Origin of the sequence: Paenibacillus sp. NRS-1760, from assembly GCF_050467785.1 — a bacterium.
In the GTDB taxonomy this organism is placed as follows: domain Bacteria; phylum Bacillota; class Bacilli; order Paenibacillales; family Paenibacillaceae; genus Pristimantibacillus.
On record NZ_JBITPK010000007.1, the window covers coordinates 1 to 57,671 of the forward strand.

Annotated in this window: 40 protein-coding genes (1 of these 40 running past the window's edge); 9 read left to right on the plus strand and 31 right to left on the minus strand. The window is 45.8% G+C overall.

Going from position 1 to position 57,671, the window contains the following annotated elements:
* Positions 1-466 precede the first annotated feature (466 nt).
* Positions 467-1,366, plus strand: coding sequence for a LacI family DNA-binding transcriptional regulator (locus ACIFSR_RS04105; protein WP_430056164.1), 900 nt, complete (start codon positions 467-469; stop codon positions 1,364-1,366).
* A 121-nt stretch (positions 1,367-1,487) separates the two neighbouring features.
* Positions 1,488-2,765 (plus strand): MFS transporter, encoded by a 1,278-nt coding sequence (locus ACIFSR_RS04110; RefSeq protein ID WP_430055145.1) that lies wholly within the window; start codon positions 1,488-1,490, stop codon positions 2,763-2,765.
* A gap of 20 nt (positions 2,766-2,785) precedes the next feature.
* On the opposite strand, the gene ACIFSR_RS04115 is transcribed toward ACIFSR_RS04110, so the two are convergent.
* Positions 2,786-4,657: a beta-L-arabinofuranosidase domain-containing protein gene (locus ACIFSR_RS04115; protein WP_430055148.1), complete on the minus strand. Its 1,872-nt coding sequence runs from the start codon at positions 4,655-4,657 to the stop codon at positions 2,786-2,788.
* A gap of 146 nt (positions 4,658-4,803) precedes the next feature.
* On the opposite strand from ACIFSR_RS04115, the gene ACIFSR_RS04120 reads away from it, so the two are divergent.
* A complete protein-coding gene (locus ACIFSR_RS04120) occupies positions 4,804-5,622 on the plus strand; it encodes an SDR family oxidoreductase (RefSeq protein WP_430055151.1) in 819 nt (272 codons plus the stop codon).
* Positions 5,623-5,715: 93 nt separating this feature from the next.
* Here the strand turns inward: ACIFSR_RS04120 and ACIFSR_RS04125 are convergent, their stop codons facing one another.
* The 17 genes from ACIFSR_RS04125 to ACIFSR_RS04205 form a co-directional block, all read right to left on the minus strand.
* Positions 5,716-6,861 carry a glycoside hydrolase family 76 protein gene (locus ACIFSR_RS04125; RefSeq protein WP_430055154.1) on the minus strand — a complete coding sequence of 382 codons (1,146 nt, stop codon included), beginning with the start codon at positions 6,859-6,861 and terminating at the stop codon, positions 5,716-5,718.
* Between the two features lie 32 nt (positions 6,862-6,893).
* Positions 6,894-7,961, minus strand: a complete 1,068-nt coding sequence (locus tag ACIFSR_RS04130; protein ID WP_430055157.1) for a glycoside hydrolase family 76 protein — start codon at positions 7,959-7,961, stop codon at positions 6,894-6,896.
* A gap of 245 nt (positions 7,962-8,206) precedes the next feature.
* Positions 8,207-9,349 carry a GntR family transcriptional regulator gene (locus ACIFSR_RS04135; RefSeq protein WP_339206830.1) on the minus strand — a complete coding sequence of 381 codons (1,143 nt, stop codon included), beginning with the start codon at positions 9,347-9,349 and terminating at the stop codon, positions 8,207-8,209.
* Positions 9,350-9,475: 126 nt separating this feature from the next.
* The gene (locus tag ACIFSR_RS04140) at positions 9,476-10,585 is read right to left on the minus strand and encodes a glycoside hydrolase family 76 protein (protein WP_339206828.1); all 1,110 of its coding nucleotides are present in this window, start codon (positions 10,583-10,585) and stop codon (positions 9,476-9,478) included.
* Positions 10,586-10,629: 44 nt separating this feature from the next.
* Positions 10,630-11,571: a carbohydrate ABC transporter permease gene (locus ACIFSR_RS04145; protein WP_339206827.1), complete on the minus strand. Its 942-nt coding sequence runs from the start codon at positions 11,569-11,571 to the stop codon at positions 10,630-10,632.
* Positions 11,572-11,576: 5 nt separating this feature from the next.
* Positions 11,577-12,542: a carbohydrate ABC transporter permease gene (locus ACIFSR_RS04150; RefSeq protein WP_076268840.1), complete on the minus strand. Its 966-nt coding sequence runs from the start codon at positions 12,540-12,542 to the stop codon at positions 11,577-11,579.
* A 24-nt stretch (positions 12,543-12,566) separates the two neighbouring features.
* The gene (locus ACIFSR_RS04155) at positions 12,567-15,167 is read right to left on the minus strand and encodes a DUF5696 domain-containing protein (protein ID WP_430055162.1); all 2,601 of its coding nucleotides are present in this window, start codon (positions 15,165-15,167) and stop codon (positions 12,567-12,569) included.
* A gap of 29 nt (positions 15,168-15,196) precedes the next feature.
* Positions 15,197-17,323, minus strand: coding sequence for a YIP1 family protein (locus ACIFSR_RS04160; protein ID WP_339206823.1), 2,127 nt, complete (start codon positions 17,321-17,323; stop codon positions 15,197-15,199).
* Positions 17,324-17,344: 21 nt separating this feature from the next.
* On the minus strand, positions 17,345-18,217 hold the full coding sequence (locus ACIFSR_RS04165; protein ID WP_430055165.1) for a carbohydrate ABC transporter permease: 873 nt from the start codon (positions 18,215-18,217) through the stop codon (positions 17,345-17,347).
* A 1-nt stretch (position 18,218) separates the two neighbouring features.
* Positions 18,219-19,181: a carbohydrate ABC transporter permease gene (locus tag ACIFSR_RS04170; RefSeq protein WP_339206819.1), complete on the minus strand. Its 963-nt coding sequence runs from the start codon at positions 19,179-19,181 to the stop codon at positions 18,219-18,221.
* Positions 19,182-19,221: 40 nt separating this feature from the next.
* Entirely contained in the window at positions 19,222-22,041 is a 2,820-nt protein-coding gene (locus ACIFSR_RS04175; RefSeq protein WP_430055168.1) for an extracellular solute-binding protein, read from the minus strand.
* 177 nt (positions 22,042-22,218) lie between these two features.
* A complete protein-coding gene (locus ACIFSR_RS04180; protein WP_339206816.1) occupies positions 22,219-23,724 on the minus strand; it encodes an ABC transporter substrate-binding protein in 1,506 nt (501 codons plus the stop codon).
* 91 nt (positions 23,725-23,815) lie between these two features.
* A complete protein-coding gene (locus ACIFSR_RS04185; RefSeq protein WP_339209501.1) occupies positions 23,816-25,081 on the minus strand; it encodes a glycoside hydrolase family 125 protein in 1,266 nt (421 codons plus the stop codon).
* Between the two features lie 245 nt (positions 25,082-25,326).
* The gene (locus ACIFSR_RS04190) at positions 25,327-26,988 is read right to left on the minus strand and encodes an alpha-amylase family glycosyl hydrolase (protein WP_430055172.1); all 1,662 of its coding nucleotides are present in this window, start codon (positions 26,986-26,988) and stop codon (positions 25,327-25,329) included.
* A gap of 4 nt (positions 26,989-26,992) precedes the next feature.
* Positions 26,993-27,832, minus strand: a complete 840-nt coding sequence (locus tag ACIFSR_RS04195) for a sugar ABC transporter permease (protein ID WP_430056166.1) — start codon at positions 27,830-27,832, stop codon at positions 26,993-26,995.
* 2 nt (positions 27,833-27,834) lie between these two features.
* Positions 27,835-29,148, minus strand: a complete 1,314-nt coding sequence (locus ACIFSR_RS04200) for a carbohydrate ABC transporter permease (protein WP_076268830.1) — start codon at positions 29,146-29,148, stop codon at positions 27,835-27,837.
* A 126-nt stretch (positions 29,149-29,274) separates the two neighbouring features.
* Positions 29,275-30,585: a sugar ABC transporter substrate-binding protein gene (locus ACIFSR_RS04205; RefSeq protein WP_339206814.1), complete on the minus strand. Its 1,311-nt coding sequence runs from the start codon at positions 30,583-30,585 to the stop codon at positions 29,275-29,277.
* Positions 30,586-31,081: 496 nt separating this feature from the next.
* Between ACIFSR_RS04205 and ACIFSR_RS04210 the strand changes: the two genes are divergently transcribed.
* Complete coding sequence (locus ACIFSR_RS04210; RefSeq protein WP_076268828.1) at positions 31,082-32,110, plus strand: LacI family DNA-binding transcriptional regulator; 1,029 nt, start codon at positions 31,082-31,084, stop codon at positions 32,108-32,110.
* A gap of 4 nt (positions 32,111-32,114) precedes the next feature.
* Entirely contained in the window at positions 32,115-34,058 is a 1,944-nt protein-coding gene (locus ACIFSR_RS04215; protein ID WP_430055175.1) for a glycoside hydrolase family 15 protein, read from the plus strand.
* A 124-nt stretch (positions 34,059-34,182) separates the two neighbouring features.
* Here ACIFSR_RS04215 and ACIFSR_RS04220 read toward each other — a convergent pair whose 3' ends face one another.
* Entirely contained in the window at positions 34,183-36,474 is a 2,292-nt protein-coding gene (locus tag ACIFSR_RS04220) for an alpha-amylase family glycosyl hydrolase (protein ID WP_430055178.1), read from the minus strand.
* A gap of 147 nt (positions 36,475-36,621) precedes the next feature.
* A complete protein-coding gene (locus ACIFSR_RS04225) occupies positions 36,622-37,641 on the minus strand; it encodes a LacI family DNA-binding transcriptional regulator (protein WP_430055181.1) in 1,020 nt (339 codons plus the stop codon).
* A gap of 414 nt (positions 37,642-38,055) precedes the next feature.
* Between ACIFSR_RS04225 and ACIFSR_RS04230 the strand changes: the two genes are divergently transcribed.
* A complete protein-coding gene (locus ACIFSR_RS04230; RefSeq protein WP_430055183.1) occupies positions 38,056-38,502 on the plus strand; it encodes a Dps family protein in 447 nt (148 codons plus the stop codon).
* A gap of 92 nt (positions 38,503-38,594) precedes the next feature.
* On the opposite strand, the gene ACIFSR_RS04235 is transcribed toward ACIFSR_RS04230, so the two are convergent.
* The 10 genes from ACIFSR_RS04235 to ACIFSR_RS04280 all read right to left on the minus strand — a co-directional run bounded on the left by ACIFSR_RS04235 (position 38,595) and on the right by ACIFSR_RS04280 (position 50,620).
* Entirely contained in the window at positions 38,595-41,342 is a 2,748-nt protein-coding gene (locus ACIFSR_RS04235; RefSeq protein WP_430055185.1) for an ABC transporter permease, read from the minus strand.
* On the minus strand, positions 41,336-42,022 hold the full coding sequence (locus ACIFSR_RS04240; RefSeq protein WP_430055187.1) for an ABC transporter ATP-binding protein: 687 nt from the start codon (positions 42,020-42,022) through the stop codon (positions 41,336-41,338). Before ACIFSR_RS04240 ends, ACIFSR_RS04235 begins: the two co-directional genes overlap by 7 nt.
* Positions 42,023-42,119: 97 nt before the next feature.
* Positions 42,120-43,430 carry a sensor histidine kinase gene (locus ACIFSR_RS04245; protein WP_430055190.1) on the minus strand — a complete coding sequence of 437 codons (1,311 nt, stop codon included), beginning with the start codon at positions 43,428-43,430 and terminating at the stop codon, positions 42,120-42,122.
* Positions 43,427-44,131, minus strand: a complete 705-nt coding sequence (locus ACIFSR_RS04250; protein WP_430055193.1) for a winged helix-turn-helix domain-containing protein — start codon at positions 44,129-44,131, stop codon at positions 43,427-43,429. Before ACIFSR_RS04250 ends, ACIFSR_RS04245 begins: the two co-directional genes overlap by 4 nt.
* 136 nt (positions 44,132-44,267) lie before the next feature.
* A complete protein-coding gene (locus ACIFSR_RS04255; protein WP_339206804.1) occupies positions 44,268-44,900 on the minus strand; it encodes a fumarylacetoacetate hydrolase family protein in 633 nt (210 codons plus the stop codon).
* Between the two features lie 45 nt (positions 44,901-44,945).
* Complete coding sequence (locus ACIFSR_RS04260) at positions 44,946-46,895, minus strand: ABC-F family ATP-binding cassette domain-containing protein (protein ID WP_430055196.1); 1,950 nt, start codon at positions 46,893-46,895, stop codon at positions 44,946-44,948.
* Between the two features lie 158 nt (positions 46,896-47,053).
* A complete protein-coding gene (gene fumC, locus ACIFSR_RS04265; protein ID WP_430055198.1) occupies positions 47,054-48,439 on the minus strand; it encodes a class II fumarate hydratase in 1,386 nt (461 codons plus the stop codon).
* Positions 48,440-48,540: 101 nt separating this feature from the next.
* Positions 48,541-49,431, minus strand: a complete 891-nt coding sequence (locus ACIFSR_RS04270) for a glycoside hydrolase family 43 protein (RefSeq protein ID WP_339206801.1) — start codon at positions 49,429-49,431, stop codon at positions 48,541-48,543.
* A 109-nt stretch (positions 49,432-49,540) separates the two neighbouring features.
* Complete coding sequence (locus tag ACIFSR_RS04275) at positions 49,541-50,209, minus strand: bifunctional 2-keto-4-hydroxyglutarate aldolase/2-keto-3-deoxy-6-phosphogluconate aldolase (protein ID WP_076268815.1); 669 nt, start codon at positions 50,207-50,209, stop codon at positions 49,541-49,543.
* A 99-nt stretch (positions 50,210-50,308) separates the two neighbouring features.
* The gene (locus ACIFSR_RS04280; protein WP_076268814.1) at positions 50,309-50,620 is read right to left on the minus strand and encodes a Dabb family protein; all 312 of its coding nucleotides are present in this window, start codon (positions 50,618-50,620) and stop codon (positions 50,309-50,311) included.
* Between the two features lie 241 nt (positions 50,621-50,861).
* Between ACIFSR_RS04280 and ACIFSR_RS04285 the strand changes: the two genes are divergently transcribed.
* Both ACIFSR_RS04285 and ACIFSR_RS04290 read left to right on the plus strand, forming a co-directional pair.
* A complete protein-coding gene (locus tag ACIFSR_RS04285) occupies positions 50,862-54,935 on the plus strand; it encodes a bifunctional 2',3'-cyclic-nucleotide 2'-phosphodiesterase/3'-nucleotidase (protein ID WP_430055202.1) in 4,074 nt (1,357 codons plus the stop codon).
* 123 nt (positions 54,936-55,058) lie between these two features.
* Positions 55,059-56,192, plus strand: coding sequence for a winged helix DNA-binding domain-containing protein (locus ACIFSR_RS04290; protein ID WP_430055205.1), 1,134 nt, complete (start codon positions 55,059-55,061; stop codon positions 56,190-56,192).
* On the opposite strand, the gene ACIFSR_RS04295 is transcribed toward ACIFSR_RS04290, so the two are convergent.
* Positions 56,171-57,400, minus strand: coding sequence for a DUF418 domain-containing protein (locus tag ACIFSR_RS04295; RefSeq protein WP_430055207.1), 1,230 nt, complete (start codon positions 57,398-57,400; stop codon positions 56,171-56,173). The genes ACIFSR_RS04290 and ACIFSR_RS04295 overlap by 22 nt on opposite strands.
* 131 nt (positions 57,401-57,531) lie before the next feature.
* On the opposite strand from ACIFSR_RS04295, the gene ACIFSR_RS04300 reads away from it, so the two are divergent.
* Positions 57,532-57,671, plus strand: the beginning of a protein-coding gene (locus tag ACIFSR_RS04300) for a response regulator transcription factor (protein ID WP_430055210.1). 610 nt of this gene lie beyond the right edge of the window; only the first 140 of its 750 coding nucleotides appear in the window; the start codon lies at positions 57,532-57,534; the stop codon falls past the right edge of the window.

The following is a 57,671-nucleotide window of genomic DNA, read 5'->3' on the forward strand; positions in this document are numbered from 1 at the left end:
ACAGACCAGTAACCATAGCTACTTCTCGCTGTAAGAACACATACGTGCTTACAGCCTCTTTTCTACCTTCCGCATACGCCGAATTCGCTCAATAAGCACCTATGTGTGCTTACAGACCAGTAACCATAGCTAGTTTCTCGCTGTAAGAACACATACGTGCTTACAGCCTCTTTTCTACCCGCCGCATACGCCGAATTCGCTCAATAAGCACCTATGCGTGCTTACAGCTATTACTACCACTCGTTACCCTCAGTAGCGTTTGAGGAAATCTTTAATAAATTGAGTCTAGACATCTAATTGACATTCATGCAATAATTACTTAAACGATTAAGTAACTACTTTTAAACATGCCATTTCCGATATATTAATCCAACAGTCATTATCAAGCTTTAGCAAGCTCTCACGATTCCAATCGTATCAAGGTTGAAGGAGTTGTATCCCCATTAAGAAAGCTACGCTTAAGGACATTGCAAAGGCTGCTCAAGTTTCTGTAGCTACTGTCAGTTATGTACTCAACAATGTCTCCAATCAGACGATACCTGAAGAAACAAAATGCCGTGTTCTCGATGCCGCCAAGCAATTGAATTATGTACCCAACCTTGCTGCCAGATCGCTGGTCAAGCAAAAGTCTGGATTGATTGGCATTCTGATTAACAGAGCGGAAAATGAAGGCTTCTGGAAGCAGTTCCGTTATTCTCAGTTTATTAATCGACTGGAGCGGCTGCTGTCAGATCACGGCTACCACGTTGTATTATTCAGCTTGGATGCCTCAAGCCCAAATCTCGATATTATCTCGGAACGCAAGCTGGACGGCGTATTTGTTGTTGATGTTAAGGAGGAAAACTTCCACCTGATTTCTAGCCACTTCTCTACTGGCGTCCCTTTAATCGTTGTGGACAGCATGATTGAAGATCCCTTATTTTATAAGGTTAATTATGATTATGCCGATGCCTTCACTCATGCATTCGCATCGCTCATACAGCCTAAGGAGAGCTTTTTGATAATCGACAGCTTCAACAATGCAGATCTCGTTAACCATATTTGTACTCTTTCAGGAATAGGACGCGATCAAATCCACGTTGTGGACGAAGAGCGTGACTTAAAGGCATTCCTAGAACACAATTCGGATCGGACCGGCATCATTCTAAACGAATTTGTCGCCATCTCAGCAGCTAAATATGTTCATCCAACAAGCTTAACCGTCATTTGTACGGCAGGCTGTGCGGAAATCGCCCCTGCTTCCGCTTCCAAGATATCGTTTGGCGATCACAAGCCAGAAGAATCTTTCCATCTTATGATGCAGCTGCTGAAAGATCCGAAGTCTGGCCCTGTAAATAAATATGTTCTAGTAAAAGCTGATAAATAAGTAACCGCAGAGTAATCTCTGCTTTTTCTATTACAACTTAAACGATTAAGCCGTCCTCTTAATCCTTAATAACTGCAGTTAATTATTAACCAAGTCAATCATTCTTATAGGAGGTTATATTATGCTCGGATTAGCAAAAGAATCAAATGGCGGCGCTCCAAATCTTCAACCGCAAGAAGGTTCTGCTTCATCTCTGTGGAAAAACCGCAATTTCATCGCCGTGTTCTCCAGCTACAGCTTATCGCTGCTAGGCAATACCTTTCATAGCATTGCGCTAAATCTGTGGGTACTGCAAACGACAGGTAGCGCCAAGCTCATGTCCGTTGTTCTCATTACCCATCTCGTAATCAGTATGCTGTTCGGTTCCTTCGCAGGTACGATTGCGGATCGCACCGATCGTCGAACGTTAATGTGGGTGACAGATATTGTCCGTTTTGTGCTCGTCGGCGCCATTGCTGTACTTGTTTACCTGCCTAATATACCATTTATTTTTATCGTTATTTTGACTGCCATCGTCGCATTTGCAGGGGTCATTCGAACGCCTGCCTTCCAGGCTTCGCTCGTCGAAATTATTGATAAAGAACAAATAACCAAGGCCGTTGGGGTAATCAATATATCCGATAACATCATCCGAATATCAGGATTTGCTCTCGGAGGTATCGCTGTTGCTGCATTTGGCGGGGCATTTGCAATTGCTATCGATGCAGTAACCTTTCTGCTCTCAGCAGCGCTGCTGCTCTTCACGGGCAAGTTCCCCTATGCAGCGGTTCGAGATACGGAGAAGCCGCAAACCACCTTTAAAGAGGATCTCAAAGCAGGCTTCCGATACGTATGGACGGATCCATTTGCCAGAGCAGCAGTTATTTTATTACCGGTAGTTATGTTCTTCTTTCTGTCCACCTTCATGCTCATTCAAGTCATGGCCGTAAATGTGTGGCATGCCAAACCATTTGTATTCGGGCTTATGGAGGCGTGCATCCCGCTCGGTTATGTCGTAGGCTCCATTCTAATTATTAAGCTGGATAAACGGTTAAAAGGCAGAGGAAAATGGATCATTGGAAGCATGATCCTCATGGGTCCTATGTTCATCGCCATATCACAAATGTCCTCTGCATTTGCAGCATTGCCGCTTATCCTTCTCGTTGGCTTCCTCTTCTCCTTCAGTACCACGATCATCTTTATCGCACTTCGGGTAGCCATTGATCCTTCGATGCAAGGCAGGGTATTTGGACTCATCGGTGCTCTAACAAGCGTTGCGCCGCCTGTCGGCTTAGCCGTATTCTCAACCCTATCTGATATACACGGACCTGCCGTCATCATAGCGATAAGCGGCGCAGCAATGCTCATTATTGGCTGCTTCTCCTACATGTATATGAAGGAGATGCGTCACTTCAACTAAACGAATAGACTGACAACGTTTTAAGATTGAATAACTGGGAACTCGGCGATCCGAAGCCGCGCGCAGCCGTACGGGATAAGCGTAATTTCTTCCTCGGGTTCCTTGCTAGCAACAGGCCCTATTGGCGGAGTGCCAGCCGAATTAAGCTCCATGGTCCATTGCGGGATCCGGCGACCGTTCATTCGCAAACGTATCGGTGCATTCTCAGCTGAGAAGGGCTGCCTTACCATTGCTGCGGCTTCCACAATAGGTTTTCCCTGTTCATTTCCCTTCAGACTCACTCCATAATTCCATGGCGACTCCGGGTAAATCTCCCAGTCATGATAAGGCTCGTACGTGCGATGCTTCTGCCAGCGCTCCTTGATTGGGATAACGAACATAAGCGCTCCGCGCTGCAAGCCGGCCGCACCGTTAGCTCTGCTGATCGTGCGTGCCTCCATTGGAAGCCGAAGAGTCAGCTCATCGCCATCGTCCCAAACCTGCCACAGCGTAGCAAAACCTTTTTCGACGATCATAGCAGACTGCTGTTGTCCGTTGATCAACAGAATCGGCGCGCTGCACCATTCCGGTATTCGTAATTTAATCGGGAATTCAGCTGGCTGATTTACATGCACTGTCATCGTTATCGTTTCTCTAAATGGATATTCCGTTGCTACACGTATGGAAACATCGGTACTTGCGTCGATGGCAGCTGTAATCGTACAAGGAGCATACGCGATTGCAGCCAAACCGCCATCCTCTGTTGCCATCCACAATCTTGCCGTGTATTTCGGCCATCCTTGATGCATGTTAGCGGTGCAGCAGCCAAAATGCGGCTCAATGCCAAATAGATTGGCTTCATTGTTGTTTTCCGTCCAATTGCGTTTGGCATGCGTACACATAATCTGGTTAGCCTGCTGGTCATATTGATGAACGGTCCAATCCGGGCTGATTGCGGCAGGCAGTGCATTATAAGCAACCTTCTCCAAAATATCACCGAAGGAGCCATCGCCTGTAATCCGAATCAGATGCTCTAAGGAATGCATATATTCCACCACAGAGCACAGCTCCGTACCTTGGCTGGGATGAGTTCCTGCAAGCCATTCGTCACCGGAAAACATGCCATTAACTTGGCCATGGTAAGTCATCACGCTTGAGATCCCCTTGTACGCAGCTTCGATGTGCTGCTTATCGAAGGATTGAAGGTAGCGGAGAGCTGGCTGCTTGAATGACATCGCTACGTTAACAACATGAACCCGGTGATCAAATGCCTTCTGCAAGTACCAATAAGGATAGTCTTCATAAAGGCCTATCCAGTCCAGCGTTTGCTCCTGAATCAATTGCGAGAGCTCAAGCAAGAAAGGCTCACCGGTGCGATTGTACAACCAATAAATGCTGATGAGATTTTCGCCGCCTCTAGCCTTTGCCCATTCCTGCAAAGGACGATTCGGCAGCTCCGCAAGCTGATATTTGAAATAGTTCATCAAGAATGGTTCTACCCGTTCATCACCAGTATACTCAGCGTGCTGAATCAGCACCTTGAGCATAATCATTCGGCTCCACCAATCTTCATTTGCGGCAGGTCCGAATTGTCCATCCTCGCGTGCGCTTGCAAGCGTCCATTCGATCCACGGCTTTACTTTGGCCTTAAGCTTGTCATCATCAAGGAGATAAGCAAGCGGAAGCAGACCGTCCAAGTAGTAGGGTCCTCTCTCCCAGCTGTCTCCGTCTCCTCCGAGCCAACCGCTATTTGGCCCGACATAACTCCAAAATTCATCTAGATGCCCTGTCATTCCCTCGCTTTGAATCTCCAGCTGGTCTCTAAGCCAGCCGTCCGGCTTAATCGCACCAAGCGGCAGCTCTTGAAAAGGGGTCGAAGCAAGCGGTGCACGGTTCAAAAATATAGCGCTCAATTTGTCATCTCCTCTATGCTGCTTATGTAGTTGAATTTCATCTAGCAATGCTAGTGATCCTTAACCCGTTTCCTAAAAGAATAAATGATTTGCCCCAAAGGAATACTACTTTGGAAATAAGCTAGTAATGGAGGGAATCGTTAGTAATGAACAATGCAGCTAACCAGAAGGATTCCAGCTCTTCTCAGCTTCGTGTAATGGATAAGGTTGCGGTCATCACTGGAGCTGGTTCCGGCATAGGACGCGCTGCCGCGCTGCGTCTCGCACAGCAAGGAGCAAAAATCGTTCTTCTCGATCTCATTCACAACCGTACTGAAGAGGTAGAGCAAGAAATAAAGGAATTAGGAGGCGAGTCCTTCTTCATCGATACCGATGTTGCCAATGCTGAACGGATGCAAGAAGCGATCCAAGCTGCCGCAAAGCACTTCGGACGGATCGATATTGTGTTTGCTAATGCGGGCATTAACGGCACTCTCGCCCCTATTGAAGATCTGTCGCCCGAGTCATGGGATGAAACGCTAACAACGAATTTAAAGGGAACCTTCCTTACCGTCAAATATGCGATCCCCCATATGAAAAAATCCGGCGGGAGCATTATTATAACGAGTTCCATTAACGGCAATCGTGATTTTTCAGGTGCCGGCATGGCTGCTTACAGCTCCTCCAAGTCAGGTCAGGTCGCTTTTGCCAAGATGGCTGCTCTAGAGCTTGCCCGATATAAAATACGTGTGAATGCCATTTGTCCTGGAGCCATTCAAACAAACATTGGGGAAAACACCCATCGCACTCCTCAAGTAGATAAAATCACCATACCCGTGAACTACCCTGAAGGCAGCCAGCCTCTCGAGCATGGTCCCGGGCAGCCTGAGCAGGTCGCCGATTTAGTGCTATTTCTAGCGTCGCAGGAATCCAGCCATATCTCTGGAACCGAAATTTACATCGATGGGGCAGAAACCTTGCTATAGAAAAAGAAGCCATACAGGGTTGGAATGCCTTAGGGATGATCCCTAAGGCATTTTCTACTACGTTAAATTGAGGACTGAATCACATCAACCTGATCACTTTTTCGTATCAGCTGCCAGCTGAGCGTGGATCGTAACCAGCGCTGCTTGCTCCAATAGTTCAGTTGAACGATTCGGATCGATTTCAACGACTCCCGTCTGAGGGTTCCGAAGCGTCGTCCACACCTCATCCGCATAGTTCTGTATATAATCTTTATACTTCGATTTTTTGTTCATGTCATCCAGCATCAGCAGATTTTCAAAAAAGATTGAATTGAAAATAATCGGCTGTGTGTAGAGGCGCGAGCTGCCATAAAATTTCAAAGCCGCATCAGCGATGCTTATTGCTCTGTTCAAGTATAATTTTTCACCAGTTGCTTTGTATAAAAGTACGCTGGCTCCAATCATCGTTCCTTGGTTATAGGACCATTGTGTTTTATTAATATTTCCGTTCAGGTCAATATGGTCCCAGTAAAGTCCGTTAGGCGCCAGCATGCAGTCATTTACCCAGTTATACATTTTCTTCGCCCAGTCTAAATAGTATGTATCCTTGCTGATTTCATATAAATACAGTCCTATTTGAGCGGCAGGTGCATTCGATACGGTATTCCGATCCTTGCTCCACGATGCCTGTGTCCAAAAAACGCCGCCAGGGCAGGCATGAGAGGCATCCGTGTCCCAGCCGGATACTTGCAGCTCAAATATTTGCTTTGCTCTATCTAAAGCTGCAATATCACCAGTAATTCGGTAAATTTTTATAAGTTCTATTGCGATCCAATCATTATCATCATAAAAGATGTCCCCGCCTCCGCCAAGCGGTGCGCGTACGTAAGAATCGTAGCCTGCAGGTGTCTTCGTGTCATTCCAATATGCAGCTAGACCATCTAATCGATTCTGAATGTCGGTTTTGTATTTCTCGCCCACCGCAGGTATTTTCGCCAAAGCTACGGTTGACTGCATCGTCCCTGCATAAGGCCAAACGTAGGAGTATTTATTGTTCCCAGAATGTGGGCTGTTCTCGCTGTAGAGCTTGGTGTCTGGCTGATAGAAGTAGGTTTGTAGAGCCTGATAAGCCGCTTCAGCCCGTTCTGCATTTTGATTTTTATTCGGTTTGGCCCAGACGCTTTGACCGGACGTCATTAATAAAACAACAATCGACAATGCAACAAAACGGAACGTCTTTACTGGTTTCGATGTACTCATGATATACCTCCCAAGGATCTACTTAGACTACTCTATATTAATCCAGACTTCTCCAAAGCTGCTGCCGTTTCGAGCAGGATCACGCCGCTAAGCTGTGTGCTGAGCTCTATTTCCTCTTCAAGCGATTCATCCCACCGTTTGCTGAAAAGAATATCCCCCCGGCTCGAAACGCTGCTCCATAGGGACGATGCGTTTGCATACAATACATCTGCTACTTCACTTCCGCTGCCGCTGCCCATCGCAAGGGCCAGCTCGCCTGCGTAACGAACAAAAATCCCTTTAAACAAACCAGCATCCCCGCCGCCTTCTGCAGGGAGGACATTAGCTTCCTGCGATGCAAACTCCTCCACAGACGCCTGCCATGTCCGTATGGCATCTTCAAGATAACCTTTTTCGCCCGTAATCTTGTACAGCTCAACTGCTGCTCCAATGAATACGCCCTGGCAATAAGTGAACTTCCAATCCTTATCAATAGTTCCATCGCCTAGACGGTTAGCGCCATCCCACACGAAACCGCTTTCAGGATCAACAAGCACAGCTTTCTGCCAATTGTAAATCTTGATTGCCCATTCTAAATCTTCCTGCTTGCCGAATACCTGATATAGACGTGCAGCCAAAATAGCCGCAGGAGCATTAGCAGGCGTGTTTTTATAATCAAGCTGCGTTTTTTGCCAAGCAATTCCGCCGCCGACATGGTCATTCCATCCCGTCTTAATATCCTCCCATAGCAACTTCGCAGTGTGCCTGTAGGTTTCATCTTGATCAATCAAATACGCGCGAAGCCAGCCAATTGCCATCCATTCCATATCATCGTATAGATTATTAGGCCATTCTCCGCCGTTTCTCTCCAGAAGGCCTTGATGAAGCATAGCCAACCTTTGCTTATAGATGGAATCACCCGTACGGTTCCATCCATCCACCTGCGTTTCAACCGCATGGGCCATCCACCAATAATGAAAAATCGTGTTGCACGCTCCGCCGGGACATGGCGTCTTAATGTCATATAAGCTGATACTTGGGTTCCAGAACTGAGAATCCAATGTTCGTTGAGCCTGCTCCGCTCTCATTTCCCAGAACGCAGCTTTTACGTTGTTTGCCATCTTCCTTTCCTCCGTTTCACTTTGATCCATTAGGTTTCCCGCGAACTGCAAGCTGCTTTAACACGGGATTACTTCCTCTTTGAAAATGTACAATATAAAGCACTTTCACATAATATACTATATTCCACATGTTAATATGTCAATATGTCATCTTCACATTTCAGACTATAATTTCCTACAAAAAAAGGCCGTTCCAAGAGCCCTATTGGCAGCTCTAAGAAACGACCCTTTATTCTATTCTGATGTTAAATAGATACGGTAGAATTTCCTTGAACAATCTCGTGCTCCACAATATTGTTCAATTCCGTAGTCTCATTATTCCAAACACGCTGTAATATTTCGACAGCTCTCCTGCCTGTATCACGCTCGTTCTGGCGAACATGAGTAAACAAATAATCGCCAAACGGCTGACTCGGAGAGTCAAAGCAAACAATTTGATAGTCTTCCGGAATCCGTTTCTTTAGGGACAATAGCGCTTCCCTTAAAATAAGAGCAAGATTATATTCCGTAACGACATACGCATTAAGATCCTTGTTAATTTCCACGAAATGGCGTACCGTCTCAATATCATACTGTACTTTAATCGTTTGAAACGATTGCGGCAAAGAGCTGTATAGATTCGTCATAATATGTTCAGGTTTAGGTGTAAACCCACGCTGCATGCACGCATCATTAAAACCTTGTATTCGGTCTTCAATCGTCGTCGTATTGTCTGCAGGCGTCGATAAGAAACCGACATGCCGGCCCTCTTGATTCAGCAAAATATTCGTAAGGTCGAAGGCTGCCTTTCTGTTGTCTGTATACACAGCGGTCGCCGCAATCCCCTTCAAATACCTGTCTACTAACACAATAGGGAAGCCGTTTAATACGAGTCTAAGCACTTCAGCATTATAGTGCTCACCATGGCCCGGGAATACGACAATGCCATCGACACCCAGCTTCACAAAAGCACGAATGGCAGCTTCTTCTTCATCACGATTATCGTAAGTCAGCTTCATCATCATGACGCAGCCGCTAATCGCGCATTGCTCTTCTATTCCGCGAATAAGATCAGCACCAAACGAATCGCCAAAGTCGGGCAGAATCACACCAACAATGCGCACAACCTCATCTTCCGGCCTCGCTTCTACGCTTTCCGACTGCTTCTGCAGCTTCGTTTCTTGCAGATCAGGTAAAACCTCCGCCACAAAGGAGCCCTTCCCTTGTATTCTCTCAATGAGTTTATACTGCGAGAGCATCTCCAGCGCTTTCTTAGACGTAATTCGGCTAACGTTAAAATGGGCAGCAAGTTCTTTTTCCGAAGGAACACGCTCCCCTTTTTTCAATTCGCCGTCATTGATTTTTTGAAAAATATAATTATAAATCTGCTCATATAAAGGATTATCCATCAGCTGACCTACCTTGTCATAGTATCTTGATATATCAACTATACAACTTTATTATCACGACATCAATATATGAAAAGGCGAAATGGAGCAACGGCGCTGCCGTCGCCCCGCTACGTCAATACTAACTTATTCCGAATCTAGTCTTTCTATTTTGGCTGCGGCTTCTATTAAGAAAACTCCGCTCAATTGCACGGATATATCCAAAGGCTCCTGATGAGGCAAATCCCAAGCGGGGCCAAACAAGCCAATTTCCTTCGTGCTGCCTTTCGAGAGCAGTGTATCCGCATTATGAAAGATCATTTCTTTAATTTGGACGCTTTCGTTGACTTCATACAAATGGATCAGATAACGAATGAATATGCCTTTGAACAGTCCACCGTCTCCGGTTCCTTCTTCCTTCATCATTCCGGTCTCAGCAACCGTATGATATTTCATAGCCGAGGCAGCGGTTTTCTCCGCATCTGCCAAATAAGTCTTGTCATTTGTATGCTTATAAAGCTCAACCGCCGCGCCTATATAAGTGCCTTGGTTATAGGTGAATATCCATTTCTTATTGACATTAAGATCACCATTCTCTTCCAGCTTAAGGCCATCATACACAAGACCGCTTTCAGGATCAACCAAATTTTTCTTCTGCCAATCATATATCTTTTTGGCCCACTCCAGATCTTCCTTATCGCCAAAATACTCATACATCCTTGCAGCCAAAATAGCTGCCGGCCCGTTCGAGCATGCATTCCGGCTGTCTCGTTGATCCTTCTTCCAAGCCATGCCGCCCAGCTCATCTTCCCACCAAGCGGTCTTAATATCATTCCACAGCTTTACCACATAACCTTTAACCGTCTCGCTTTTGGTTGCATCATAAAGCCTCAGCGCTGCAAGAGCGAGCCATTCCATATCATCATAAAATTCATTAAACAATGACCCATTTTTTTTAATAATGCTTTTGACGATCCCCTCTGCCCTATCGGTATAAGCAGCATCACCCGTTCTCTCATACCCATCCATCATGGCATCCACGGCATGAGCCTTCCACCAATAGTTTAGGCTCTCCTCGCGTTCTTTGCTATAAGGATAAGCGTTGTTCATCAGCTTTCCATTCTCATTCCAATAATGCTCGATGAGCTTCTCTTCCGCCCATTCCGCATGATTATTGTAATTTTCCAAGCGCTCCTCATTTCCATTGCAGCCTGTCAAGAAAAAACTTCCGACAAGCAGCATGCATATGCTTTTCATAAATTTCACCTCATCCGTCCCTTCTTCTTGCAGGCTTCCACCTTTTAACCCACAATTCCGCTATGCTCAATACCCTCTACGAGGTATTTTTGCGCAAACAAATACACAATGATTAATGGAATAACAACTAATAATGACATCGTGTTCGTTAAGGTGGCTGTCAGAGGCTGACCATGCTTCAGCCCAAGGGTGGCGCCCTCCAGCATCAAGCCTTCAAATCCGACCAGCAGTGAATTCGATAACAGCTTGAACTGGCTGAAGAACATCGAGGAATAGAAGCTATCCGTCCACTGCCACGAGAAGGAGAATACAAAGATCGTAATCATCATGGAAAATGAGAGCGGAAGAATGATCATGCTGAACGTCCGAAACAAGCCCGAGCCGTCCACATAGGCAGCTTCCTCTAGCTCTTTCGGTATTCCTTTGAAATATTGCCGCATGATTAATATATAAAGCCCGTTTTTGAATCCAAAACCGATCATCGATAAAATCGCCATAGGCCACATTGAATCCATCAGCCTAACCGTTCCCCCTGTAAAGGTAGACATCAGACCAAATAAATCAAAGAAGCTGAACTTCATATAAAGAGAGATCATATACGTTTGCGGCGGAATTAAAATCGTAAGCACCACTAAAGAAAATATGACGCTTTTTCCTTTAAAGTTAAACCGCGCAAGCCCATAGCCGACCATCGTACAAACCAGCATTTGAATGATGCCGCTTAGAAAGGAAATGCCGAACGTGTTCGACAGCCCTTTAAAAAAGGACGTATATTCGATGACTGTTTTGTAATTAAACCATGTAAACTGCCTAGGGATGAAGCGCACCGTGCCATCTATCAAATCCTGCGGGCTCATAAAGCTGTTAGAGAGCTTTACGAGCAGCGGATATAAGATAAGAAACGCCAGCCCAATGAGAAGCAAATAGCGAATAACCGACCAGAACAAGCCATTTATTGCATGCAGATTTAAATATTTAGCCCGCATATTTTTCACTCCCTATTCTGATAAAAGACGAATCTGCTGACAAAAAAGCCAATGACGACAAGGAATACTGCTGCTACCAGAAAATAAATCCATGCCATAGCCGAGGCTGTTCCATATTGACCAAGCTTCATCGCGTTCGTAATGCTGTGCATAATTTGGTTTTTGCTTCCTGTAAAGGAATCAATAATCGAATAAATGATATTGACTAGAATCAACGGACTGATCAGCGGAAATGTAATTTTCCAAAAGCACTCCCAAGCGGAACAGCCTTCGATTTTGGCCGATTCGTAGATGGAGGATGAAATTGCTTGCAGTCCTGCCAAGAAAATAAGAATTTGCACGCCTGAACTATTAATGACGGCAAATATATTTTCCGCAGCGCCAACCGTTATATTAACGAGCGCAGGACTGAAATCCAGCATTTGGAACATATATTTTTTTAGCTCCAGATTGCTGAACATCCCGCCTGCCGATTCAGTCACGATAGACGCGCCCGTATCAAGCCCTGGGATACTCTGATAAGCATTCATAATCGAGTTGCTTAAATCAGCTTTATCAATGATTCCAGTTGCCAAAATAACGGGCACGAAAAAAATCGCTCTAAAAATGCCTCGGCCCTTCATTTTCATATTTAACAAAACGGCAATAAACAAGCTGTACATGACGATAATCGGAATATCGAATAACATGTTCTGAACAGCACCGTAAAGCTGCTTGTTAAAGTTAGGGTCCACTCTTAAAATTTGATGGTAATTGTCCAGCCCAATGAATTTTTCCGAAAATCCGCCTTGGGTTAGAAGATTCACATCCATGAAGCTAAATCGCAACGAATCAATGAATATACCCAGAAACAGCAGGAGAAATCCGAGTACAAAAGGACTGACAAAAACCCAGCCCATCAGATCCCTCTTCTGCGTCACGGTTAGCCTAAACCTTTCTTTTTTGTTTATGGCTGCAGACAATTTGTTCATTGCCGGTGATCCTCCTCGCTTGGTTTAAGGATTAATGACCGCGTAACCCATTCCATCTACTGCGGTACCCTCAACCTCAATTCCTTTATCGCTGTAATTAACAATAATCGCTGTACCATTTTCATAAGTTGTTTTGTAAACCTCTTCACCAAGCCGCTCATGATTCACGATCGCCTGATCCTGAACATGCTTCAATACATTGTTCATTTCTGCATAGATGGCTGCAGCGCTCTCCTCCCAATCATCAAACTGGGAAGCGTACAAATCATCGAACAACGAAGCATCCTTCAGCAGGCTGTTCTCCCCGTAATTCAACTTGAAATAGACACCGCTGCCGTATTCCAGAGCTTTCAAAACAGCCGGACGCAGCTCGCTCGCTAGGTTCAAGGCTTCGCTCGCGTACCCAATATAGCCATGCAGCGCGATTTGAATAAATGGCACCTGAGCATCTGCTATCGAGAAGGAGCTGTCCTCATCAGGCAGGTTCAAAATATGATTAACATAAGGAAAGGCGTATGCGTTTCCGTCGTCTGTAATAATATCCTCATAATCCTCTTTTGCTTTAGCTAAAACGTCTGTCGTTATTTTTTTTGTGTCCTGTCGATTGATTTGAGAGCGGTTCTTAAAGTTGGAATTCAAGCTTTCTCCCATCGTCGATAAGGATAGTGCCTTTAAACCAAGCGAATGATAATCTTTGGAAAATTTATTGTAATAACCTGAAATTTTGTCCGGATTAATTCCCCACACGCTGCTCTCATACTCAAGCGTAGCTACATTGAACAATCCTTTATAGCTAGTTTTCTGAAACAAGGAACGAATGCTGTCCTTTTGCGGCTTAAAGCCATCGAATGCTTTATTAGATGAAACAAATAGCATATCCACATCCGGGAACACCTTTGCCCCCAGCTTCTCCGCTTTCTCTGACAGCTTGCGCAGTCCCTTTGCACCGCCGAGCACGGACTCTACCTTCATTTTTGTAGGTGCGGTATGGCTCATGCCTCCGTTATACCATCCGGTATAGCGAAACTTAATGTTTTGGATACCTCTTTGCGACATCTCATCCAGCATTAGTCCCGCTTGATCGAAGGAAGTGACTGCCACTTGGCTGCGAAACGGAATACCCAGCTTCCGCACCATCTTATCGACAGAACCCATCGTATCCAAGTAGAACGGAATGTTCTCTTCGGCGCTCACTTTGCTCAAGCTTCCTTTATCAACGAGATACTGACGATATGCCTTTGCCATTCCAACATAATTTGCATCGTCTCCTGTAAGGAAGAAGTACTTCATGACGATGTTGCCGGTATAAGCATTTTTCTCGTAAATAATCCAAGGAGCCTGTTCAAAAGCATTTTTGGCAATAAAAGAGTCTTTATTTCGAATGGTGAAGTTAGCATACGCCGTGTTATAGGAGTGATTAATGCCGCCCATAACGCCATTAATATCCGCTACCGCATCGCCCTCTTCAATAACCGAGAATAGCGCTGCTCCATCCTTCTTGATGCCAAACACCGGCGCTCGAAACTCTTGTTTGAAGCTGCCTCTTGGCGACTGCGTTAATGCATAATCCGGCCCGTACATTTTCCCTGTCGTTAATAGCGTATTTTTGCTTGCATCATTATTGAAATTGAGGAGCGTTCCCGAGCCGTCTGGAAGGAATATATACCCCTCCTCGCCGGTTTGCCCTGCACCGAAATAATTCAGCAAGGAAAGCTTCACAAGATTAAAACGGGATTGATCATATTCAATGTCGCCGTTATAAAGAGTGACCGATAGACCGCCGTCCGCAAGCACGTAATCAAGACTCATTTTAAAATAAGGGAATACGGAATCATCTCCGTCATATCCAACCTCGGCGTAGTCCTCCTCCTGCTTCTCGTACGTATAGCCTGCTTCCTTGACGTAGTTTTCCAATACCTTCTTGTCCCGCTCCTTGACGGAGGTTTTCAGCACATAAATATCTTCTTTCTCCAAAACAGGGTATTTCGCGATCAGCTCCTTGCCTTTGCTCCCTTCTACATCAGCACGACTGTAGAGGATATAGTAGGCTAATAGCTTCTTCTTATCCCGATCAGCTTCCATATGATCAAGAACATTTTGCTCAAATTTGGACTTCGTAATTTGACGCGGCAGCAGCATGCGCTGTTCCTCGCGCCCGATAACCATGTCCACTCTTATGCCGTTATCAATCTTGCCCCAGCTCACCTGATCCAGCTTCATCGCATGCGTGTAGCTGTTCATTTCCAAGTCGCCTTCTTTGCCTTGCACATTATAGACAAGCTTGACCTGCGACATAAGCTCCTGCTTCATCGCATCACTAGCTTTCGGGTCTTCCAGAGCACTTGGCGGGTTGGAATAAAATTTACTTCCCGTCGCTTTATCTTCAACCGCCACGCCGCCCGATTCATTATCGAAGTACAGCAGGAGGTGATCGTTCTCAGCAGCAAGTGCCAATCCGCCATCCTTTACAGCTTTTTTCATGTTTGGTGGGCTTGCTTTTGCTGCAACTGCTGTTTCTGCTGTTGTTGCTTCTACTGCCTCCGCCGTTTTCCCATTTGTCGGTATCCCGAGCGTAATGGCAACCACTATGACCAATAGCCTAGAGATAATCCCCTTGGCATTCATATCGCTGACCTCCTATCCACCATCTTGTTCTACAACCGAAACGTAATTTCATTGATGATCGTCGTAATAAAAGAATTCATATTTTGCAGGATGTTAATGAACAGCACCGTAAGGAAAGCAATGAACCCCATCCCTACTATTGAAATAGCAGAGGTATAGAAATTCTTGAATGGACTGTAATCATTGGTCACCAATACACCTATAAATATGAGCCCGAGAGACCAGCCTAACGCTAGGGTTGTAAAAAAGGTAATAAACTGCTGCTCTTCCAAAACAACGATATTGCTGAATAGGGTGACAGGAATCGTAATGATCACCATCGGGACTAACGAATAGGAAGACGCGATAAAAATATCTTTAAGGCTTCCTTCGCCATCCATCAATGTTGTAAGACCCCAGTTTGCACAGCACCATAATCCAAATGGAATAAGGACGCTAAGCAGCGTATCCCAAAGCTCAATAACACGCCAGTCGGAAGGGTACAATATGTATCCGCCTGCCAGCTGTTTAAAGATGTCTACAGCCATAACGGCTGCAACAATAATGACAGCGGCACGAACGCTGCCTCGTTTCTCATGCTTCAAATCCCAAAACCCGTCAAACGGATGGAACATCACATGGAAGGAATAAAGTAGCTCTTCCCACAGCGTTCGCTTGCCCGGCTTTCTCCAGCCTGCTGTGTTGACCTTCTTGGCATATTTGAAAAATCTGTACACTAGCCATAGAATGGCTGCTGCGACTATTGGAATGAGGATAATAAATTTGCTTACTATTTCTTTCCGATACTCCGCAAAAGCTTTGAAATAATGATCCCAGTCATTGGCCAGCTTGTAATTGTGCATCGCTTCCTTGTATTCTTCTTTGCGCATATTGGACTGCGCCACACCGGAATACGCCATCTCTAGCGTCGGATTCATCTTCAAAACCCGCTGCCATGCAGCGATGGATTCATCGTAATTGCGATTCTTGCGATGATGAATCGCCGCTGCAATGTTAGCGCCGTATTCGGTCCGCCTAAATACAGTCAGCTTGCTTGAATCCTTATCGAGCACAAGCAGATTATTGCTCTGGTAAGCGAGCGCAGAAGCGCTCTGGAACACGCCGTCCTGCGTTCCGTAACCGCCAAATACATAAAGAAGATTGCCGTTATCGTCGTACGTAAAAATCTTATTTTGCGAAGAATCGAGCGTGCTGTACGCCCCGTCCTCTGCCAAAGCTACATCAATAAAACGTGAAACCTTGTCGGTTGTTTGAATATCTCCAGCAGGCGGATAAGCGCCATTTCGTTTCAGTACATCGATGCCTGTATTGTTCAGCCGCTTAATTGGCGCATGCTTACTCGATTTGTCCCGGTTAATGAGCGCGCTGTATTGGTTTCTGGCATGGATCGCACTGCTCGTAACATAAGCAAAGCCAAGCTCATCGATTGTAATGTTGTTGTACTCGGTCGGTACGCTTTTGGCTGTGCGGCTCTTCTGCTCCTTGGTCGTCACCAGCTTCCAGAACAAATCGGACACTTTGGGCACAACCTTCTCCGCTCCGACAAAACCTTCGAATCCGCCGTCAGCATTCAGAGCAATAACACCCATGTTTGTGCTCTTCGAAATAACATAGATAAGACCGGATGGATCAACACCGATTGCTGATGGCTCGTAAATAAAGCCGGCAGGAAACACATCCGAATCTGGTGCCTCCAATATTTTCTCTACGCTTCCATCCTGATGAAGCACGACGATTCTAGCGTTTTTGGAGTCGGCAACGTAGATCAGCCCCTCCTCTGACACAAATATGCCGCTTGGCGTGTTGAACTGATCCTTCGTCACGCCGTCCTCATGGACAAACTCCGTAATTTCTCGTTTTATTCGGTACTGTTCATCGAGAATAATAATTCTGTTCGATCCCGTATCTGCGATATAAACCGAGTTATTGTTGTCTACAAACAAATCCAGAGGCTGGTTCAGCCCAGCGCCCTCGATCCCCATCGCCTTGGCGTTTAACACTTTGCCTGGCACATAAGCGTCAGGAGAAACGAGATACTCCCCGTCATAATCATAAAAATAGGTTTTATATGGAACCATGGCGGAAGCTGATTCAATACCGAAGCTGCACAACAATAATAGTGCGGCAAAAAACAAAATCCACTTTTTTCTAACCACCGCATTCTTCCCCTTCCATGCCTATTCTTTCATGCCTGATGCAGACATGGTCTCTATAATCTTCGACTGAGAGATGATAAACACGATGATAGGCACAATCATCATCAGCACCGCTGCAGCCGATCCTGTCCCTGTACGGGCAATTCCGCCGGCTAAGATTTGGGACAACGCATAGTTTAAGGTTTTCAGCTCCTCGCTTTGGATGAAGTGATTCGCGCCAATTCCCCACAAACCTTGCATGGAGAAGATGATGAGCGTCAGCCAAGCAGGCTTAACCATTGGCATTACAATTGACCAGAAAATCTTCCATTCGCTGGAGCCGTCAATGCGAGCCGATTCCAAGATGGCGTCGGGAATCATCTGATCCATAAACTGCTTCATGAGATACAATCCGAGCGAGGATGCAAATGCCGGAACAATAATAGCCTGATACGAATCAATCCAGCCTAACGAAGAAATGATGATAAAGTTCGGTATTTGGGTAACGACACCACTAAACATAAGCGAGAGCACGACCGTGCTGAACATGATTCCTTTGCCAGGAAACTTATGCTTGGATAAGACATAAGCGCATAAGGAAGCGATGACCACATGACCAGCCGTACCAACAGCTGTTATAAATACAGTGTTAAAAATATACCGGCTGAAGGGCACCCACGAGTCGCTCATGACTGCGAGCAAATCTCTAAAGTTATCTAAGGTTGGATTATTTACTAGAAACCGCGGAGGGAAAAACCAAATCTCCTCCAATGGCTTAATTGAATTTGAAATCGCATATACCAGTGGCAGCATCATAAAAATGCCAAACAGCAGCAAAAACAAATAGATGCCAAAATCCGCAAAAAAGGAACGTTTAATGCCGCTCTTGCTTCGATGAAGCTTGATTTGAATCACTTCATTCACCTACCTTTGCCAGAAGCATTTGCACAATCTTATTCGCTCCGATCATGATGATAAATAGAATGGTAGCTATAGCAGATGCATAGCCCATTTCATAACGAATGGCGCCGTAATCCTCCAAGTGGTTAACGATGGTATGCGCTGCATAGCTGTTGCTCGGCATGCCGCACAATGCGGTAACAATCGCGCCGGTGCCGAATGCGCCGGTAATGCTCATTACCGCTCCGAACATGAGCTGCGGCTTCATCGAAGGCAGCGTGACATACCAAAGCTCCTGCCACCGATTTTTAACTCCATCCATTGCCGCTGCTTCATAAAGCGTGCGATCGATCCCCTGCAATCCCGCGATAAAGGAGAGGAAGCTTGTTCCAACGCTGGTCCATAAGGCAACGATGACGACGAGAGTCATCATATATTTTGGATTCTCAAACCATAGAATAGGCGAAGAAATGACATTATAACGAAGCAAAATAGCATTGGCATAACCATAAGCGTCCTTGTTGAAGAAAATGCCCCAAACCAAATAAATGTTTCCCGAAATGGATGGCGCGTAAAAAATTAAAGTTAAAATCGTTCTCAGCGACTTCGGCAGCTCGTTAATAAGCCAAGCGAACACTAGACACATGATGTAACCGATTGGCCCTACCATCACAGCAAGCAGGAACGTATTTCCGATTGCTTTAATGAAAATATCATCGCCTAGAAACAGTCTTATATAATTGTCCATGCCCACGAAGATAGGCGCTTCGAGCAAGTTAAACGAGAAAAAACCTAAAATCAATGAAATAATGACGGGCAGAGCGGTAAAAGCAAAAAACAAGATCATGTAGGGAGCAGCAAAGAGGTAGGACACTTTATTTTTTTTAATCGACTTCCAGCCCTGCTCCAATTTTCGCAAGATCGGATTGCCCTGCCTCTTAGGGTCAACAGCTCCTGATATCACCAAATCTCTACTCATGAATGGGGTCCTCCTGAATCAGTAAAATCGCAAGGCAGCATCATTCCAACTTGAACTCCCGCCTTTTTCGCGTTATTTCAGCATTAACTTCTTTCACATAGTCCAGAAGAGATTCAGGATCTCCGTTGTTATACGCCGTTGCGGCAGCGAATCCAATACTTCGGGTCACATAGTAGCCGCCCGGCACCTCCGGCGTACCTGTTGCGAATGACCACTGCGTCATCAAATGGTCATACTCTGTTTTTGTCCAAGGCATATTAACAAGGGCCTCCATATTGGCGGTCGCTTGTTTGGCTGCCTTGCCGAGAATCGCTTCCATTTCCATTCCGAATCTGGACTGCGTCTCTGCACTCGTCCACCACTCCATAAAGCGCCATGCGTCATCTTTTTTCTTAACGCCCTTAAGCATCATGATCGCTGTCCCTGTCGACGGCGTCGCCCGGTTCAATTGTCCATCCTCCATCACCGTTCCAGGAAGCGGAGCAAATTCCCACAGTCCTTTAATTTCAGGAGCAAACGCGATTAATTGGTTGTATGTCGTATAATCCGCGATGCCTATCGGCATTTCCCCAGTTCGGAAGCGGTTGCTGAAATCATAATCCCTCGGAAACTTATAGGTCGTGAACAGCTCCGTCTGCTTCTGGAACGCGTCGATCGTCAGATCGTCTTCCAGCGTTGAGCGGCTGCGCTCCTTGTTGTAAAGCTCCCCATTTTTCTGATACAAAAAGATTTGCAAGCCGGTAATATCCGCCGGAAAACCAATTTGCATATTTTGTTTCTGAATTTCCGGTATTAGCTTGTAAAACTCATCCCATGTCTCTGGAGCCTTCAGCCCCATATCATGCAAAATATCTTTCCGATAAAACATCATGGGAAACGATTGTGTTTCCGGCAAAGCGTATACTTTTCCGTCTAATTCGAAGGGCACTAATGCACTAGGATGGAATCTAGAGACAATAGCATCATAGTTCGGCATGTCTTTGATGTTCTCCACCGCATGTCTTAACGCGTATTGAATAGGGTCGGCAGCTAGATTTCCCATCGCCACATCCGGACCCGTACCTGCAAGCACTGATGGCAAAAGCGTACCTTCCGTTACCAGCTTGAGCTTTACGTTTATGCCCGATTCCGGCGTGAACGTATCATTGATCATTTCCCTAATAATCTGTGATTGATCGCGTCCAGACGTCAGCCATACTTCGAGCGGCTCTCCTTTGGTTTCACCTTCGGTATTCAAGGCATTGTAATCCACAAAAAAAGACATCGAAAAAGACTTTGCTTCAAACATCATTTTTTTGAAAAAGGATGCATCCGCTTTTGGCAGCTTCTTGGACAACGGCATCACGCTAAAATAATCGACCGTTAAAGGCTGCTCGCCTACCGTCAAGATCCACGTACCAAGCGCGCCTACATTTTCTTTAAAAGGGGTAAAGGTCTTCGCAATATTGGCTTCCGGATTTTTAACCATCTGCTCGAGCTGAAAGGCGACTTTATCAAGCAGCACCATGTTTTCGCCTTTTTGACCGACCAGCGCCTCCATATCAGCCGATACTTCTCTAAGTATTGCGGCATGCTCCTTCATGGCGGCTATGGCATCCGGTATTAATTTCTCAAAGCCGTAATCACGATACAAATCCGGCTCAGCGCCGGTTATCATCAGAATTTGCCGATAAACGGCATTCAGTTGAAATAAACTGTCATCAACCCTGTTCAGCACATTAGCCAAATCTCCGAGCGTGACCTCCATCGTCAGTTCATGCTCGCCCGGTTCTAGGTAAAAAGAAAACGCCTGATCATCGTCCCCCAACGTTTTCACTTGCCAGTTGTTCCCGTATTTAAATTTCACAGCTTTCGCTTCTTTAAACGGGGCGGCTCCATCCAGCAAAATTTTGCGATTGACATACATCCCAGCTAATTTGTTTTGCTTGAATCTCGTTGCAATCTTGTACAGGCCCGCTTCCTCTACCGTGAATCGGTAGCTGATCCATTGACCCGGCATTTTCCATTTATCGCCGCCTATGCTGTTCAAGCGAAGCTTTGATGGGTCCTGCGGCTCGGTTATAGCTGATGAGCGATCGGACACCGGATATAGCGTATTATCAGATTTCTCAAAGCTGTTTTCCGCTTGAACCTTAATTGTCTCGGCGTCCGCTTCCTTATAGCCTTTTGCTTCATAACCCGCTTTCACTTCATCATAGGTCGGAAGCTCCTCAGCTTTATAAATACGAACGGTATTTAAAACCACTGATTCCCTCACCGATTCGAATCCAATGGTATGCTTACCTTTTTCCAAATAAAATAGTAATGGATCATTATAATAGCCAAGCAAATCATGCAACAGCACCGTTCTCCATCTAGGCGCTTCCGTCTGTTTCGGCCTAATGTCATTTCCTTTTTTGTCTTGCGCAATCTCGCTTTTGTCCTTCCAAACCCGTGATAAATTTATGTATTTCGCTTCGTTATAAGGTACTTCACCGTCAATTGATATCATTCTTTCAATAGAATTGCCTTTCCCATCTATCGGGTAATAAAGCAGTTCCACATTGTACATTCCACTCTCAGGAACGTTAAATTCCCATTCAATCTTTCCGGTTTCACCCGTAAGAACAGATTTGCCTTCCTTTCCTTCAAAATGATCGAGGTTTTTCAAATCTCCCTCCGCATTCGTATACGCATCTGCCTTAATCACAATATCCGCATTTCCAGCTTTTTTATCGGCGTGCTGTTCAAGATAGGTGCGGTAGCTTTGCAGCTTGATTAAGTTGTCATCCTTGCTTGCAAATGCCGCATGCGGCCATACAATCACCAACAAACATAAGGCGATTGCTGCAACTGATAATTTCGTTATTTTATTATTCATAAACGTTCAACTCGCACCGTCATATTTGTTTCCTCCATATAGACAGAGATTCATTGCCTTTTCGTGAACGATAGGGAAAGCAGTCTCATTTTTTTTGCAAAAAAAAGAAAAGGGGCTGTTGCGCTAGCAGCAATCGTCATCTGTCTGACAGCCCCTTTATCTATTTGGTGAAAGCTGCTATTCTGCCTTTTTCTCTTCCTCAGGCTTCGGTTCAGGCTCTACGAATTCACCCTTCAGCCTTAAAGCAAGCTCCTCAAGACCAATATTTACAGCATCCTCGATTTCCGCTACCTTGGAGGCAGGCTCCAGGTTCTGATCGTAGAACCCAACATCGGGAATGAGTGCCAAACCACTGTGTACATTGCCTTGCATTTGCTGACCGATGAACGCCATGTCCGACACACCATAATTTTTCAGCTGCAAGAGCGTTTGAAGCGATTCCTCATCACGCAATTGCGTGAGAGCAATTTCATCCATCCAAATTTTCTCTTCGCTTTGCGCTTTCCACGCTAGAGCATCCAAGATAAGTCCTGTTTTATCAAGCTCTTTGTTCGTTACCGGCACTGCGATTGAAGGAGCATCATGGCTTACCCAATCAAGGTAATCGTCTGTGTTGTTGCCCATTGGCAATGGGATAAAGCCAAAGTCACTTTCCATTTCATAAATCGGATCAATAACGCCTCTGCCTCTGGAGTAAGCTAAAAACAGCGATTTCCCTTCAGCAAAAGCTTTCACGTAAGCGTCCATATCCTCGCCTTCGTTTTTCGGGAAGAACGTATCGCCTTTTTTCGCCATCTTCTTAATCATTTCAATCGTCTCGTATGCTTTTGGTGTATTTACTGCATATTTCATTTTTCCATCACTGGCGATATCAATGATTTTATTGCCGGATGCCAGATAAAGCGCTACAGAAATATCCCAGTCATGTCCAGTCGCCAGTCCATAACGGTCATTGCTGTCCATCACGCCATCACCATTTAGATCACGTTTTGCCGCTTGCTCCATCTCGAGCATTTTCTGGAATGTCCATTGTTTGTTTTTTACCAGCTCATAAGGATTTTCAAGACCTAGCTCTTGAATAATGCTTTTGTTGAATGCCAGAACCCATACTTCATCCCCTTGGTTAGCGAATGGAGCTGCTGTCCCATATGTTCTGTTGTCATAAGTGAGCAAGAATGAAGTGTTGTATTCCTTCCAATAATCTTGATCCATCCGAAGGTTAGGAATCGTATTCATGTCCACAATACGCTTGCCGTTGATATGTCTTCCCAGCTCCCAAGTAGGAGCAACGATGATGTCAGCGTATTTGTCGCCCGCCAGTACCGCCGCGCCAAACTCTTCCTCGGAATGTTTTCTCACTTCAATTTTTACGTTGTACGTTTCTTCTACCCACTTGATTCGATCAATAATGGCATTGGCATGATCAGAGCTTCCTTCTTGCGGGAACCATCTATTCGCATTGTTATCCGCAACGATAAATTTATAACCGCCTAAATCTTTTACTGGAGGAGCTCCGTCATCTGGTGTTGCTTCCGGACTTGGCGAGGCTGTGTTTTCTGCCTTGTTCGTTGCTTCAGCCGTCTCCTTGTCTTTGCCTCCGCCGTTATTACTTGTGCAAGCACTCGCAAAGATGGAAATAATGAGGACGCATACGACTAACAAAAACATTCTCTTTTGTTTCATTTTTCTGCCCCTTTCAAATCTTTTATTTGTTATGCAAGTCCTGTCCACAGCGGAGTCAGGCCCGCTCTAACACAAGTGGAGGTCAAACCAATTAAAAGAGATGCTGTTTCTTGTCTTCTACGAGCTTATAAATAAGTTCACCGAGTAAGCTGTTAGCCCATGCAAACCACGGTCTCGTGAATTCATTCGGATTGTCTACGTGAAAACCCTCATGCATAAAGCCAGTACCGCCATCTGAGCTGATTATCGTTCTTAGAAGTTCTTGTATTTCTGCATCGTTGTCTGAAGTTAGCGCTTGCATGACTAGGCTGATATGCCATATGTAATTCGTGGGAGTATGTGGGCTTCCGATTCCTCTAGCTGCTTTTCCTGCGTAATAATAGGGATTCTCTTCACTTAGAATAAACCTTCTCGTATTCTGATAGATCATATCCTCTTTGCTTGTATATCCGAGATAAGGAATCGACAGCAGACTTGGCACATTCGCATCGTCCATCAAGTTGTAATTTCCTAAGCCATCTGTTTCGTAAGCGTATATTTCGCCAAACGTTTCGTGCTTGTATATCCCAAATGCTTTGATGCCGGCATCGATTTCGCCACCTAATTTCTTGGCTGCGAGCGCCAGTGTTTCGTCTTTGTATATGTCTTGGGCGATTTCTTCCACATATCTCAGCACAACAACAGCGAACATATTCGCAGGAATCAAATAATGATATTTGCACGAATCGTCACTTGGCCTAAACCCCGACCACGTCATCCCTGTAAAGGCAACGGGACTCCCTTTTCCATCGTGGCTTAACGTATCCGATTCTGGACAATTAAATCTTTGGAAGCTGTAGCTCGATTGTTCTGCATGCTTCTGCTCGACTGTCCAAAGCCCAATAATTTTGTTAACCGCTTCTTTAAAAGCATCGTCAAACATTGCGGTGCTGTTTGTTGCCTTCCAGTACAAATAAGCGAGCTGTATCGGGTAACATAGGGAATCAATTTCATATTTTCTTTCCCATACCCATGAATTGCCCTCGGTTACATCTTCCGTATGTCCCCTGTTGTCCGGGCCTTTATTGAATGCGTTTGCATAGGGATCAATCTGGATATATTGCATTTGCCTTTTGATAAGTCCCTCTATCATTTTCTGATAGTGGCTATCTGACACAGCCAGAGGAATATAATGCCGAACCTGAGCAGATGAATCACGCAGCCACATGGCTGGTATATCACCCGTAAATACAAAAGTGGTTCCATCCTCAAGCCATTCCGTCGTCGTCTCCAGCGTGTTATAGAAGCAGTTTTTATAAAACTTAACGATTTCAGGCCACTTTTCCAGAGATGAAATCAATGCGTCACTCTTTTTCATATCGGTAATAGACAGATTCATTCGCAAACATTCCTCCTAATGGTGATCCTTCTACAAGTTGGATAAAGCTTTGTGATAAGCGCTTACAAATAGTATATTATAAACAATATGTCAACATGTCAATATACCAACTAGTAATTTCCTTAATTTTTTTACAAAAATTGAATACAAATGGGCTGGAATCGCATTGGAACGCACAAAAAAAAGAGGGAGCAGCACCGGCGGTGCAACTCCCTCTTACCGTATTATTTTAATATGACTGTGGTGTAAGCCGGAATAGTCAGTTTCCCATTATCCAACTTAGCCCCATCATTGCTTGAGCGAATGATCTCCTCGAATGATCCAAACGTTTTGGATGGCTGAAGATCCGTCATCTGATCCTCGCCCGATAGATTGTGCACAACGAGCACCCTCTCGCTAGCAATGACGCGAACATATACACTTAGCTTCTGATTGGCAAGCTCCAGCTTAAACTCGGCTATTCCGCCATTGCGCAAAGCGGGCTCCTCGTTCCGCCACTTGATGAGCTCGCGATAATGGTTTAACAGCGAATTTTTATCTGCTGTCTGCGCCTCAACAGATACCGTCTCGGCATTCCCATTGAATCGCGATTTCTCCCAAGTGGTTTGCCCTTCTCCTCCACTTGCTGCGCTATACCAAGGCATTGGCTCACGAATGTATTCATCCGGCTTAGCCCCCTTCATGCCCAGCTCCTCACCATAATAAAGGTACGGGGTGCCTGGCAAAGTAAGCAGCATTGCAGCAGCCATCTTGGCGTGATTGATATTGCCGTTTAAAACCGTCATGACACGATTCTGATCATGATTGCTCAGGAACGGTGCATCAACAAATGTACCACCAGATGATTTCTCATAAACACCGTATGCACGTCCTAGAGAATAAGCTAAGTCTGCATCCTTCTCCGCATCAGCCGCACTCAGCAGCCGACCAGCTAGATCAAAGTGGAATGCGGAGTTCAGCGCTTGGTCAAAGTAAGGCGCAATAACCGTTAGTGAATCCCAAACCTCTCCGATCAGATAAGCATCTGGCTTCACTTTGTTCATGCCAGCTCGGAACTCTTGCCACCAAGCTTTATTTTTCGCTTGAATCTCAGGCGTGCTGGCCGTAGACGCGAAGTCGCCGTAAATATGCTTTGCCGCATCAAGGCGGAAGCCGTCCAGCCCCTGCTCCAGCCAGTATTGTCCGATCTTAATCAATTCCTCGCGAACCTTCGGCTCGTTAAAGTTCAGATCGGGCATGCCTTCCCAAAACACACCTAAATACTTGAGACTGCCATAGCTATGCCACGGATCACCGCCAACTGCCCCATCTGCTCTAACCTTCTCACCTTGTTTAGCAAATGTGTACCAGCTGCGGTAAGGACTGTTCTCATCCTTTAATGCTTCTTTGAACCAAGGATGTTCCTTGCTCGAATGATTAACGACAAGATCCATAATAACTTTAATATCGCGCTTATGCGCTTCATCCAGCAGCTGCTTCAAATCATCCAGCGTACCGTAATCTGGATTAATGGCATAATAATCAGTCGTATCATAACCATGGTAGCTGGGCGATGCGTTAATCGGCATAAGCCAAATACCGCTTACGCCGAGCTCCTGTAAGTAATCGAGCTTAGCCGTAACACCATTCAGATCGCCGATTCCATCTTCATTCGTATCATAGAAGGAACGGACAAATATTTCATAGTATACGTCGCCAGGCTGCTCATCTACCGTATAAGCTGCAGTGGCAGTTTCCCCGTTCGCATCTTCTTTATCAACTTCAGCAGAAGATGTAACACTTGGCTTATTATCCTTCGCCACTTCCTCTGAAGAGCAAGCGGCGAGCATAATAAAGATTAGCGAGCATAACAGGACTGTCGCATAACGCAAACGGCTGTGGTTCATTCTCTTATCCTTTCGAAGCGCCAGACATCAGTCCTTGTACAAGGAAGCGCTGCAAGAAGACGAATAGGAGAGTGATCGGAATCGCAATCAACACCGCACCCGCAGCAAACAACGTGAAGTTGCTGTTCTGATAATTGCTTACCAGATCCCACATCCCTACAGCAAGTGTCCAGTTGTCTTTGCTTCGAAGTACCAATCTTGCAAAGATAAAGTCTACCCATGAACCGGCAAATGTAGTCAGCGCCACATAGGTTAACATTGGACGCGACAGCGGAAGCATGATTTTTATAAACACCTGCAGATGAGTTGCTCCGTCAATCCGAGCCGCTTCATCCAAGCTCCGAGGAATCGTATCGTAAAAGCCTTTAACGACAAAACCGCCGAGCACTGCACCAGCAGAATATACGATAATGAGCGCCGCATGTGTATCGAGCAGGTTAAGCTGCAATAAGAAGATAAAGATAGCGATCATACTCATGAAGCCAGGAAACATGCCCAGTACAAGCATAATCGTCAGTGTCATCTTACGGCCGCGGAAGCGGAAGCGCGACAACGCGTACATGCTGAGCGTGACCAGAATCGTAGAGAAGATCATCGTCAACGTCGCAATTTTGAGCGTATTCACGTACCAAACACCGTATTGGAAGCTTGGATTCGTAAATAACTCCTTATAATGAACAATCGTGAATGTATCAGGAATAAGACTGTCGCTAAACAGAGCCGTGCCCGGGCGAAGCGAGGATAGCAGCACCCAAAGAGCAGGATAGATAGCGCACACAGCTATAAATATTAGAACGACATAGCTAAGTGTCAGGCGCACAATATTGGCGGTTTTCCGGCCCATTTTCATTGAATCATATCCTCCTCTTTAAATGACCGTGAGCGGCGATAGTTATAAATAGAGAACGACGCTACGATCAAGAAAATGATGATACCGATCGCGGATGCCATATTGAACTGACTGTTGTTCAGCGTTAGCTTATACAACCAGGTTACAAGCAAGTCCGTGCTGCCGGCGTACTGGTAATCACCTTTAACCGGGTCACCGTTCGTGAGCAAGAAAATAACGTTAAAGTTATTCATGTTGCCAGCGAACTGTGTAATCAGAATCGGTGCCGTCGAGAACAAAATAAATGGCATCGTAATAATACGGAATTTCTGTATGCCTGTTGCGCCGTCAACATCGGCAGCTTCGTACAGGTCTTTCGGAATTGCAGTCAATACGCCTAGAATAAGTACCATTGAAACCGGGATACCAATCCACATATTAACGATAATAACCGTTACCTTTGCCCAAAATGGATCTGTCAGCCAAGGCAGCTTGCCCATACCAAAAAACTTTAAGTATTGATTGATCGGACCAAATTGTCCATTAAACAAATTTCTCATGACGAGCAAGGAGATCAATTGCGGAATGGCATAAGGAATAATGAACAATGTCCGCCATAGCTTTTTAAAACGAATGCCTTTTTGCTCAATTAGCAGCGCAACTAACAAACCGCCGAAATACGTCGTTACCGTTGCAATAACAGCCCATACAATCGTCCAAGTAAATACGCCAACGAATGTATGGCTCCACGTTTTCAAAGTCAATAGATTAGCAAACGTTTGGAAGCCTACCCAGTCAACCAGCTTAGCCGGCGGAATATGATCAGGCGATGCGTAGTTGGTGAAAGCAAGCATAATCATGAAGATAATCGGCATGATCGTTAGAAACAATACACCGAGCGCCGGAAGCGTAAGCAGTAAGTGCGGAAAATTACGATCCGTTACATAAGCCCACGTCTTCCGAAAGCTTGCTGGCGCCACTCCTGCGTCTCTTTGCTTGCCGTTCAGATAAGCATCGCGGATATTCATAACATAGATAAAGACAAATAGCAGGAATAAAATTAACGTTATTAATCCACTGATTAGAAGAAAGATCGAATGGTCTCCCTCTACACGAACACTGATTTTACCTATTTTCTCAAGCCCTTGCGTTTTCTCTCCGAGCGTGACAACTCCCCAAATCGCTCTTCCTAGGTTTGGAATAAAATACATGAGCGCCGCTGCTTCAACAGCAAGCATAATTAAGCCTTTTATAAATTGGCGGTTATACAATTGCCCAAGACCCATTACGAGTAACGACAATATAGCCGCGGTGCTGCGATGACGATTCATCCCGCCTGGCTCCCTTCCTCTCATCTAAAAAAAAACAACTTGCCGATTCCAATATGGAAATAACGGCTTATAAAACATCGGTTCACCCGCCGAAGGAATTCGGCGGGTGAAACCGTTGATATGATGTTATTTCGATGCCGCTGCGCCGTTGTTAGCGTCTTTAATTTGTTGCACGGCATTGTCTAAAGCTGCTTTTGCATCTTTGCCAGAGTTCCAAACATCAGCAAATGCTGCTCCGATAGGAGTCCATACATTGCCCATCTCAGGGATGGAAGGCATTGGCGTCGATTGGTTGAATTGCTCCAAGAAACCTTTTACCACTTCATTGCCTTGTACAGTAGGATCTGCTGCTGCTTCTGTGTTCGCAGGAATAGCGCCTGTCAGTTCAAAGTTTTTCAACTGAGCTTCTTTTGTAGATGCATAATAAGAGAATAAACGTGCTGCATTCGGGTATTTCGAGAATGAGTTAACATACCAAGCTTTAATGCCTGAGAAAGAAGAAGCTGGTTGGCCGTTGATGCTAGGCAATGGAGCTACGCCGAAATCGATGCCAGCGTTTCTGTAATCGCCGATTGTCCAAGGACCGTTAATATCCATTGCAAGTGTACCGCCGATGAACAAACCTTTTTTAATATCGTAGTTGATATCGCCAGAGTTAAGCGGCAAGATGCTGTCTTTCAATGAACCGTAGTATTTCAAGCCAGCGATTGCGCCTTCTGTGTTAAGGCCGATATCGTCTTTGTTTTGACCGTTATCGCCGTATACATAACCGCCAGTTGAGATGAACGGATAGCTAAAGTAGAAGTTTCCTACATCCCACATAAGACCGTATTTGTTGTTTTTCGTATCGTTGAACGTTTTCGAGAATGCTACTACCTCATCAAACGTTTTTGGAGCTTCTTTGATTAGTGCTTTGTTATAAAATAGTGCGTATGTTTCTACCGAGCGCGGGTATCCATAAAGCACGCCGTCATAAGATACTGCATTTACTGCAATTTCCGAGTTTGCGCTTCTTGATTGCTCTTCATAGTAGTCATTTGGCAAAACCAATCCAGCTGTTACTGCTTTACCAAGGTTATCATGCGGGAAAAGAACAACGTCAGCGCCAAGACCTGCAGGGCCGTCTGTAACCAGCTTGTTTACTTGATCGCCTGCGCCGATTTCCTCGAATTTAATTTCAATGCCGTATTTTGCAGTGAATTCCTTCGCGATGGCTTCAACGAAAGGACGTTCTTCTTTACTTTCCCATATAAGCAGTGATGCGCCTTCTTCAGGAACGATCTCTTCCGATGCAGTACCTTCGTTAGCAGGTGTATTATTCGTTGGAGCATTTGTTGCATTTCCAGTTTTCTCTGTGTTTTCTGCCTTATTTGTTCCACCACAAGCGGAAACGATAAACAAGGCTGTGATTAATGACATTACAAACCACTTTTTCATGCTAGGTGATCCCCCTCCATAATGTGTTTCATGCCTTTTTTTTGAATTCGCGGCGTTCCAACAATTCCTCAGGTTTCTTTTCTAGTATGCTGCATTCGCACTAACGTTTTATTCATCGTTCTGAAAAGCTCACTTCCATCATAAATTGGTAAGCTCAACAATGCGCAAACGTTTGTACAAATCTTACTAAAAAATAATTTGTGAGCGGTTTTTATGCCGTTTCACAGCTGAAAACATAGTAGAATTGTTTTGAAAGCGTTCTATTCGTGGATTCATCATACAACAAGGTGCACAGTTTGTTAAAACGTTTGCACAGTTCAATATTCCGAATAAATACGGAGTTATCTTCAATTTTCTTCGATATTCTCTTTCTCATTCAGTTTTTCAATATTTGTGAAACGCTTACTTTAGATATATATTTACTTTTAGGCAACAGTTGCATTAGGATGAAGCATATAAAGCAAGCACGTTTGCGCGGGTGGGGGTTCAACTTAATATGGTAACCATTAAAGATATTGCAAAAGCTGCAGGGGTATCTCCTTCCACTGTATCAAGAGTCGTCTCTAATCATCCTAGAATTAGCAAGGCAACCTCTCAGAAGGTCAAACGGTATATGGAAGAAATGGGCTACCATCCTAACGTGATGGCGAAGAGTCTGGTATCAAAAACAACACAAACCTTAGCCATTATGCTGCCTCGACCAGCTGAAGAGCTGTTTCAAGACTTTTTCTTCGGTGAATTGCTTCGCGGAATTCTGACGCAATCGACAAGAGCGGGATACGATATGCTGCTTACCGCAGCGACGTCGCCAAGCGACGAGACGGAAACCGTATCACGTCTTGTATTCGGTAGACGAGTTGACGGCGTTATCTTGTTATCCTCTCGGGTAAATGACCCTTTAATCGACCTATTGGACAAACATAAGTTTCCTACAGTATTAATAGGCCGCACAGAAAATCGGCCTAATATATTATCAGTCGATAATAACAATGAGCAAGCAGCTTATGATGCGACGCAGCATCTCATTGTCCAAGGCCATGAAAGAATCGGTTTTGTTAGCGGTCCGCCATCATTAACCGTTGCACATGACCGGATGGAAGGCTACCGCAGAGCCATGTCCGAAGCCGGTTTGCCTGTTCGATCCGAATGGATCGTTGAAGGCGAGTTTCTTCAGCAAAGCGGCTATCGTGCCATGTCATTTATGATGAGCCTGCCCGAAAGACCTAGCGGCCTTGTTGTCATCGATGATGTGGTCGGATTCGGCGTATTGCGCGGCCTGACAGAGCTTGGGTACAAGGTGCCTGATGATCTTAGCATCGTAAGTTTCAATAACATTGCATTGTCCGAACTTGCAACACCGCCGATCAGCTCGATAGATATCGGAACCTATCAGCTCGGCTATACCGCATCACAAATGTTGATTCGTCTTATCCAAGAAGAAAGCATACACCAAAACAGAATGATTATTCCGCATAGGCTGATCGTTCGCGAATCATCGATTCAAACCGTATCCAAGAGGAGTTGACAGCATGTCAAATAAAAAACCATTTTTAGTGGATGCCATTATCGGCAATTCCAAATTTCTCGCATCGCTTGGCCGCACAGGCAAAATGTATCGCCTGTGGTGGCCGAACATTGATTTGCCGCAGCATGTAGACGCTATCCGCACAGGAATTCAGTGGGCGCAATCCCCTGTTTCCTTGTTTGATGAAGAAACGAACGGCTTCACTCATGAGACGGCATATGTTGCAAAAACAAACATTTTGCAAGTGAATGCTCGTACTGACCAACAGCCCGTTCAAGTGGACAGCTTACATTTTGCTGTTCCCGGCCAAGATATTATCGTTCGTGAATACACGTTCACAAACGTCAGCGATCAAGCTGCTTCCTTCTCGTTTATCGTTCACTCTTCATTTCTCGTAAGCGAGAATAATCTATATAACACAACTATGTTTAATGCCGCTGAAGACTCCTTGGTTCATTTCCGCCATAAGTATTATTTTGCGCTTTCAAGTGCAAACGTATGCACAGGCTATCAATCAGGAATCAACTGGGATAACGTTCAGCATGGTGAGTTAAACGGCAATAACATTGATATGAAGCCAGATGGTGCGTTGAACTGGCGTATCAATGAGCTTGCAGCAGGCGCATCCGTAACGATTCCCGTTTATATAACAGCCGGCCATGATGAAGAAAGCGTACTGCAACAAATGCGTACTGCAAAAAGCAAAACAAGCGCAGAATGGGTCCAAGAAACGACGACCTACTGGCATGAATTTTTGGCTGCCGCTGCCCCTTGTCCGATTGATGACAACGAAATATCAGATCTATATGACCGTTCCCTGCTTATGTTCAAGCTCATGTCCGATGAGCAAACGGGCAGTATTATCGCTGCTCCAGAATTCGATGAAAATTTCACGCGCTGCGGGGGTTATTCCTACTGCTGGGGCCGGGATGCCGCATTCATTACGACTGCGCTTGATAAAGCAGGTCTTGGCGCTCTCTCCGACAGCTTCTATGCATGGACGCTTTCTGCGCAATCACCAGATGGTTCATGGCAGCAGCGGCATTATCATGATGGCAGCTTAGCGCCGTCATGGGGTTTGCAAATTGATGAAGGCTCTTCGATTCTTTGGGGAATGTGGCAGCATTATTTGGAGAAAAAAGACTCTGATTTCGCTAAGCAGGTATGGCCTGCTGTAGAGAAAGGCGCATCCTTCTTGATGAGCTTCCTCGATGCAGAGAGCGGCTTGCCGAAGCCTAGCATCGACCTGTGGGAAGAGCGTGAAGCGTCGCATACGTACTCCTCAGCCGCTGTATACGGCGGTTTGACGGCAGCAGCGAGCTTTGCCGAGCTAGCAGGCAAACCTGAGCTTGCAGCTGAATGGACTGCTGCTGCGGAGCGGATATCAGCAGCGATCAAAGAGTTATGCTGGAACGAGGAAGGCGGCCGATTCTACCGCGGAGTTGACCTAACGGTAAACGCAGGCAAATACGAGCAAGCCTTGGCAGCTGGCTCAACTGGTTATGTGACTGAAAGCAATAAAGGCTACAAGAAGCATGTTCTCGATCATGATGCTGTAATTGATATCAGCCTGCTTGGCATCGCTGTACCGTTTGGAGCGGTAGCGGCAGATGATGAATCCATGCGCCGCACTGCTGATGCAGTTGAAGCTGCATTGACTGTACCGGGCGTCGGCGGAATTAAGCGCTATGAGGACGATATTTATATTGGCGGTAACCCATGGATTCTCACTACACTATGGCTTGCTCACTATCGCATTCAAACCGGCAGCATTGATGAAGCGAAGCAATTGCTGAAGTGGGCGATGGACCATCGTACGGAGACCGGCCTCCTGCCAGAGCAAGTAGACAAAAACACCGGCGAAACCGCTTGGGTTGTCCCGCTTACTTGGTCGCATGCCATGTTTATATTGACGATTTTCATGCTTGCGGAAGCGGAAGCAAAGTAAAACAAAGTAAAACAAAGTAAAACCTGCTCTATCCGATTTTAAAAAATCACAAATAAATGAAATCCCGACGGTTGCTTGAACCGTCGGGTTTTTTTATGCTTGAATTCCGCGCTGCCGATTTACATCAAGACCAATTGTAGACAGCAGTATCAGACGTGCCTGTCGAACTCGCAGGAGAAGTAAACGAGCGGTTCGTTCCGCTCTCCCAGATGACATTGCCGAGACTGTCCTTCTTAATGAACTTGAATTCGAAGGTCGTCCCTTTCGGCACACTTACCGGCAGGAACCATACTGGATAGTTCGGATTCATCATCGCTTCCGTCGATTTAGCTGCATCCCAGCTGCCGAGCTCAGGAATGCTGCCGACGATATGAATATTTTGTCCAACTGTCGTTGTGGCATTGACCTTAAAGATGACCTGCACCTGATCACCCGACAGTACCTCGTAAGTAAAGCTATTGCTGACATTTGTTCCTTTCGTAACCGTAATGCTGCGTGAACCGGCAGCTACAGCTGGAACGACAGCTTCGATAAACGTATCATTGTTAGATACGATCGTCGCAGCAACCGTACCGAATTTAACGGTAGCCGTGCCGCCTAAGCCCGTTCCGTAAATATAAACGGTATTGCCTGGGCGTCCTGAGGTAGAAACAACATCTCCGATTCTTGGAACCGTAGTGCCAAGCGATGGATTGTACGCCAAAATGTTAACCTCGCCGCCTGAAAGCGTGAAGCTAGAAATTTTATTTTGCCCTGATACGCTCGTAACCGTATTCGACGCGCCCATTAGCAGGCCGGACAATCCATCTGTGTAAGTTCCTACAGGCAACGTTGTATTAATTGCAGGAACCGTATACGAAATATCTGGCTGTCTATTTACAGCGACAATCACTTGCTTGTCGTAGAACTGACGCTGATAAACGAGAACATTGTCTGTGCTGTACAGAATGGAAGTTGTACCATAAGCGATCGCTTCGTTGGACTGACGCAAGGCCGATAGATTCTTGATCACTTTGAAAGCAGTTGTCGTCTCATCGAAAGCAGCCGCCTTCTGCATAAAGGAACGACCAGCAATATCGCTGCTGTCCGCGGAGGACATATACTGCTCCGTACCATAATAAATATTTGGTGTTCCACGTGATGTCATAAGCGTTGCGAGCGCAGCGTGATAAGGTTTATTGTTCGATTGAATATAGCGGAACCGCGTAACGTCGTGGTTGTCGAGGAATGTTACCGCTTGATTCTCATAGGAATAATCGGCGCTCGTTTGTGTCAGCATATTACCGAAAGTAGACATCGTCTCGGAGAAGTTGCCGAAAGCATTTGTTGCTGAACGATAAAATTCAAAATCAAGATTATTCACGCCCGTACGGTCAGGGAAGGTACGGAATTCATCATATTTTGGGTCAGGCCTGCTGATAAAAAATTCACCAAAATGAGTGAGCGGGCCGCCTGCAGCGGAGTCAATGGCATCCTTCAAGCCTTTCGTGAAGGCAGGATTCATATGCAGCGTTGCATCATGGCGGAAGCCATCAACGCCCTTTGATTTCCAGAACGTAGCTGCCTTCTCCAAATGCGCAACTACATTGGCATTCTCTTGCGAAAAATCTGCAAGCGAGCCGAGTTCCTTATGACGGAAGCCATAGCGAGAATTGTCGCCTGCGCGATCGCCTAATCCGTGAAACCAGCCGTTTACATCATTATTCGGGTCGGCGATTAGGTTTTCTATTTTGCCATCGTTGTTGTAATCGTAAGGGTTGCCAGCAGCATTGAAGGCATAATTGCCGCTTGCGTCTTTATCCGGCTCATAGAGCTTGCCGTCTTCTGGAGAATTGCCGTTAGTCGGGTTTTGCCAGCGGCTCGTATGATTCGTTACAAAATCAATGACCAGCTTCATTCCTTGATTATGGAGAGCATCACGAAGATTCTCAAAGTCCTTCATCAGCCCAAAATGCTGATTCGTTGCAAAATAATTGCGAACATGATATCCATGGAAGCTCGTCCATTTATTCATGCTTCCGCCCGGCTGGTAATCCTCAATTACAGTATCTCTATTCTCGTAGGGTGCGGATATCCAAACAGCTGTTACACCCATATTTTTCAAATAAGGAATTTTGTCGATAATCCCTTGCCAATCTCCGCCTTGATAAAGCTTTAAATCATTGCCATCCCCTTTGCCATCGCCATTCGCATCATCAAATAAAGCAGCGGAGGAGCCAGCAGGAATATTATTGCTTGTGTTGCCATCATAAAATCGATCAGTAATAATTTGGTACACCGTATCCTTTGGCGTAACTGGACTAAGCGCGGACGATGCGGTTAATGCCTCTGCTTCTCTTGGATTAACACTAATTGCCGGCAATACAAGTGCTGCTGCTAATACGAACAAAGCTAACCTTTTCCCTATAACCTTCATCCATTCAACACTCCCCACTATTTTGAAATGCAGATTTATTGCCTAGTTCAAAAAAATACCCTCCGTTTAGACGCATTATTTCACCTAGGCTCCTAGAAGTTTGGCATCACCCCCTTCATAGATTGCTGCTTATCGCGCTGCTTCTGTTCATTTCTTTACTGCTGTGCTTTGCCTAATGGTCAGCTCAACTCCAATTACGACCTTGCGATCGACAGCAGCATCCTTATCCATTTGTGCAGTCAGCAATTTCACAGCCGTCTGTCCTTTGAGCACAATATCCTGATGAACGGTCGTTAAGCCGGGCACCATATAATGGCTGTTTTGATTATCGTCAAAGCCCATTACGGACACATCACGCGGCACAACGATACCGAGATCATGCAAGCCTTTAATTAGCCCAATAGCGAGAACATCCGATAAAGCGAATACAGCCGTTAGCTCCTGTCCTCTTGAAGCGATTTGAGATGCCGTGCGATAACCGCCAATGGAGGAGGTAGGAACCTCGAAAACATAGTCGCTTTGGCAGGTCATCCCTGCTTCTTCCAGCGCTCTCTTATAGCCTAGCCACCGTCTATGATTAACGCCTTCTTCGAGCAGTGTCCCGGTCAATAATGCGATGTTCTGGTGTCCAAGTGATAACAGATGTTTTGTTCCGATGTAACCCCCAAGCTCATCATCCAATCCAACCTGGTACAGCTCATCGTTTTTTAAATAGCTATCCATAAACACACAAGGCACATTCAACTCTAAAATTCGCTCGTATATCGGTGAACCCTCAAATACGCCAATAATGATCAAACCATCCAAATGGCGCTCACGAACGAATGAAAAGGTTTCATCCGGCTCTACCCCAACAAGAAGGACATGCAGCTTCTCGTTCCGCGCTCCTTCTTCAATGCCCGTAACAAGCTGCCAATAAAACGGATTGTCATGCAGTCTGCCTTTCTCCAAGAAAGGAACAATGACCGCTATTAGCGATGATTTCTTATCCTTTAAATTGCGGGCGGACATGCTTGGCGTGAAATTCATCTCAGCGATAGCTGCTTGAACCGACTGAACCGTGTTAGGCGCTACTCTGCCTGTTCCATTCAGTACGTTGGATACCGTAGCAATCGATACTTTTGCGCGTTTAGCAACATCTTTAATCGTTATTCGTTCCTGACTCATGACGAACCACCTTTACAATAATTAAACGTTTCATCTACGTTAAACACTTATGAACAAAGAGTTTATATTAGGCGATATATGAATTTAATAAATAATTGATTAAACGTTTCATTTAATAATTCATACTATATTTTATCCTGTATATTTCTGTCAATCATTATTTTGTAAGCGCTCTACTTTGTCCCGTCAGATGGCCTCTTCCATTCCGTAATAAAAAGAAAAATGAGCTTCAATGCCAATAAGATGTTTCAACTCTAACAAAATGGTGTATACATATTGACAGACATCTTCTAGTTTGTAATAATTATAAACAAGGAGTTAGTCTAATTTAATTCAGAATTTGCAATCAACCTTTCCATTTTTGTATTCACTGACTGCAAATAGCGCAAACTACCATCAGAAAGGATGATCATTATGACAACACCTACAACTGTACAACAACATTTGAATCGCCAAATCGCCAACTGGAGCGTACTTTACATCAAGCTTCACAATTATCACTGGTACGTAAAGGGCTCCCAGTTTTTCACTTTGCATGCAAAATTCCAAGAGCTTTATGAAGAAGCTGCGCTTCATGTCGATGAAATCGCTGAACGCTTGCTTGCCGTGAAGGGTACGCCTATCGCAACCATGAAAGATTATTTGAAAACTTCTAGCATTGAAGAAGCATCCAATAAAGAAGATGCGACGCAAATGGTTGAGCAATTGATTAAAGATTTTACAACCGTAATCGGTGAACTGAAAGACGGTATGGAGGCCGCACAAAAGGCTGACGACGAAACAACAGCCGACATGCTCCTTGCTATTCATACGACACTTGAGAAGCATGTATGGATGCTTACCGCTTTTAATGGCAAATAATTGTTGCTCGTCCTATGCAAAAAGAGCTTCGGCAGTAAACTCACTGTCGAAGCTCCTTTATTTGCTTAGTGTTCTAGCCTGATACATCCATTTTAATCGCTGCTCATTTTGAGGACATCAACCGCTTTGAGCTTGAGTGCTGCCCTTGCTGGCGTAATATTAATGAGCAGAGAGGCCAACAGCAAGCCAGCTATAATGGGAAAAACAATATCGAATGGATACTCATACAGGAGGGCCGACTTATCGCCTTTCAAATCCTCTTTCACACTCTCGACAAACATATGAACCCCGCTAAGGCCTATCGCTAAGCCTGACAACAAACCCATCAAGCTTATAACAAAACCTTCGATAAACAGCATCCAAAATATGGACTTGCCGGGAACGCCGATGCAGCGCATCATTCCGATCTGTTTACTCCGCTCGCGCACGGCTCTATACAAAATAATCGCAAGCCCTAGCAAGCCAATAAGAGCGGATATAACCGTAAAACCTATGAATCCATAGCCAATTTGTTTATTAATCAATTGCTCCGCTGTATTTTGTACATAAGGTACATGAAAGGCCAGTACGCCTTCAAGTGCAAATCTTTCCTCCAGCTCCTTAGCCAGCTTAATGTCTTTATAATCAAATTGGAATAAAACGAAGCCAAGATCGGTTTGGTTGGGCCATTTGTGACCAAGCGTACGCAGCTCATCTACAACTTTTTTGTTCATCAAGGTTGTACCATAGAAATCTATTAACCCGGAAGCTGCGTCGTTACTTAAAAAACCAGCGATAATGAAATCTCGTTTCTGTGCCGGAACCCAAGCTTCTTCTCTCGATCGGAGCTTGCTCTTATATACAGGAAGCGTAATCTTATCGCCTGCCTTGAGATTTAATAATGGCATAGGAAACTTCTCTTTATAATAGTCAGGCAGGATCACATATGCAGGGTCATTCAGTACAGCCTGCCATGCTTCAGCATCGCTTGAGAACGCTGGCGATCGTGCATTTAATGCAAAGATGTTATTAAGCAAGAGCTCCTTCGTAACGGGTATAATAGCTTGAGCTATGCCGTTCTCCTGCATACTAAGCATATAAGGCTCGACGACAACTTTCCCCTTCATATGCTCTTGTATCAACGGGTCAGCAGCGGCAACCGCTTCAATTTTATCCTTCTCCAGCTCAGATTGGTATACAGCATAACCACCAAAACCTAAGACGGTTTGATTTATGCGATCAACATTCCCGCTAGCCTGTATAAGCTGCGTAATGCCAACCAAAAATGCAATCAACATCATAACAAGTGCAAATAAAAGCGCTGCTGTGTACGTTCGTCCTTTATGTTGATTCGGGTATTTAAAAGCGAGCAGTATGGACAACGGCGGAACACCAATAAGCCGCAGCAGCTTTTGCAGCGGGACAGTCATTTTCCCCACTACATTAAGCGCGATAAATAACACTGTAAACACGGATGCTATCCAAGTAAGCACAATGGTAAGCATGTTGTCATTCGTTAATTCAGGCGGATCGATAAATGCAAATATAAAATGAACACAAGTAGCGGTTAAACCCGCGGCGATTACCCAGCGGTTTCGCGTTCGTTTCCACCCTTCCGCTCGCAAGGTCCCGCCGTCCGCTGAAGGCCCTCGCAGCGCTTCAACAATATTGAATCTGCTTGCTTTGCGAGCTGTTAATCCAGAAATGAAAAGAAGGAACAACAAGGTTGCAGCAAATACAGCCGCTGCTGTTAGGATCGAAACATGAGCTGTAATCGGCACAACGAGTCCAGCCATTTGAGACAAATCCGCAGCATAGAAGCTATAAAAAAATTGAATCAAACCATAACCGCCAGACAACCCTATCAGCGTACCAAGCAGCGCACTAGCTGCTGACAGCAAGAGTGCTTCAACCATGAACATCGCAGATATATTGTCTCGCGAGAATCCGATTGCTCTTAGAATACCGTACATCTCCCGCCTGGAATCGCCAATCATGACCAGCACCTGCCGCATAAACAGCATGCTCGATATAACGGCTACAATACTGATCATGCCAATAATGATCGAATAGTTCATATCATCGACTTCATTTTTATATTTGCTTTTCAAGTTTTCTACATTGTAGGTGTGGCCTGAAACAAAAAACATGCCGCCCATGTTTACAGATGGATCAGAGTTTCCCGCCAGTATAGCCTCATAGCCATCTCCAGCTTGGCCAGACATTTGGCGCACTGCTTGCTCCGTACCGATTATTGTACCGGCAAATGCACCATATTCTTGGTAGCCAGTGAGTCCTCGCTGCTCTACTACCGCACGAATGCGAAATAACTTATCTTTGCCGGAGACAGAAACCTTAAGCGCGTCACCGACGTTAACATGCAGAAGCTTGGCTATGTCACGGTTAATAATAAGCTCATCGTCAGCCAAGCCATCTGTCCATAAGTTTTCATAGGCAGGATCAAATCTAGCAGCTTCCTCCATAGAGAAGCCCATAAACAGCATATTTTTCAGAATGGATTGTTCACCCGTATTTGCAGCCTGAGCGAAAACAGCCGCTTCCGCCTTTACATAGGGAAGAATCGTATAGTCGCTTTTTCGTGAGAAGTCTACTAAAAATGCAGCCTCTTCCGCGGAGAAACCGTCAGGATTAAGCTTCTCCGGCGTTAGCTTCCAGTTGATCGGGCCTAGATGCTTCTCAATCCAAGCTGCCCCGCTTCGCTCGACCGATTCATAGTTTACGGCACTAATGGCGATCAGCATGGCCCCGATGGCTCCAGCCATTATCGTGATCAACGTCTGCTTCCATTGTTTTCTCAGATGACTCAGCGCCATTCGCCATACAAGACTAGACGTTAGCATGACGAAACGCCCCCATCATGGATAACACGTCCGTTTTGCAATCGAATGGTGCGTGATGTTCGGTTAGCTACTTGTTGATCATGCGTCACAATAACGATCGTTGTGTTGTAATGGCGATTGAGCATCTCCAGCATCCCAATGATTTGATCCGCCGTTTCCGTATCAAGCGCGCCTGTAGGCTCATCTGCCCAAATGATATCGGGTCTCCCCACAATAGCTCTAGCGATAGCAACTCGTTGATTTTGACCGCCCGATAGTTGATTAGGATATTGATTAGCTTTATCAGACAGTCCAACCTCTTTGAGCGCTTCAAGCGCTCTCTCTTTGGCCTTATTAGCATCACTGCCTGCGGCAATAAGCGGCAGCGCCGTATTCTCCCAAGCATTCAGCACCGGTATGAGATGATAGGATTGAAACACGAACCCCATCTTCGCAAGCCGCAGCTTAGCGATCTTTTCGTCTTCCCATGAATGGATGGGCGCGTCTCCAATCCATACTTCACCTTTATCGCTGGACTCGATGCCAGCCATAATATGCAGCAGCGTTGATTTGCCGCAACCGGAGGCACCCGTAATGGATACCATTTCTCCTTTAGCAATTGTAAAAGATACGTCCCTCAGCGCTCTGACCGCTGCTTCTCCCTTGCCATATGTCTTACATAATTCCTTTATCTTTATCATCTCTTCAATCCTCACCCCTTGTTCCATTGAATGCTATCACTTTATCAAATCGATATGCATTCTTAATGGAGCAAATATGCAGAACTTGTGCAGATGGCTAGTCTTTTATGATGGGGAGGCTTAACGTAAACGCAGCTCCTTTGCCATAGCTGCTCGACACATCAAGCGTTCCGCTGTGGGCATGCGCGAATTGCTTCGCTATAGCGAGCCCAAGGCCCAGCCCTGAGCCGCGTTTGCTTGCTCTAGCTTGCCCAGCTCCTCTGTAAAAGCGGTCAAAGACAAAAGCAAGCTCCTCCTCTTCAATTCCCAAACCATCATCGATGATCGTCAATTCCGCATATCCAGCTTCTAAGCTGAGCTCGATTCGCAGCTCATGGCGTGCATGCTGCAGCGCATTCCCAATCAAATTAATAATAATTTGCCTGATCCTTGCTTCATCCGCATAAATACGAATATCATGCTCCATATGTACCGTTGCCTGTATTGTATGTTCATCCGATTGAACGACAAGAGTCTCAGCAACCGCCGCTGCTAGCGCGGTAAGTGAAAACCAGCTTTTGCTTAAGGACAAATGGCCAGATTCCGCTAGCGACAGCTCCTGTAAATCACGAACTAACTTAGTGAGACGCAGCGTCTCATCATGAAGCGATACAGTACGCGCTAATGGCAGCGGCAGTCCCTCCTGAATGGCATGGTCCAGCTGAGTCCGCATGACTGCAATCGGCGTTCGAAGCTCATGAGCAATGTCAGCTACCATCGTTCGCCTAACCGTTTCTAAGCGTTCTACGCGCTGCACAAGCCCATCTATTTGATCGAGCGCATCCGTGAGCTGCTTGTCCCCGTCTATACGATTATTTGCTGATAAAGAGGCTCGCTCCCAAATTAACGCCGCTATTCGCCGCTCCGTTTGTTTTGAAACACTGTGCGAGCGTTGAATAACCCATAATCCAATGCTGTATATCAACATAGCGAGCAACAGCGGCGGCAATACCATTCTCATACTTATAAGTTTCTGAGCTGTAGTCGATACCTGCGTATACCCGACAATCGAGCCATTTGAGAGTACGGCTATTTTCCGCGTGTCTTTATCCGTATTTTGCTTAATGACCAGCGTGGCTGTCACGGTTATTCCATCTTTGTCATAAACGATAATGGACAGCGACTTGTGTCCGGAAATCATGTAACGATCATGCTGAAGCCGATCCTCAAGACCGATCCAGCTTCCCGTCGACTCATAAAAAAGCTTAGCGTATCCATTCCAAAACAGCTGCGTCTTCTTAAGCTCAGTCCGATCGATGCGGTTCATCATCCATAAGGTACAAATAAATGCAACAACGACAGCAATCATACATATGTAAACTAACCTAAGCTTCTCACGCTGCATGCTTGTACTGCTATAGCTATTCACAGTGCTTCCTCCGTAAAGCGATAGCCAACTCCATACACGGTTTGAATGAGCTCACGCTTCTCATCGCCGCCTTCCAGCTTACGCCTCAAATTGCGAATATGTGAATCGAGCGTTCGCTCATAACCGAGAAAACCGTCGCCAAGCGCCTCATCCATCAAATGTGTTCGTGTAAACACTCTGCCTGGATTTGCCGCGAGCTTCCACAGCAGCAAAAATTCAGTACGGGTCAAGTCAAGTTTGTGCTCATTGAGCACAGCTGTGAAGCGCTGCTGATCGAGCATGAGCGGTCCTCTATAAATAATCGATTCATCAGGCGCAGGAAGGGATGGCTCGCCATGCTTGCTTGCTCTGCGCATAACTGCTTTAATTCTCGCACTTAGTTCACGAAGCCCAAACGGCTTCGTCAAATAATCGTCCGCGCCAAGCTCCAGTGCCAGCACCTTATCGAATTCATCACCCTTGGCTGTTACCATAATGAAGGGCAGCTTCCACTCTTTTTCATTACGCTTGCAAATGTCTATTCCGCTTGCTCCACCGGGCAGCATCCAATCTACTAGCAGCAAATCCGGATTCATCTGCTTAATGAGCGGCTCCGCTTCGGTCAATGAGGAAGCGCCATAAACCTCCACCGATTCTTTTCGCAAATAATCAGCGCATTCCTGAAGCAGCTGCTGCTCATCCTCAATCCAAACGACTTTCATCTTACACTCACACTCCCCTAAATAAATTGTTGCATAAAAAAACAGTTCTTCCAAGTAGGGAAGAACTGTCTTTTTATACAATTCTATGGATGTTCGCTAAACAAACTCGCTGCTGCGAAATGATAATCAATTGATCTTATACAAGCTTTACGCTGCAGCTGCCTACAGCTGTACCTGCCCATAATGCTTGCAGCTGGTCACCGTCATGCAAAGCAGCCACCCCTGCTGGCGTTCCTGTGAATAGAAGATCGCCGGCGCCAAGCCCGTAATGCTCTCCAACGAATTGAATCAGCTCCGATACGCTGAATAACATATCGCTGGCATTGCCGCGCTGCGCCTCTTCGCCATTTCGCAAGAGCACAAACTCTTTTTCGGCAAGAGCCGCTGCACCTGGGTAAGGAAGCCATTCACCAAGCGGAGCTGAGTTTTTAAACCCTTTGGCCGCAAGCCATGGCTGTCCCTTAGCCTTCAGCTTGGACTGAACGTCACGAAGCGTTAAGTCCAAACCAAGCGCCATGCCGTCAATGCATTGTTCTGGATCGATGCCCGGCTCATAAGCACGGCCAATCCGCAGTACGATTTCAAGCTCAAAGTGCACCTCGCCTACATTACCGGGAAGATCTACGGTGTTGCCTGCCATTGGAACAATGGCATGCGACGGCTTTGTAAACACGAGCGGCTGATCAGGCACCTCATTGCCAAGCTCCAAAGCGTGAAGTTTATAATTTCGACCGATACAATAAATATTACGAATCTCATTGCTGCTCATGAACAATGCCGCCTTTCTATTTCAACTAGGTTAAATCGGTTTCGTTTACTTCTGTGCAGCGATTTGCTCAGCCAATTCATTCAGTTCTGCCCAGCGGTCCATTAGCTTCTCCAGCTTTTCTTCCAGCTGCTGCTGCTCTGCTGCCAGCTCAAGGAGACGAGCAGAATCGCTGCTTGCAGCTTCCATGCGTGAGGCGATTTCGCTGATCTCGGTTTCCGCAGCCTCAATCCAGCCATCGATTTGCTCAAAGTCCTTTTGATCCTTGTAGGACATTTTGAGTGTACGTCCCTTAAGCGCGGGTTTCACAGCCGCTTCTGAACTCTTCACCTCTGCGCTCGAAGCCGCTTTTGCAACGGCGGTATCGGCTGCAACCGCTGATGGAGTAGTTCCAGCGCCGTATTTCTCAACAAACGCTTGGTAATCTGAATAGTTGCCAGTGTGATGTGCAATAACGCCATTGCCCTCGAACGCGATAATCTTGTCTACTGTCCGATCAAGGAAATAACGATCATGAGAGACAACGAACACCACGCCTGGGAAATCGTCAAGATAATCCTCCAGCACTGTTAGTGTGGAAATATCCAAGTCATTCGTCGGCTCATCGAGCAGCAGCACATTCGGTGCATTCATTAACACGCGCAATAGCTGCAAGCGGCGCTTCTCGCCGCCGGACAGCTTCGAAATCGGTGTCCACTGCATCGTAGGGGAGAATAGGAAACGCTCCAGCATTTGTCCCGCCGATATGGTCGAGCCATCAGCCGTCTTTACTTGCTCAGCGCCCTCGCGGATATATTCGATCACTCGCAAAGACTGATCCATCTCTTCATGCTCTTGCGAGAACCAGCCCAGCTTGACTGTTGTACCAAGGTCCACGGTTCCTTCGTCTGGCGTTAATTGCCCTGTAATCAGCTTCATTAGCGTTGATTTCCCGCTTCCGTTGCGTCCGACGATGCCTACTCGGTCCTCTGGAACGGCAATATAGCTGAAATCGCGAATAAGCGTCCGATCACCAAAGCTTTTTTTCACATTTTCCATTTCAAGGATTTTCCGGCCCAGCCTAGTCGAAGCTACGGATACGTCCATCTTCCCGCCCGCTTGCTTCGGTGCATCTGCCTTAAGCGCCTCAAAGCGATCGATACGCGCCTTTTGCTTCGTTGATCTTGCTTTTGCCCCTCGTCTGATCCACGCGAGTTCATTGCGCAGCAAATTTTGACGCTTCGATTCCGTTGAAGCTTCCCGCTCCTCGCGGTCCAGCTTCAGCTCAAGGAAACGACTGTAGTTTGCTTGATAGAAATGGGCTTGGCCTTTATCGAGCTCAATGACGCGGTTACTGACACGATCAAGGAAATACCGATCATGCGTAATCATGAGCAATGCGCCTCTGCGTTTTTGCAGCATGCCTTCGAGCCAAGCTACGGAATCATTATCGATATGGTTCGTAGGCTCATCTAGAATGAGCACATCGGAAGGAAGCAATAAAGCAGCAGCCATAGCGACACGCTTGCGCTGGCCGCCGGACAACGTCTCTACCTTCGCTTCAAAATCATTAATGCCAAGCTTTGACAGCGCCATCTTCGCATCGCTCTCTAGCTGCCATGCATCAAATTCATCCATAAGCTGATTTGCCTTAATCAGCTTATCTTGCAGCGCTACATCGCTTGGATTAAGCTCAATCGCTTCCATTGCCGCAGCATAAGCCTGCACAGCTCTTAGCTGAGGAGAATCTCCGCCAAGCACATGCTCCAGCGTCGTTTCGTTCGGAGCAAATACCGGATCCTGCGCCAGCATTCTAACCGTTACCCGGTTGCCGATCGACACTGTGCCTGAGTCAGCTTGTTCTAGGCCCGCAATCACCTTAAGAAAGGTGGACTTTCCCGTGCCGTTCACACCAATGATGCCGACTTTGTCGCCATCCTCTACGCCAAATGTTACATTTTCGAACAATAGCTTCTCGCCATAGCTCTTCGTTATATGTTCTACAGACAATAAATGCATGAGACAAACCTACTTTTTTGGAATAGTATTGCTGCGATTGCAGCCCCTCGTATCATACCATAAAAAGCCCATATCATAACATGAACCTCTGTACAGCAAAAAGAATCAGCACCTTGTCCCATGAGACAAGAGCTGATCCTTTCTTATTTAGCTATTTATTAACGCTTTCCGATCATGTTTTCGGGACGAACAAATTCATCGAATTGCTCTGAAGTAAGCAAGTCGCTCGCGATAGCCGACTCCTTCAATGTTAGTCCTTTTTTGTGTGCGTTTTTGGCAATGGCAGCCGCATTCTCGTAGCCGATATGCGGATTAAGCGCTGTGACCAGCATCAGCGACTGATCCAGATTACGTTTGATTACTGCTTCGTTTGGCTCAATGCCAACCGCACAGTTGTCGTTGAATGAAACCATGCCATCAGCAAGAAGGGCTACTGATTGCAGGAAGTTATAAATGATAACTGGTTTGAATACGTTTAGCTCGAAGTTTCCTTGGCTTGCTGCCATCGAAATAGCCGTATCATTGCCAATCACTTGGCATACTGCCATCGTCAAAGCTTCACTTTGCGTTGGATTAACTTTACCTGGCATAATCGAGCTGCCCGGCTCGTTCTCTGGAATCGAAATTTCACCGATGCCGCAGCGAGGACCGCTTGCCAGCCATCTTACATCGTTTGCAATTTTCATCAAATCAGCCGCCAGCGCTTTTACGGCACCATGCGTGTATACGATTTGGTCGTGGCTTGTAAGCGAGTGGAATTTGTTCTCCGCCGTTACAAATGTTTTGCCCGTAAGCGCCGTTACTTCTTGCGCTACTGCAACTGCAAAGTCAGGGTGAGCGTTAAGGCCCGTACCAACTGCCGTACCGCCAAGCGCTAGATCGCGCATCGTTTCTACGCTTTGAACTAACATGGCGCGCGTTCTGTCCAGCATGGAGTACCAGCCGCTGATTTCTTGACCAAGCGTAATTGGTGTAGCATCTTGAAGATGAGTACGCCCGATTTTCACAATATCGTTAAACTTCTCCGCTTTCGCACGAAGCGTGCCATTCAGTAGATCAAGAGATGGAAGCAAGCGATCCTCGAGCGCAATTACGCCAGCAATATGCATCGCTGCAGGGAATGTATCATTCGAGCTTTGTGAGCGGTTTACGTCATCATTCGGGTGGATGCGCACTTCGCTTCCGCGTTCTGCAAGCAAGTTATTCGCACGGTTAGCAATAACCTCATTTACGTTCATGTTCGTTTGCGTGCCGCTGCCTGTTTGCCATACGACTAATGGAAAATGCTCATCCCATTTGCCTGAAACGATTTCGTCTACCGCTTCACCAATAATCGCTGACTTTGCTGCATCCAAAACGCCAAGCTTCTCATTGGCTTGCGCGGCTGCTTTTTTAATATAAGCCATCGCATACACCACTTCGATCGGCATGCGCTCACCGCTAATTTTGAAGTTTTGCAAGCTGCGTTGCGTTTGTGCGCCCCATAGCTTATCCGCAGGAACCTGAATCTCGCCCATTGTGTCCTTCTCAATACGATAATCCATTAATTGAACGACTCCTTTAATCAATTGTGTTTTCTCTTTTTTGACCCTGTTTCTGTTATAACGCTATTCCTGATCAGAATCAAGCAAAGCTCCCAAATCGGTTATAAGAACTGCGCTTTTACTTTTCGCTGCAGCGTACCGTTCTTCTCTTCGATTTCAATAAATACTGCTCTTTCATCCGGCTCATTGTTGGGTGCGTGCATGGCAAGCATAAGCTGTCCTTCCAATGAGCGGAATAACATCCCGTGTCCACCATCCTGCGGGAAAAGCGTCTCCTCATCCTGCGTCCATGGCCCTTCAATCGTTCCGCTGGCTGAACGGGCGATCCCAATAGCGTAGCCATTTTTCGAACCGCTTGACCAAAGCATAAGCAGCTCGCCTGCTTGATTACGATATAGATAAGGGCCGTCTGTAATATAGTTGTTATGATCATCGCCAAATGGAATGGCCCAAGCTGCTTCCGATGCGGAGAAAAGCGTGATCGGCTCTCCAGCCGCTTCCTTTAAATCTGCGGTCAATGGAATGGCGCACATTTTACCATCATTCACCTGCACCCATTCTTGGCAAAATACCATCCATGGAGTTCCATCCGCTTCGATATGCAGCGTACCGTCAAGACATTCCCACTCCAATGGAGTGACGGGCTTATCTGTAAGCGGGACAAAAGGCCCAAGAGGGCTTTCCGCTATTAAAACCTGTGTTGCGCGCCGCTTATCCTCTGACTTAAATGAAGCAAACATATAGTAGCTGTTATCGTAAACATACACTTCAGGCGCCCAAAAATGATGATCCGACCAAAAAGCTGGCGCTGGCCTGAAGGCTGGATAAGGCCCATCCCAATTCTCAAGATCAGTGCTTTTGTACGTATCGAACCCCGTCCCTGGAGCTGACCATACATTCTCATCCGTTGTACCATATAGGTAATAACATTTCTCTTGCTCATTTACCAGTATGTAAGGATCACGAATTCGAATTTGCTCTCGTTTCAGCATTGGCTGGATTTCCTCCTCTAAACTAGTCATGTAACTATGAGAAAATGATATCCTTTCTTATATTTCAAAAAAAAGAACCTGACAGAGGCAGCCTCCGTCAGGTATTTGATTAAAGTCCTTTTGCTTCGCGGTAAGCTGCGATATAAGCAGCGGCTTTCTTCTCAATGAGCGAGAAATCGCCCGTTTTTACAGCGTCCTTCGTTAGATCGGATCCGATACCGACCGCTACCGCGCCCGCTTTGATCCAGTCCTTTAGGTTGTCGAGCGATACGCCGCCGGTTGGCATAACGTTAGCCTGCGGCAACGGTCCTTTAATAGAAGGAATCACGCTTGGTGAATATAGATTTCCTGGGAACAGCTTCACGATATCAACGCCCAGCTCCAATGCCGTTTGAATTTCGTGAATGGTCATGGTACCCGGTAAAATAGGAACCGCATAGCGATTGCAAAGCTTGATCGTATCCGGATTAAGCGCTGGAGAAACGACATATTCCGCCCCTGCCAATATAGCAGCGCGTGCCGTTTCTGGATCTAGTACTGTGCCGACGCCGATAATAGCAAAGTTGTCAGCATCAGGTGATACGGAGCTTGAATACTCTTTGGATAATTGCTCGATAGCACGCAGCGCAAATGGCACAGTCATCGTAATTTCAATCGCTTTGATACCGCCCTTAATTGCACGGCGTGACATTTCCACAACTTCCTCAGGCGAGTCCGCACGCAATACCGCCACGACGCCGGCATCCGTCAACTGCTGAAGCACTCTCAGCTTTTTCATCTTTTAGTCCCTCATCCCATTATGTTCGTATTTGTTCGAAAATGTGTTATCTCTACCGCTCATTATATGTCGTTTCAGCTAAATCATCAATGGAACGTCCTACTTCGCGTAATCGATTTCAAGAAACTTTTCTACTTCTGTCACCCAACGTTCATTTACAAACTGCACATGCAGCGGATGCTCGTTATAAGCATCGTAATCAGCCTGATTCGCAAATTCCATTGCGAAGCCATGGCGGTAGTCATTTTTCCCGCTTACTTGCTTATACACTTGAAAGTTCTTTACAGACGGAATCGAAGTAAGAATCCGCTCTCCATCCTCCAAAAACTGCTGTTCCTCCGCAGAGCCTTGTTCATGCTTCAAGTTAAAAATGACGGAGTGCAATATCCAGTCTTTTGTTTGCGTTGTCATACGTTTCACTCCTTCTTCTCTATGAAATGGTTTTGTTCCTATAAAAATAACATAAACAAGCTGCTAAGTGGAACGCTTTTCGTTACAAAGCTTTCCATTTTTTGTTCTTGTTCTTTTTTCAAAATATACATTATTATTACCTTGGTTCTATTAAATTTCGAAAATATAGTATTGGAATTTAGTAGCTTCTGCTCTATTATGTTTATGTTAACATTTATGACATGAGAGGAAGATTGGTAGAATGCAGGAAGGTCAGCTTAAGGGGAAAAAGGGTTTACGAAAGCTCGCTGTCTCGTCATTGACTTTATTCGTACTGTCGATGCCGTTTAACGGTATGTTCGCAGCAGCAGCGGATGCCGGGTCCAGCGTGAAACTCAGAATTATGGAAACAACAGACATTCACACCAATCTTGTGCCGTACGATTATTACAAGGATGCCGTTTCCAATACGGTCGGATTTGCTAGAACTTCAAATCTGATTAAAGCGGCTAGAGCAGAATCAAAGAACACATTCCTTGTTGACAACGGTGACCTTATCCAAGGCACGCCGCTTGGCACTTACAAGGCTGTCGTAGCTCCAATTAAAGACAAAGAGATTCATCCCGTTTATAAGGCCATGAATCAACTTGACTACGACGTTGCTACCCTTGGCAACCATGAATTCAACTATGGATTAGATTATTTGGACAACGCTCTTAAAGGCGCCAATTTCCCTTATGTGAGCGCAAACGTATATATCGATGATAAGGACTCGAATCCGGATAACGATGTGAACCGCTTTGAGCCCTACAAAATTATTACGAAAAAAGTCGTTGATGAATCCGGTCAGGAGCAGACGCTGAAAATCGGTGTTATCGGCTTTGTACCTCCGCAAATTACACAGTGGGACAAAACTTGGCTTGAAGGCAAAGTCATTACGAAGGATATTGCCGCAACTGCTGAGAAATTTGTACCTAAAATGAGAGCGGAAGGCGCGGACATTATTATTGCTATGGCGCACACGGGCTTTAATGGCAACTCTCAAGCAAATACTAACGCTGAGGATGCTGTACTGCTTCTAAGCAAGGTGTCTGGTATTGATGCAATTACATTCTCTCATACTCATAAAGTATTCCCTGCAGTTGACGAGAAATCGCTCGACGCTTTATTTAAGGATGCTTCTGGCAAAGTATATGCAAGCGTTGACAATGCGAAGGGCACGATTAATGGAGTGCCTGCCGTACAAGCTGGATACGGCGGAAGCAATCTAGGAATTATCGATTTGTCGCTAGAGAAACAGGACGGCAAATGGAAAGTTGCTGGCTCCCAGTCCTCCACGAAAGCGATTTACGATAGCGCAGCGAAGAAACCGCTTGTTGAAATCGATCAAGCAATCATCGACGCCGTGAATGGTGATCACGAAGCAACGATTAAATACGCAAACAACCCTATCGGAACAACAACAGCGCCGATTCATAGCTATTTTGCGCTCGTACAAGACGACCCTTCTGTTCAGATCGTAACGAACGCACAGAAATGGTATGTTGAAAACTATATTAAGAAAAACCTGCCAGAATACAAGGACACGCCAATCTTGTCCGTAGGCGCTCCATTCAAAGCGGGACGCAATGGCGTTGAGGAATTCACAGAAATTAAAGCCGGCCCGCTCGCGATTAAGAGTGCAGGCGATCTCTATCTCTACGACAACACGCTTAAAGCGATCATGGTTAAGGGTTCTGTTGTGAAAGAATGGCTGGAAATGTCTGCTGGCAAATTCAATCAAATCGATCAAAGCAAATCGGAAGAGCAAGAACTGCTTAATCCTTCATTCCAAGTGTATAACTTTGACGTGATCGATGGCGTAACTTACCAAGTAGACGTTACTAAACCAGCTAAATATAAAGTTGATGGCACGATTAATGATGCAGCTTCCAGCCGGATCATTAAGTTAAACTACAAGGGTAAGCCGGTAGATCCAAATCAAGATTTCATCGTTATTACTAACAATTACCGTGCTGGAGGCGGCGGCAACTTCCCAGGCGTTAAAGGAAGCAAATATATTATTGACGCACCGGACGAAAACCGCCAAATCTTAATGGATTACATTAGCACGAATAAGCAAATTAACCCATCGATCGATAACAACTGGTCGATTGCTCCAGTTATGGGCGATGTAAAGGTTACATTCACTTCATCTCCAAAAGCGGCGGAGTATGCAAAAACAACGAACAACATCCGTTACTTGGATAAAGTCGATGAAAAGGGCTTCGGCATCTTCTCCCTCGACCTAAACAAGCTATTTACTGATGTACCAGCTTCTCACTGGGCTTCACCTGCCATTAATGAGCTGGTTGCAAAACAAATCGTTACAGGCAAAACGGATACCACTTTTGAGCCAAACACGAACGTTACCCGCGCGGAATTCGCGACACTGCTCGTGAAAGCTTTGAAATTGACTGCGAAAAGCAAAAGCTCGTTCACCGATGTTCCAGCGACTGCATGGTATGCGGAATCCGTTGCAGCGGCAAGCGAGAACGGCTTGGTTAACGGAGTTTCCAAAGGCAAATTTGCTCCAAACGACAAAATTACGCGTGAGCAAATGGCGGTAATGGCAAGCAACGCATTGAAACTCAAAGCAGGCAAAGAGACGATCATAGCGGAAAGCAAAAAAATGGCCGACGATGCTCAAATTAGTGCTTGGGCAAAAGCTGGCGTGAATATCGTAGTTGACCGCGGGGTTATGAACGGACGCAGCGAAGGCAAGTTTGTCCCTAAAGCGTCATCGACTCGTGCAGAAGCGGCGAAAGTCGTTCATACGCTGATCAGCGATATTTCGGTACAATTGCTGGGCATTAACGATTTCCACGGACAATTGGATTACAAAAAAGATGTAAAAGATGCAGCGGGCAAAGTCGTGTCGACACTCGGAGGCGCGGATTATTTGGCCACATATTTGAAACAACGCGAAGCTTCGAATCCGAACACGCTGCTTGTGCATGCTGGCGATGCGGTTGGTGCTAGCGCACCGGTATCCGCGATGCTGCAGGATGAGCCGACGATCGATTTCTTGAACCGTCTCGGCTTCGATATCGGCACACTCGGCAACCATGAGTTTGACGCTGGCGCAGCTGAAGCACTCCGCTTAATCAACGGAGGCAAAAACCCGAAAACGGGCAAGGATTTCGCAGGTGCAAACTTCCCTTATGTCGCTGCAAACGTAGTGGATGCAAACGGCAAACCGCTGCTTGACGCCTACAAAGTACTTGAAGTTGGCGGAGTTAAAGTCGGTTTTATCGGGGTCGTAACGAATATTACGCCTTCTGTCGTAAAAGCTGAAAGCATTAAAGGTCTTAACTTTATCGAGCAAGCTCCAGCGGTTAACAAAGCAGTGAAAGAGCTGCAAGCGAAGGGCGTGCACACCATCGTTATTTTGGCGCATGATCCATTCGATGGCAAAGCCGACGCTCCAACTGGCGAAGTTGTCGATCTGGCTAACAACGTTGATGATGATGTAGACGTCATCTTCGCAGGCCACAACCATGGCGGTCTGAACAAAATGATCGACGGCAAGCTTGTCATTGAAGCCTTCTCTTATGGTACGGCATTCTCTGATGTGGATCTAGTTATCGATCGTGCAACGCATAACGTTATTTCCGCTAAAGGCGAAGTCGTTGAAGTGAAACGCGAAGGCGTTACGCCGGATGCAGAAATTGCACAAATGATCAAATCGTACCAAGAGCTGAACGCTCCAGTTATGAACGCACCGGTTACTAAAACGGATGCTGCCATTACACGTACAACTAACGCTTCCGGCGAATCAGCGCTAGGAAACCTAATTGCCGATGGCATGCGCGAAGTAATGAAAGCGGACTTTGCATTCATGAATTCAGGCGGAATCCGTAATGATCTTCCACAAGGAAATGTCACTTACGGAAACATGTTCTCCGTACAGCCTTTCGGCAACGTGCTCATTAAGATGACGCTGACTGGCGCGCAAATGAAAGAGCTGATGAATCAGCAATGGGCAGGAACAAGCCCGAAGATTGGCCAAATTTCAGGTTTCACATATAAGTATGACGATAGCAAGCCAGACGGCCAAAAGATTGTTGAAATCAAGAAAGCCGATGGCACTGTTCTAGATGACGCAGCAGCCTATACGATTGTCGTGAACGATTTTATGGCAACAGGCGGCGACGGCTACACGGTGCTCTTGAAAGGAACAAACCGTGAGGCTGGTCCTGTAGATCTTGACGCTACGATCACATATATTAATGCGAATTCCACAGCCGGTACTATCGCGGCAAAAATTGAAGGCCGCTTTACTAAAGTGAACTAATCACCTGTTAAAAGAAAATCCCCCTCGCCGAGGCTTCATTCGCACCGGTCGAGGGGGATTTTTTGTATAATAAAGTGAACAATGAAAAATAACCGAATCGTAAATAGAGAGGGGATTCATTGCATGGCTTCATCTAAGCGAGCAAAGAATGCAGCAGCACCTATTTTAGGAATGCGCCAATTAAATAGAGCTTTGCTTGAGCGGCAAATGCTGCTGCGAAGATCCAATATATCCGTGCTGGAGGCCATCCAGCATTTGGTTGCCATTCAGTCTCAAGCGCCTAACCCGCCCTATTTTGCGTTATGGACACGGCTTGAGAACTTCCGACAGGAGCAGCTCTCTAGGCTCATCACGGAGCGTCAAGTCGTGCGCATTGCTCTCATGCGCTCTACGATTCATCTGGTCAGTGCGCGTGACGGTTTGGAATTGCGGCCCTTGCTTCAACCTGCTTTAGAAAAGGGCATGTTTAGTACATACGGAAAAATGCTGCAAAACATAGACCTTGAAGCTATACGTGAAGCAGGTCGCGCTTTAGTGGAGGAACAGCCTCGCACATTCAACGAACTCGGCAATCTACTCGCGTTAGAGTGGCCTAATATTGACCCCTCTGCCCTTAGCGCTGCCATTCGTACTCTCGTCCCGCTCGTCCAAATCCCGCCTCGCGGTGTATGGGGACTTAGTGGTCAAGCAACACATACATCTGCGGAAGCTTGGCTTGGTCAATCGCTTGCGAACTCTCCTTCCCTCGAGACGATGCTGCTGCGTTACCTTGGCGCCTTTGGCCCCGCAACCATTAAGGATATGCAAGTTTGGTCTGGGCTAAACAAGCTTCGCGAGACTATCGAACAGCTGCGTCCAAGCCTGCGTACCTTCTCCGATGAGAAGGGCAATGAGCTGTTTGATTTGCCGGATGCTCCCTTGCCGCCCGGCGACACGATAGCTCCGCCGCGCTTTCTATCCGAGTTCGATAATATGCTGCTCTCCTACTCTGACCGCAGCCGCATTTTGGATGAAAAGTATAAACCGCTCGTGTTCACAATTAACGGCATTATTCGCTCTACGTTTTTAATAGACGGATTCGTACGCGGCACGTGGAAAATAGAACAAAACAACGAAACCACAGCACTCGTCATTCAATCATTTGAGAAGTTAAGCGCAGCAGATCATGATGCTTTAGTGGAAGAAGGCCAAAAGCTGCTCACATTCGCTGCAGGCACCTCCCTCTCGCATGATATTCAGTTCATAGCGCTAAAATAAGTATGATCCGCAGCCTGTGCATCTGCTGCTTTTTTCGAAACCCGAGCTTTTCCGCTAAACGACCAATATGTTGCAATGCGAAGCAGTCGCTCAAATGGGCCATTTTTGAACCAGAACAGGATGAAGCTGGACACAACGGCTTGAACGGTATAAATGGCTATGCCAAGCAGTACGCCGTTAAGCACACCGATTTCTCCAAACCAACCGAACGCATATCCATAAAATATAGTGGTACAAATCACCGTCTGCATTAAATAGTTGGTCATGGACATTCGTCCAACCGATTCAAATGCCATGATGATATAGGATCGTTTAGATAAAAAGGACATGACGAACGCAAGACCAAAAATATACCCAAAGGCCAGCAATTGCCCGCCTAAAGACAATAATACGCTGCTCCAAGCCCAATCCGGCTTTAATACAGCCATCGCTTTCAATAGAAGACCTAGTGGCAGCAGTATGCCGCTGAGCCAAGCAAATTTACGTCTCTCCCGCTTAGGATTATGAAACCACTGCTTGTTAGCAGCCGCTATACCAAACAAAAACATAGGCATCATCAGCATCGGCATCAAAGCCATAAGCACTGCCATGACGGCCACAGGCAGGTCTAGCGGGTCCTCTTCTTGACGGAAATTCATAATTTCCTGATAGGTTCCTTCACCATATACGGTAATGGACTCTTCCACGTAATCATGCATGCGAGCTTTCTCTTTTGGCGTATCCTCCTGCAAGCCGTAGCCGAGTCCAGACATTAATATGCTTAATATGACTCCCCATATAATAAGCGTTTTTGGCTTTCTTTTTACAAATAGCAATAAGAAAAATCCAGTTATTCCATAGGCCAATAGGATATCGCCCTCCCAAAGGAGCATGCTATGCATAAGCCCAAGTCCTATCAGCATAAAAAAGCGCCGTACCATATACCTCGCTGGCTTAAGCCCCTTGGCGACTAGTCCTTCGCGCAGCTTAAAGAGACTGTAGCCGAACAAAAACATAAAGATTGGCATAAAGCTGCCTTCCACCGCTACCTTGAGAACTTGATGCGTCACTTCATCTGTAGGAGTAGGATTAAATAGCTGCATTTCCTCTTTCCCATAAATGCCATATTGAAAAATAAGCATGTTCGCCAGCAGGATGCCAAGCAAGCAGAACCCTCTAATCGCATCAATAACGCGAATTCGCTGTCCCGTTTCATTTTGATTTATCATTCCCATCACCTCTTACCCCATCATAAAGATTCCAATTGAACAGCGAACAAACGGAATCATAACAGCAGCTTAATTTTTTTCAATTTTGTTCAACAGATGTTAAGGTTGGTGTGCTAGCATAAAACGGGGTGATGAACATGAACAAAATTGTCATAGTGGAAGATGAACCTTCTATTGTAAAAATGCTGCAGCTGGTGCTCCAAAAGGAAGGCTTCCAGCATATCCATACGGCAGGAACCTGCCAAGAAGCTCTCGATACGATCGCTCGATA

Coding starts and splice junctions, on each gene's coding strand:
- ACIFSR_RS04215 (WP_430055175.1), top strand. CDS start 32,115: ATGTCAAATAAAAAACCATTTTTAGTGGATGCCATTATCGGCAATTCC.
- ACIFSR_RS04170 (WP_339206819.1), bottom strand. CDS start 19,181: ATGAGTAGAGATTTGGTGATATCAGGAGCTGTTGACCCTAAGAGGCAG.
- ACIFSR_RS04220 (WP_430055178.1), bottom strand. CDS start 36,474: ATGAAGGTTATAGGGAAAAGGTTAGCTTTGTTCGTATTAGCAGCAGCA.
- ACIFSR_RS04295 (WP_430055207.1), bottom strand. CDS start 57,400: ATGATAAATCAAAATGAAACGGGACAGCGAATTCGCGTTATTGATGCG.
- ACIFSR_RS04125 (WP_430055154.1), bottom strand. CDS start 6,861: ATGAGTACATCGAAACCAGTAAAGACGTTCCGTTTTGTTGCATTGTCG.
- ACIFSR_RS04190 (WP_430055172.1), bottom strand. CDS start 26,988: ATGAACCACAGCCGTTTGCGTTATGCGACAGTCCTGTTATGCTCGCTA.
- ACIFSR_RS04110 (WP_430055145.1), top strand. CDS start 1,488: ATGCTCGGATTAGCAAAAGAATCAAATGGCGGCGCTCCAAATCTTCAA.
- ACIFSR_RS04285 (WP_430055202.1), top strand. CDS start 50,862: ATGCAGGAAGGTCAGCTTAAGGGGAAAAAGGGTTTACGAAAGCTCGCT.
- ACIFSR_RS04280 (WP_076268814.1), bottom strand. CDS start 50,620: ATGACAACGCAAACAAAAGACTGGATATTGCACTCCGTCATTTTTAAC.
- ACIFSR_RS04195 (WP_430056166.1), bottom strand. CDS start 27,832: ATGGGCCGGAAAACCGCCAATATTGTGCGCCTGACACTTAGCTATGTC.
- fumC (WP_430055198.1), bottom strand. CDS start 48,439: ATGGATTATCGTATTGAGAAGGACACAATGGGCGAGATTCAGGTTCCT.
- ACIFSR_RS04205 (WP_339206814.1), bottom strand. CDS start 30,585: ATGAAAAAGTGGTTTGTAATGTCATTAATCACAGCCTTGTTTATCGTT.
- ACIFSR_RS04270 (WP_339206801.1), bottom strand. CDS start 49,431: ATGCTGAAACGAGAGCAAATTCGAATTCGTGATCCTTACATACTGGTA.
- ACIFSR_RS04150 (WP_076268840.1), bottom strand. CDS start 12,542: ATGAACAAATTGTCTGCAGCCATAAACAAAAAAGAAAGGTTTAGGCTA.
- ACIFSR_RS04230 (WP_430055183.1), top strand. CDS start 38,056: ATGACAACACCTACAACTGTACAACAACATTTGAATCGCCAAATCGCC.
- ACIFSR_RS04240 (WP_430055187.1), bottom strand. CDS start 42,022: ATGATAAAGATAAAGGAATTATGTAAGACATATGGCAAGGGAGAAGCA.
- ACIFSR_RS04250 (WP_430055193.1), bottom strand. CDS start 44,131: ATGAAAGTCGTTTGGATTGAGGATGAGCAGCAGCTGCTTCAGGAATGC.
- ACIFSR_RS04185 (WP_339209501.1), bottom strand. CDS start 25,081: ATGAAAAAGAGTGACGCATTGATTTCATCTCTGGAAAAGTGGCCTGAA.
- ACIFSR_RS04225 (WP_430055181.1), bottom strand. CDS start 37,641: ATGAGTCAGGAACGAATAACGATTAAAGATGTTGCTAAACGCGCAAAA.
- ACIFSR_RS04145 (WP_339206827.1), bottom strand. CDS start 11,571: ATGCGGGCTAAATATTTAAATCTGCATGCAATAAATGGCTTGTTCTGG.
- ACIFSR_RS04140 (WP_339206828.1), bottom strand. CDS start 10,585: ATGAAAAGCATATGCATGCTGCTTGTCGGAAGTTTTTTCTTGACAGGC.
- ACIFSR_RS04200 (WP_076268830.1), bottom strand. CDS start 29,148: ATGAATCGTCATCGCAGCACCGCGGCTATATTGTCGTTACTCGTAATG.
- ACIFSR_RS04120 (WP_430055151.1), top strand. CDS start 4,804: ATGAACAATGCAGCTAACCAGAAGGATTCCAGCTCTTCTCAGCTTCGT.
- ACIFSR_RS04135 (WP_339206830.1), bottom strand. CDS start 9,349: ATGGATAATCCTTTATATGAGCAGATTTATAATTATATTTTTCAAAAA.
- ACIFSR_RS04210 (WP_076268828.1), top strand. CDS start 31,082: ATGGTAACCATTAAAGATATTGCAAAAGCTGCAGGGGTATCTCCTTCC.
- ACIFSR_RS04260 (WP_430055196.1), bottom strand. CDS start 46,895: ATGCATTTATTGTCTGTAGAACATATAACGAAGAGCTATGGCGAGAAG.
- ACIFSR_RS04275 (WP_076268815.1), bottom strand. CDS start 50,209: ATGAAAAAGCTGAGAGTGCTTCAGCAGTTGACGGATGCCGGCGTCGTG.
- ACIFSR_RS04290 (WP_430055205.1), top strand. CDS start 55,059: ATGGCTTCATCTAAGCGAGCAAAGAATGCAGCAGCACCTATTTTAGGA.
- ACIFSR_RS04130 (WP_430055157.1), bottom strand. CDS start 7,961: ATGGCAAACAACGTAAAAGCTGCGTTCTGGGAAATGAGAGCGGAGCAG.
- ACIFSR_RS04180 (WP_339206816.1), bottom strand. CDS start 23,724: ATGAAACAAAAGAGAATGTTTTTGTTAGTCGTATGCGTCCTCATTATT.
- ACIFSR_RS04235 (WP_430055185.1), bottom strand. CDS start 41,342: ATGCTAACGTCTAGTCTTGTATGGCGAATGGCGCTGAGTCATCTGAGA.
- ACIFSR_RS04155 (WP_430055162.1), bottom strand. CDS start 15,167: ATGAATGCCAAGGGGATTATCTCTAGGCTATTGGTCATAGTGGTTGCC.
- ACIFSR_RS04255 (WP_339206804.1), bottom strand. CDS start 44,900: ATGAGCAGCAATGAGATTCGTAATATTTATTGTATCGGTCGAAATTAT.
- ACIFSR_RS04175 (WP_430055168.1), bottom strand. CDS start 22,041: ATGAATAATAAAATAACGAAATTATCAGTTGCAGCAATCGCCTTATGT.